The organism is Thermoactinomyces sp. DSM 45891, from assembly GCF_900119485.1.
Classification (GTDB): Bacteria; Bacillota; Bacilli; order Thermoactinomycetales; family Thermoactinomycetaceae; genus Baia.
This window is the reverse complement of the sequence record NZ_FPJZ01000001.1, coordinates 1-57,671: the sequence shown is the minus strand read 5'-3', so window position 1 is coordinate 57,671 and position 57,671 is coordinate 1. Positions and strand designations below refer to the sequence as shown.

The following is a 57,671-nucleotide window of genomic DNA, read 5'->3' as shown; positions in this document are numbered from 1 at the left end:
TTCAACACAAAGGAAAGAGTCGATTTCCTTAGAGGAAACGAAAATAACAACAGAGGGCGGAGTTCAAATTTACCTTCGTCATAAGAAACAAACCAAAGCAAAAGAGGCTGTTCTTTTTCTAGAGCCTTTTAGTGTTCCAACTGCAAAGGCATTCGATGTACCTGGCTACTCATGGATGGATGATTTAGCTAGTAAAGGATATGATACATGGGCGATGGACTTTAGGGGTTTTGGGGGATCTACTCGTCCGAAAGAAATGAATCAACCTCCTAATCAAAACAAACCTGTGGTTACGCATACAGAAGCGATAAAAGATCTAGCTGCTACTGTAGAGCACATTAAGAAAACACAAAAGGTAGAGAAAGTAAGTATTGTGGGCTGGTCATGGGGAGCGGTAGTAGCAGGTGAATATGCAGCTCAGAAGCCAGAAAATGTGAATAAATTAGTTCTCTATGGATTTATGCACGGTTTTTCTCTACCTTCTATGACGAAGCCATTTGAATCTCCAAAAAAGCCAGGTGAGTTTAATCCTAAGTCTCCAGCCTATCAAGTGATTGACTTTGACAAAGGAATGCACCATTGGCACATGATGATGAACGGAAAAGAACTTGCCTCTGATGATGCGATGGAAAAAGTACGAACTACCTTTATAGAGTCTGACGATACAAGTAAAACAAGAGAAAATCAAGCGATTCGTCGCCCTATGGGTCCTCTGCAAGATCTGTTTTCGATTTGGACCGATCGTCCACTGTATGACGTATCTAAAATCACGAGTCCTACACTTGTTATCTACGGGGACTCAGATTTCTTTGCCGAAAAAAATCTGTTGCAGAAGCTAACAGGCGTAAAGGAGAAAAAAGAGGTCGTCATTCCTGAGGCTACACACTGGGCTTTATACGAAAAGAATCGAGATCAACTTCTAAAAGCAACAGAACAATTCTTACAAACAAAGTAGCAATTGGAGGAGAACAAGATTGCATCTGAAAATATTAGACTCTACTTTGAGAGAAGGAGAACAGCAATCGGGGGTTCGCTTCCATAGCCAAGATAAAGTCCACCTTCTTCGCCTTTTAGAAGAGTTTCAAGTCGATATCGTAGAAGTCGGACATCCAGGGATTTCCTCGGAAGACGAAGAAGTCTGTAAAGAGGTAGCAAAGGCAGCTCGACGCACGGAAACGCTGATGCATGCACGAGCGATTTCGGCAGAAGTCCAGGCCGTTTCTCGGGCAAGTGCGGACTGGATTGGGATTTGGGCTTCCATTAATCCGATATCACTTACTGCTAAATTTGGAGATAAATCACCTGCTCAGATAAAAGATCGAGTAACTTACGCGATTGAAGAAGCCAAAAGGCTAGGACTCCAGGTTCGTTTTACGATTGAGGATGCCTCTCGTACTTCATGGGAAGATCTTTCCTATCTTGGAAAAGCAGCGGTTGGAGCAGGGGCTGATCGTATTAGTTTGGCAGATACAATTGGGATCTGGACTCCTAATGAGTGTGGAGAGACAGTGAGACGGGCTGTGGAAGAGATTCACTCTGATATCGAAGTTCATTTGCATAATGATCTAGGATTAGCAACCGCCAATGCGTTAGCTGCCATGGATGCAGGAGCCTTAGTGATCGATACTTCGATACTGGGAATTGGAGAAAGAGCTGGCATTGTGGATCTTCTTCAACTAGCCGTTATCTTAAAAGAGAAAAAAGGATTTCAGCACTTTCCATTAGAAAGAATTCCTGAGCTGTCTCAAGCAGTCCAATGGTCAACTAGATACCGTCCCGATCATTTGAGACCCATCGTAGGGAAAAATGCTTTTACACATACATCTAGATATCATGTACAAGCTGTACAAAAAGAGGCTCCTACTTATGAAATGTTCCCTCCAGAGCAAGTTGGACGGAAGAGGAAGGTAATAGAGGAGAGGCCTCAGTTGGACTCTCCTGTGTTGTCTTCTGCCTTACAAGTGGGAAGTCCATTTGAAAAGGGAGCTTCTGAATTAAAATATCATCGGAATGGACCTGGAACTAGGTGGGTGCTTATGGATCATCGGGTGGATTCTCGCTCTACCTTATACGCAATCCAGCGTACCTTCGATGACAATGAACCTGAAAATCATGTGGATTGTCATACACATGATTGCGATAGTGTGTTTGTCTTTTGGGGAGATCATGCTGATGGAACGGGTTTAACATGTTGCGTGCAAATGGAGGAGGAAGAGAAGGTAGTTCATAGTCCAGCTTCTATCTTTATTCCAGCTGGGATTGAGCATGCTTATTATTACGTGTCAGGTAAAGGAACTTATACGAATATTGTATTGGCACCTGAATATAATCAAAGCTTACGTTCTTAAGACTGTAATGGCGACCTTCATGGGATCGCCTTTTTTATTACGAAATACTTTATCGGACATGTTTTAGTCATGTACTTTATATTCAGGTATACATATAGAAATAAATAGTTTTTTAGATTCTGGGAGAGCGAGTGGTGGTCATTGATTTTTAAAGAGTTAGAATTAAAAGGTGCGTATGTTATCGAATTCGAGCCAATTATCGATCATCGAGGTTTATTTGCAAGGACGTGGTGCAAAAACGAATTTTCGGCACAAGGATTAACTACTAACTGGGTTCAATGCAACCTATCAGTTAATAGCAAGAAAGGAACGATTAGAGGAATGCACTATCAAGCTACTCCTTATGAGGAAGTGAAACTAGTTCATTGTGTCAAAGGCGCTATTTATGATGTCATTATTGATTTACGTCCTGAGTCAGCCACTTTTAAAAAATGGATCTCTGTTTTATTAGGAGGAGAAAATAGAAATAGTTTATATATCCCTGAGGGATTTGCCCACGGCTTTCAAACATTAGAAGATGAGACAGAGGTTTTCTACCAGATGGGACAATTTTTTCATCCAGATAGTGTGCGAGGAGTACGTTTTAATGATCCTGTGTTCCAGATAGAGTGGCCAGAGCCAGAACACATTACTATTTCGGATAAAGACTTATCTTATGAGGATTTTGGACTATGAAAAAGGTTTTAGTAACCGGAGCTAATGGCTGGATCGGAAAGAATACACTACAGCCATTGCTTGAAAAAGGGTATGAAATTCATGCTACCAGCACGAAGATAGTGGATTCCTCGTCTACTCAGTATTACTGGCATCATGTTAACTTGCTTCATTTCCAGGATATAAAAGAAGTAATGAAGCAAGTGAGACCTACTCATTTGCTTCATTTAGCATGGGAAGCGACTCCCGGACAATACTGGATGTCCAAGGATAATTACCTATGGGTTCAATCAAGTATAGAGTTAATCTCACATTTCGTTGATTATGGTGGGCAAAGGGTAGTGTTAGCGGGTACATGTGCAGAGTATGACTGGAATTATGGATACTTGACAGAAGAAACAACCCCATGCTCCTACAAAACCCCTTATGCTGCGTCAAAAAATGCACTGCGAGTATTAGTGCACTCATTTTCAGAGTTAGTGGGCTTGAGCTATAGTTGGGGAAGGGTATTTTTTTTATATGGTCCAAATGAACATCCAAGAAGATTAGTCCCCTCTGTTATCTCATCCATTCGACAGAAAGAAGAGATTTTATGTACGCATGGAGAACAGTATCGTGATTTTTTACACGTAAAAGATGTAGCTAACGCTTTTGTAGAGCTTTTGGAAAGCGATATTCAAGGGACTGTTAACATAGCTTCAGGGCAACCAGTCCAAGTGAAGGAGCTAATTTTAAAAATAGCGAAAAAGTTGGGATATAATCAGCCCATTCAGTTTGGAGCGATTCCTTACCCTGAAAACGAATCATACTTTATGGCAGCGAACACGGAGCGGTTAAAACATATAGTTGGATTTAGTCCAGAATACACATTGGATTCGGGTCTAGAAGATTCGATTCGATGGTGGAAAGAGTAAACAAACGTAAGTCTGTTACAATATGCAACAAACCCTTCTGATTAAATTATTCAGAAGGGTTTGTTGCATATTGTAACTACTATCTATTCAATCACTTCAATCTCTGGGATGATAACTAGGAACTTTCCTCCCCACTCACGAATAAAAGAACACTGTTGTACAATTTCTTCTTTTAAATTCCAAGGTAAAATCAAGAGATAATCTGGTTTCGTCTGTTTAAGTATTTCTGGATTCTGTACGGGAATTCGTGTACCTGGTAGATAGAGACCTTGTTTATGATGATTAGCATCTACTGTATAGGAAAGAAACTCTTTTCCAACTCCATAAAAGTTTAAAAGGGTGTTGCCCTTAGCTGGTGCACCATATCCTACAATTCTTTTATTTTCCTGTTTTGCTTGAATCAGGAATTTCAATGTTTCGATCTTCAATTCTTCTATTTGCTTCGCAAATTGGAGATAGCTATTTAGCTTATCAAGACCTTGCTCAACTTCTTTTTGTATTAAGTCTCGAACTCTAGGACTTACTCGTACGTCTTTGTGCTCATGTTTAATAAAGAGTCTTAATGAGCCTCCATGAGTAGAAAGTTCTTCTACATCGAAAACCTGTAGTTTATAGTGTGCTAAGATTCTTTTTACGCTAACAAGAGAAAAATACGAAAAGTGCTCGTGATAAATGGTATCAAATTGCTTATGGGTGATTAATTGTAACAGATGAGGAAACTCGATGGTGATCACTCCATCGTCCTTTAGCAATGTTTTTAATCCTGCGACAAAATCATGAAGGTTAGGAACGTGTGCTAATACGTTGTTTGCGACAATTAAATCTGCTTGCATATTTTCCGATAGCAATTCTTTAGCTAATTCATTACCGAAAAATTCAGATATGGTATTTATTCCTTTTTGAAGAGCTGCTTCTGCTACATTTTTAGCGGGTTCGATTCCAAGACAAGGGATGTTTTTCCTTTGAAAGTATTGAAGCAAGTAACCATCATTGCTAGCGATTTCGATCACTTGTGATGTATCCGTCAAATGAAATCTCTTCGTTACCATTTCAACGTACGTTTCAGCATGCAGTAGCCAAGTGGAAGAATAAGAGCTGAAGTAAAGATATTCATTAAAGATATGATGTGGGGATTCAAATTCACTTAACTGAACGAGTAAGCAGCTTTTACAGACAAATGTATGAAGAGGATAGAAAGGCTCCATCTTGTTCAATCCATCAGAATTTACAAATGAGTTAGCAAGAGGAGAAACGCCCAAATCCAAAAAAGTGTGTTCTAGGTTGGATTGACAAAAACGACATTTTTTATGATTCACTTCTAAGCGACTCCTTATTTTGTAATAAATGAATTGATTTGATGATATGTAAATGTAGATAGATCTTCTCCAGCTATACACCTCTGATACCACTCGACAGTCCAAGCAAGTGATTCTTCGGTTGATAACTTAGGAGTCCACCCTAATTTTTCTTGTGCTTTCGTACTATCAAGCGTTAAGATCAGTGACTCATAAAATGAAGAGGAGGTAGGATAGATGACTTCTAATTCTTTCTCCCATAGATTCATAGTCATTTCGACTATCTTTTCGACTGTAATGGAAGGTTGATTGATGGGGCCAAAATTCCAAGCTCCTGAATAATTCTCATCTTCCCACAACTTCTCAGCTACAAGCATATAACCTTGAAGAGGTTCAAGAACATGTTGCCATGGACGAATTGCATGGGGGTTTCGTAGATAAAGCTTTTCTGAGTTTATATAACATCTCATTAGATTCGGTATTAAACGACCTTCAGCCCAATCCCCACCCCCAATCACATTACCAGCACGTACTGAGGCTAAACGGAGGGTGGAGTCTTGAAAAAACGATTTTTGATAGGAGGTGGCGATTAATTCAGCACAAGCTTTACTTGCACTATAGGGGTCATAACCACCTAATCTATCACTTTCTTGAAAGGAATAACCACCTAATCCATCATTTTCATAGCATTTATCACTTGTCACATTTATGATAACCCGTATACTTGTTACATTTTTTGCTGCTTCTAAAATGTTGGCTGTTCCCATCACATTTGTGTCAAACGTGGAGAGGGGTTGTTTATATGAGGTATGCACCAATGGTTGGGCAGCCAAATGGAAAACAATCTCAGGTTGTGCTGAATTCATGGCTTGTAGTAAGGAAGAATAATCGGTAATCGATCCCTGTAGAGAGTGGCAAGCTTTCTCTACATTTGCTTGTTTAAATAAATAAGGGCTTGATGGTGGATCTAATGAATATCCCACGATATCTGCCCCGAGTGAAGCTAGCCACAATGTAAGCCAAGATCCTTTGAATCCAGTATGTCCCGTAATAAAAACCTTTCTTTTGTGCCAAAAGTCCTTATGAACCATTTCACCAAACCTTCCAAGGAGCTTCTCCACTTTCCCACAGCTCCATTAATTTTTTCTTGTCGCGTAATGTATCCATGGGATGCCAGAAATCTTTATGAAGATAGGCGTTTAATTGACCTTGTTCTGCTAACTGAACTAAAGAATCTGTTTCCCAAATCGAATCATCACCGGAAATATAGTCAAAGATTTGAGGTTCTAGCACGAAAAAACCCCCATTAATCCAAGCGCCATCTCCTAAAGGTTTTTCTTTAAATTCGGAAACGCTGTCTCCATCAAGCACCAGCGAACCAAATCGACCAGGAGGTTGAATGGCAGTAACCGTAGCAAGTTTTCCGTGCTCCTTATGGAACTGAATTAAGTTTGGTATATTTACGTTGCTTACCCCATCCCCGTAAGTAAGGCAGAAGGGTTGATCTCCGACCGCATGTTGGATTCGTTTAATCCGTCCACCAGTCTGAACATTTTCTCCTGTGTCGATAAGAGTTACCTTCCAAGGATCAATTTGAGGCAAATCGGTACTTATTTCATTTGTATGTAAATCGATTGTAAAGTTGGACATATGCAGATGATAATTTTTGAAAAAGTCTTTTATGACATGGCCTTTATATCCCAAACAAATAACAAACTCTGTAATACCATAATGACTAAAAAATTTCATTATATGCCAAATAATAGGTTTTCCACCGATTTCAATCATTGGTTTTGGGACTAAATGCGTTTCTTCACCAATTCGAGTTCCATAACCGCCAGCAAGAATTACGGCTTTCATTTTACCCCTCCAAAATACGGAAACATATTTTGGTATTCATTCGTTTGCCGTAGGTCTGATGTTCTTTTTGATATTTCTGAATACCATGTTTCCAATTGATTTCTATCCACACGATGATGTATTCCCGCCGATGGATGAGGAGCTAGTGTGGGGCCAATTTGTAATTTTCTTTGTATGATTTCTTCGTTCCATGGACTATATCCAAACCATAAGATAAAAGCATAGTCTGGATATGGAATAGAATGATGTCCAGAAGCATGTCTCCCAGCAACGTAGGCTCCATGTGAATGGCAATGGATAAATCTCCCACGACTATTAGATCCAATATAATGCCAACGAAGTTGTTCGAGAAGATATCCATGATATTTTTGTTCCACTAAAGGACGTTCATAAGTGAGTTTTTTTTGACGATCATCAGGATGATCAACCATGAAAATACCTTCTATGTGATACATCTGTGAGCCAGAACTACTGAGGGAATCTAAAAATTGAGCTTTATCAGCGAAGCAAAGGAATTCGGTAATATTTAAAACCATTTTCCAACCAATAGCTTCTGTCTCTGCTATCATTACCTCATGATCCGTTTGAAAGACATCAAAAAATGAGCCCGTATTTGAATGACGAACTTCCCAATGGGGTGCATAATGCTTGCAAATTTCTACTGACCTATCTGTTGAGCCTTTATTAATTAAAATCCCGTGATCGAATATTTTCGTATGATGCATTAGCCACCATGGAAGTAAATATTCCTCATTGTAAAAATGTGCGATGACGGTCATTTTCACGTAAAATACCACCCTATTTAGAAATATATTGTATTACTCATCAGTATTCGGACATATAAGGTGATATTCATCTCGCTTTGGAAAATATAAAGTATCAACTCTAAACGGTTAGCTTACAGAAGTGTAAGGTTTTTGTAAGCTAATTCGGTAGTCCAAACCTTCATTTTGGTTTATAACTATCTTATAAGGAATCAAGAACACCATCCGTTTTGCCAACCAGTTGGTGTTTAGACAATCCTAACAACCCTGCCCGGGTTACCATATGTCAAGAATATGATTAAAGGACTTGAGTGTCTACACATGACTCAAGTCCTTATTGTGTGCTTTATATTAAGATTAAGTTGGATTCTTGATAAAGTCACCAAGTTTATGGGAAGGGTTATGATAATCGGAGCCTCCCGTCACAAACAGGCGATGCTCTTGAGCAAGGCGAAGATAGTATTCAGAGTCCTTCCAAGAATGACTTCTATGCCATGCTTCAATCCCATCAAAGGGATTCTGTAGGAGGAGAGGGACCCAGCTTCGATCAGGGAGATAGACAGGATGTGCTAAAACGGCTTTCCCACCTGTTTGGTGAATCATCTTAATTCCATCTTCGACAGAGATTTCGAGTTTATCCTCAGCTGCCGGCTTTCCGTCTCCTAGATAATGGTCAAAAGCAAATTGTAGATCAGGGACATAACCCTTTTTTACAATGGCGTGGGCAATATGGGGACGAGCAATCAGATGATCACCACTAAATTCCTTTACGTCGTCTAAAGTGAGATCCATTCCAAGCTGGCATAACTTCGTTACGATTCTTTCTGCTCTATGTGTTCTTGCTTCTCGAAAGGGTCGAAGAAGTTCTTCTAGAAGATCCAAGTCTTCCATGCCATAGCCTAAAATATCGATATTTTTTTTTTGAAATCGGGTGCTGATTTCTACACCTGGGATCACATGAATTCCTTCCTGCATACCAGCCGATATAGCTTCCTGAACTCCATATACAGTGTCGTGGTCCGTAATGGAAATCGTTTTTAGCCCTTTCTCTTTTGCTTGTTGTACAATTTCAGAAGGAGTAAAAACTCCATCAGAGGCAGTTGTATGAATATGCAAGTCGAAGGAATGCAAGGGGAGATCTAGATAAATATTGTCCATATAGTCACCTCATGAACGAGCAAGATTATGTGTAATCAAACACAGAAATGGAATAGCCATCCTTTCTAGAATATGCAGAGTAGATCTATTTGGAATGGTTAACCCGGAAAGGCGATGTTCGTCTCTTTGGACCACTGTTTTGTAATTTCTCGTATATGATCAATCTGTTTCCAATATTCAGTAAGAGCATGGGACCCAGTCGGAGTAATTTGGATGGTTGTCTGGGGGATTTTTTTTCTGAGAAAAGACTTTCCGATCAAAACATAATTCGCTTTTTCCAGCTTAGAGAGATGGCTAGACATATTTCCTTTTGTAAGGCCAGTCAATTCTTGTAAGAAGAGAAATTCAGCCATCGAACAAGCTTCTAATGCACTCATGATGGATAGCCTAGCGGGTTCGTGAATCAGTTTATCTAAACGAGACATCTCTTTAAAAGGCATCATAGGTTGCAGTCACTCCTCTAACAATTAGTAACTAGTTTGTATTATAAACTAAATACACATTTATGTATATATTTCTGTAAATTCATGCCATTACAAAGCTCGAACTACACAAAAAGGAATAGTTAAGATAATCAACTATCCCTTTTTGTGTAGTTCGTTATAATAGAGTTTAGTCTACAAATTCAATTGAATCAAGCTGTTGCTTCATCTGCCCGCGGATTCTTTCAAGATAGATTTTGTATAGTTTAGCTTGTTCTTTTTTTTCTTCTTCAGTAAGGCCCTCTGTTTTTTTCTTGTGAGCCAGCTCATTGATACGCTGGATTAATTCTGGACTAATCATGTCGATCACTTCCTTCTATCATACTTATACTTTAATAGATTTTTACAGGTACTGCAAGATTGAGAGGACGGGATATATCCATCATGAATGCCATCATCTATGCACGAGTTAGCACGAAAAAAGAAGAGCAGGTGACGAGCCTAGAGAGACAACGAGAAAATTTAGTTTGCTGGGCAGGGGAATTGGGCATGCAAGTAGTGGAAGTAGTAGCGGAACAGCACAGTGGATTTGATCTAAATCGTCCTGGGTTAGGGCGGTTATTACAAGCGATCCGAAAACACAGAATCAAATATCTTTTCATCCAAGATGATACTCGACTCGGACGAGGAGAAGCAAAATTAGCAGTGATTCATCAATTATGCAAATTAGGATGTAAGATTTATAGCTTTCAACAGAAAAAAGAGCTAGAGTTAGAGGCAGGAGAATCAACTGTTCTTCATATTATTGCGAAGGTAGAAGAATTGCAACGCAAGATGATGAACCAAAAAATAAGCTGGGGAATGCAACGAGCAGTCAAAGAAAAGGGATATAATCCTGCTAAAAACTTGAAGAATCAAGGGATTGGCGGCCGTGAGAAGATTGAGGTCCCGATAGACCAAATTGTGGCATTGCGCGAAAAAGAGCTAACCTATGATGAAATCGTGGCTACTCTTAAAGGATTTGGTTACTCTATCTCAAGAGCAACGGTTCATCGACGCTACACGGAATACATACTCACACAAGAAGCAAAGCTGAAACAGGAATTGGAGGAATCACGATGAAAACAGTCGATTGGAAGTTACTAGAAGAGCTTACACAAGCTCCAGGGGCACCTGGTCATGAATATGAAGTAAGGAAAATAATGGAACGTGAGATTCAAAAATATACATCTGAGTTGGTTTCTGACTCCCTAGGTGGCATTTTTGGTATTAAGAGCGGGGAGATAGACAGTCCTAGAGTGCTAGTAGCGGGTCATATGGATGAAGTATCCTTTATGATCACTCGGATTTCGAAGGAAGGTTATCTTTCCTTTACGGCGCTTGGAGGATGGTGGTCTCAAGTACTTCTCTCACAACCTTTTGAAGTTTTTACTACTTCGGGGAAAGCGATTCATGGAGTAATCGGATCCACACCACCTCATAACCTAACTCCGGAGGAACGTACAAAAGTATACCCCATGAATAAAATGTTTCTCGATATAGGGGCTCGTGATGAAGAGGAAGTAAGGAGTTGGGGAATAAGAGAAGGCTGTGTCATGATCCCGTACTCTCCTTACCGTGAACTGGAAGGAGGCCATCGATTGCTGAGTAAAGCATTTGACAATCGATTAGGCTGTGCCATGTCCTTAGAAGTACTGAAGGAATTACATAAAGAAGAGCTACCTAATACATTAATCGCTGGTGCAACGACACAAGAGGAAGTGGGATTGCGTGGAGCACAGACCTCTGCAGTACTCACAGAGCCTGATGCTTTCTTTGCTATCGATGTATCCGCCGCTGGAGATAATCCGGGTGCGAAAGATGCATTTGGCTATCTGGGTAAGGGAGTATTAATTCGCATTTTAGACCGTACGATGATTACACAACCCCTCATGCGGGATTATCTTTTAGATACAGCTGAGTCTCTCGGAATCCCGTATCAAATATTTGTTTCACAAGGAGGAACTGATTCAGGAAAAGTTCATCTTTCAGGAAAAGGCGTTCCATCTGCTACATTAGGAGTATGTGGGAGATACATCCACTCCCACACGACCATTGTCGACAGAGAAGATATAGAAGCATTGAAGATATTTGCCACTGAATTAGTACGACGATTTGACAATAGTACGTACCAATCTCTGATCTACCGGTAATAACCCATATAATGAAGAACCCCGCCTGACGCGTCAGACGGGGTTCTTCATTATATAAACAATATATAACTCTTAAAACTATTTTCAAACATGATGAATATTGAAAAAATTATTTTTGATATATACTAAGGGTAAGATCATCAGGAACGGTTTAAAGATTTATGTCAAAATGATCCTTCTTATCTGAATCAATACTTTCAAATTTCTTGTCATCGTAGCGAATTGGATGAATTTTGAAGGGGGAGATTGACATGAAGAGGAGAAACTATTTCGTCATATTATCGGTTACAGTATTGAGTCTATACACCTTCGGTGGTAGCGTAGGGGCTTTTTTTAACATTCCTGACATTAATGACAGTTTCGAACAACAAACGTTTACGAAACCATCTGATAAAGAAGAGGACCATAGATGGTGGAGCGAGTTTTGTGATGAATCAAAAGAAGTATCTTCTAACATCCTACAAGAAATAGCTAATATGTTTCAACCAAAATCCCCTTCTCAAACAGAATGAGAGGGGGTTTTGGTTTGCCTGATTTGATGAGTTATAATATGGTTATCATAAAAGAAATAACAAATATCGGAGCAATTAAATATATGAAAAAAACAATTCTAGTGGTAGAAGATGAAGAGATATTGCGTGAGATCATTAAGGATTACTTACTAAACGAAGACTATACCGTTTTAGAAGCGGCAGATGGAAAACAAGCTTTATCCCATTTTGAGGAGCACGAAGTCAATTTGGTTATTCTCGATATTATGTTGCCGCAGTTAGATGGATGGTCTGTATGTAGACGAATCCGTAAGACATCCAATGTACCTATTATTATGTTAACTGCCCGTGCGGATGAAGATGATACGCTACTTGGTTTTGAGTTGGGCGCAGATGATTATGTAACAAAACCCTATAGTCCCCCTATTTTATTGGCTCGTGTAAAACGACTTATAGAGAGTCGATATTCTTCTTCTGTAGTAGACCCTGTAAGGAATGATGTGTTACACATTGATGGAATTGAAATTCATATCCCATCTCGAAGTGTAATGATAGACAAGGAATCCATTAGCTTGACGCATACTGAGTTTGAAATCTTATTGTATTTAATGCAAAATCAAGGAATTATTATCACCAGAGAACAACTGATTACCAAAATTTGGGGCTATGAATTTGCTGGCGATGATCGAACGGTTAACAGTCACATTCGTAATCTGCGTCATAAATTAGGGGATAAAGCTCAATATATTGTTACAGTCGTTCGCGCAGGTTATAAATTTGAGGGAAGAACATGAAAAACGGAATAGTATTGAAATTATTTTTATTTACAACGGGGTTATGCATGCTGATTATTGCAACTATCTTCATCGGGCAGACAGTGTTTTTTGAACGATATTACGAAAGTCAAAAGGAAGCCGATTTAAAAGAAAGAATCTCAGCTTTTCACAAGAGATACGTAGAAGCAAAAGGAGATTTCTCTAAAGTTAGGTCTCTTGAACAGACGTTTTATCGAGACTACGCCATATGGATAACAACATTAGATCAGCAAGGAAACATGAAGTATGCCAACGATTTTTCTATAGAAGTTGAAGTACATCAAGAAATATTCCCTAAACTTACGAAATATCCCCAAAAAATAATTCGAATACCCATGTATCACTTTGTAAATGTTGATGATGAAAAGAACCAATCTAACTTAGTAGTGGGGAATAATATTACCATTCAAGGTGTTGAAAAAGAAAATATTTTTACTCCATCTAGGCTAACTTCAACAAAGGACATGTCTAATGAGCAACTAGAAGAGAAATTAGACAAGTTAAAACAAAAAAAAATTATTGTACTAAGAGGGACTATCAAGGAAGTACATTTTCCTAGGAGTGATTCAGCCGCCAGTTTCATTTATACAAATCGAATTTTCCTTGAAAGAATGAAAAGTTTTCAAAGTAGCTTAGTAGCGACTGGATCTCTGTCTGATCGTGATGGGTATGTTGTCAGAAATCATGGACAAGGCGAGTACTATGTGGAGAACTATGGAGAAAGTGGTGTCACCTACAAAGTATTAACACAACCCATTCTAGATCCAGATGGAAAAACCAATTATTTATTCGCTGTGACTTCCTTACAGCCTGTTAACGAGGCAGTTCAGATGATAAAGGGGTACTATGTATATCTGATTATCTTGGTGCTTGTTCTCACCATACTCCTCTCTTTCTATTATTCAAAGCAAATTGCGAGACCCCTTCTCCAAATAAATAAAACAACGAAAAAGATCGCACAACTTGATTTTTCTGAGATGATTTCGGTCGATTCGAAGGATGAGATTGGAGATTTATCAAAAAATATTAATGAGCTATCTAGTAAATTACAGTCTTATATTGAAAAACTGCAAGACGATATCGAGAAGGAAAAGCAGTTAGAGAATACGCGAAAAGAATTTATTGCAGGTGTGTCACATGAGTTGAAAACGCCTTTAAGCATCATGAAAAGCTGTGTTTCTATACTAAGGGATGGAGTTGCAACACACAAAAAAGATCATTATTTCAACGCAATGGAAAAAGAAGTAGATAAAATGGATTTACTCATCGTGGACATGCTTGAGTTAGCAAAGTTTGAATCAGGTACGTACAAACTAGACATGCAGTCCTTCTATATCGATGAAGTAATAGAACAAATTAGTGATCAATTGATATGGAGGATGGAGAGGAAGCATTTACAGATAGAAAAGGAACTAAATCACGTCAAAGTAACTGCCAACCAAAATCGGATAGAACAGGTGCTTACTAACTTTATAACAAATGCAATCCGTTATACTCCAGAGGGAAAGCGAATTGTCATTTCCACTACGATAGAAAGAGGTCGTGTAAAAATATGTGTAGAGAACAAAGGGGCTCATATCCCTCAAACCCAACTTGATAAAATTTGGGAACGTTTCTACCGTACCGATGCAGCGCGTAAGCGTTCGACTGGTGGTACCGGATTAGGCCTTTCTATCTCTAAAAAAATCCTAGAATTGCACGATGCTTCCTATGGCGTACAAAATACAGAAGATGGTGTTCTATTTTATTTTTTCCTAAAAACAGAAGTGAAGGGAGAGCGCTAAAGTGAATCAGGAAGATACTAAAGTAGACAGAGAAGGTATTCCATTCAATAGTGCTATTGACCATTATCAAAAGATGGAAGGATTACCTAACAAAAGTGCTTATCTAAGCCATATACCAAAATGGCTTCAGATTTTTTGGTGCAGCTTTATGATTATCATGATAGGTGGTTCACTCTTTTTGCTTTATATGTCGTTTGTGGATTAGTGCTCTTTACTCATTTACATCTTATTTTTATAGTGAAAACAAGCGTGCAGGATAAAATTTCCACACGCTTGTTCGTGTTCTTTAACTCATGTTGATATCATCTGCATCTCATCTTTATATGAGTTTTTTACTATCTCCTTAGCACAAGTAAAGGAGATTTATTTATGAAGAAAATCATTATTTCTATCTTACTTCTCATATTTTCTTTAGGACTTGGTTACCAATTTTTGGATTTAGATATATTTCGTCAAGTTACAGCAGAGGATCTACGTTTAAAAGGAAAAGTCATTGTACTTGATCCAGGCCATGGCGGAGAAGATCGCGGAGCACAAGGCAAAGCACACGGAACCATCGAAAAAGATCTTAACTTAAAGGTAGCTATGAACATAAAAAAGGAGTTAGAAAAAAGAACAGATGCGAAAGTTATTTTAACGCGAGAGACAGATACTAGCTTACTCCCTGAGATAGATCAAAAAAAAGAGCTTCAAGCTCGAGTGGATGTGGCGAAGAAGAATCATGCACATCTTTATGTAAGTATTCACCATGATGCATTTACAGACCCTAATGTAAAAGGAATTACGACTCATTATACCCCATTTCGTTTAGAGGATAGGAAGTTAGCAAAGCGTGTACAACAGGCTATTTTCGATCAAAAGATCGATACGAATGATCGCGGAGTTCAAGGGAGTGACTATCTAGTTCTTAGAGAAAATTCGATGCCTGCTATTCTACTAGAATTAGGCTTTATCTCAAACGAAAGTGATGAAGTACGGATGAATTCAAAAGAATTCCAAACGAAATCGGCAACTGGAATTGTGGATGGTATCATTCAATACCTTTCAAGATAAAGGAGGACAATCATAGCTAGTATGGCATGCATTGAAATTTTATATATAATGTACCTATATATTGAATGAGGAGGCTCTCTCATTGAGCATAGCAAAGGTACGAGTTGGAATGATCGGTTATGGATTATCTGGAAAAGTATTTCACGCTCCATTACTAAAAGCAAATGAGGGTTATGAAATTGTAAAAGTGATGACAACACGAGAAGAGGAAATCGAAGCAGACCTAAATGGCGTGGAAATAGCCTATTCGGCAGAAGAAATTTTTGAGGATTATACAATTGACCTTGTTATTATTTGCACACCTACGGAATCTCACTATTCTTTAACCAGGGCTGCGTTGCAAAGTGGGAAGCATGTTGTTGTAGAAAAGCCTTTTGTGGTTACATCTGCAGAAGCGAAGGATTTAATTGAATTAGCTCGTGAAGAGGAGTTAATTCTATCTGTTTTCCAAAACCGCCGTTGGGACTCAGACTTTCTCACTCTACAAGAGTGTATGAGCCAAGGGTTACTAGGAGAAATTCATACGTATAAAGCACATTTTGATCGGTATCGTCCAGAGGTAAAACAGCGTTGGAAAGAGCACTCCCTTTCTGGAGGAGGGGTGCTTTATGATCTAGGATCTCATCTAATTGATCAAGCGCTCATTTTATTTGGTATTCCGTTAACAGTTTGGGCAGACGTGCAATCACAACGGCCTGGCTCTACCGCTCCTGACTACTTCCATATCATTTTTGGATATGAAACAGGCTTACGAGTTGAACTACGTGCCGGATCACTCGTGATTCAGCCAGGTCCAAAACTAGAGGTACACGGTAAAAATGGAAGTTTCCAGAAGTTTGGATTAGATCCACAAGAGGAGCAGTTAAAAGCAGGAATGACTCCCGCGGACGAAGGATGGGGCCTGGAAAAGGAAGTAAGCTTTGCAGAAGTAACGACAATTATTGATTCGGTAAGCGGAGAACAAGAAACGTTCCCGGTTCCAAGTATTGCAGGCAACTATGATCGCTTTTATGATGAAGTGTATGATGCGGTGATTGATGGTGCTGCCTTGCCAGTTCACCCCACAGAGGCCTTAGAAGTGATTCATGCAATTGAATTAGCGATTAGGTCCTCTAATGAAAAAAGAGTCATTCAGTGGTTTGATGAAGTGGAATATTGATTGACCTCTGTAGAAAGGTGAATCGAATAGAATGAAGGAAAATAGAAAGATCAGCCGACGGGGTTTCCTTAAGAAAAGCATGTACTATTCACTAGGGGTGATTGGTGCCTTAGGTGTGTCGGGGGCTTACTCTCGTTGGATTGAACCGTATTCGATTGAAACAACTAGTATTACAATCAAGATTGCTCATTTGCCAGCTGCATTTGAGGGCTTTCAAATCTGTCATTTTAGTGATTTGCATCTAGGGTTTCATCTGGAGGCAAAAGATCTAGAATCTCTTGTAAAGCAAATACAGTCTCTAAAGCCAGATTGTATTTGCTTTACTGGAGACCTTTTCGATCACCACTCAACTGGAGTGTCTGAAACAACTCGCTACTTGAGCAAATTAGAAGCCCCTTATGGGAAGTATGCTGTGCTTGGAAACCATGATAATTGGGGAAATCGGGAGTCAGTAAATCGAGTGCTAACCAAATCTGGCTTTATTGTTTTACATAATGAAAATAGGCAAATAAAAAAGCAATTGGATTCTATCTATATAGTAGGAGTCGATGATCCGTGGGTGGGGGGAGCAGACATTCTTCGTGCACTAAGCGGCGTACCAAAGAATACTTGTAATATCTTACTAGCTCATGAACCTGATTTTGCAGACGAGTTTTGTCAACATCCAATCGATCTGCAACTATCCGGACATAGTCATGGTGGACAAGTTCAAGTTCCATTTATTGGAGCACTTCACACCCCGCCCCATGCAAAAAAATATATAGATGGTTTATATCAAGTGGATAACTCTTCTATGCAAGTTTATACAACTCGAGGTATTGGGATGACCCGCATGCCAATTCGATTTAATTGTCGTCCTGAATTAGTTTTGATTACACTAAAATCGAGTAAATAGCATAAAAAAATCCCGGGTGTGCATGCATGCCCGGGATTTTTTTATTTATACTTGATCACGAAGCCTTCTCTCTAGAATAAAAGTTCCAAATGGTATGATAGAAGCAAGTACAGCTCCAGCTACTTTCTTAACAGACCATTTGTATTGTAAGGTTACAATGCCTAAAACGATCATAAACCAGACAAAAAGGACTCCATGCAATCCCCCCACAATGGTCACAGCCAAGGGTTGGTTAAGCATATATTTCAGAGGCATGGCGATAAACAGGAGTAGTAAGAAAGAAATTCCTTCAATAAATCCCACAATCCGTAATTGGTCAATCATGTTTCGAAACATCTTGATCCTCCTCCTCATGACAAATCTAGTTCTATAGTATCAACTATGAAAGGGATATTCATTTCTAATTAAAGATAATTGTTGCGATTGTATGAACGGTTATATGATATAATTTTGTTATTTGTGAAACTCTTTTCATTACTCTTTACATGGAACATGATATTTGCTATAAATTTCTTATCATTCCAGTTGCCAAGGGGGCGGAGAAAATGGGCCAGTATGATGATTCACAACTGGGGGAAAAAGGAAAATTATACACTGCTAATAAGGGGAAAGTGATTACCATTTCACTTTTATATGGCCTAGTAGCTATTTTAATGAGTGCCGGATGTGTGTATTTTACTTGGAAAGCACAACAAGGAAAACCAGACGCGCTTCAAATCAGCCAGATTATTGCTACAGGGATGTGTGGTTTGTTTGGTTTTGTTATGATGCTTTGGAAGGGAAAAGATCTTAGCGAAAAAGTTAGATTGTATCAAAATGGGATTATCGTATTGAATCGTAAAAAAGCACTTGTGCTGCCCTATTTAAGAATAGATCGGATTTACTGGGAAATTAGAAGTAAACAGAAGAGGTCTGGAAAAGATAAAATCATTCACACATTACAAATTGACTCTCTAGATCATGATGAAGAAATTTCTCTATCAAGTAAGCGATTGGTAGATGCCAAAGAACTAATGGAGCATGTAGAAAGGGGAGTAAGTAGTTGGCATCTGGACAGTTTATGTGAGGCACTATCAAAAGGAGAAGAGATACATTTTGATGATATTTCTCTGCACGTTGATTATGTACGTATCCCTGATGGATATATAAACTGGTCTAACTTTGGAGGTATCACTTTGCAAAATGGTATGGTATATCTTGTGAATAAACAAGATGAACCATTTTATGGAGTAAAGCTATCTAAATTCCCTAACTTCTCGCTTTTCACTAACCTAACACAACATATATGTGAGCAACATGAACAACAAAATGAGATAGTTGTATAAAAAAGGTAGCCGTTTGCTTACAGGCTACCTTTTTTCTGGTTTCCAAATCAATTCCAGTAGGATAGATAAAATCATCCCAACTAATAAACCATTTCCAATTATATTTTGTAAGATGGTGGGCATGATTTGAAAAAATTTCTCTGGAAGTGACATAATTCCAACAGCGATTGAGATAACGATTCCTAAAATCGTCATTCTTCTGGCATCCAATGGCTCCTGAAGAACGGTGTTTAATCCTAATCCAAACATAGTAGGAAATGCCGCGAGAAGGGTTGAATAGGCGATAGGTCCAGGTAGTTGTGCGAGAAACCCAGTAATCATGGGGAAGAAAGAAAATAAAGTAAGCGCACCACATGCGATCAAGAAGGGCCTTCTTTCCTTTTGTCCAGTCATTCGAATAAAGCCCGCTGCAACCGAAAGTGGTACCATCCCTACTGTAGAGAATAAGGAGCTTAACAGATTGGTTACTCCGCCCATCAAACCAGCTCGATTTAGAGCTTTAGAAGAAGAGGTTGTCGTCTCTGAAATCGTTTTTTGTACTGCGTTCATACTTGCCACTGTGTTGGACATTAGAACAAATGAAACCAAAACGCCTGTGATGATCATGCTTCCATTCCATATAGGAATTCCCCAAGCGAATGGTCCTGGGAGTTGAAACCATCCTGTAATGGAAGGAGTATCTGTGTGATATCCAATGAAAGTAAAGGCACTCCAACCGAATACGATTCCGATTAGAACAGCAAAACTTTTTAACCAACCTTTCCCCCAAGTAGAGAGGGAAAATACCAGTACGACTACGCTAATGGAAACCATAGCTTGCAGTAAGTTGGGAGTTGGTTGATTCTTGCTAATTCCTAAGGCTCCCTGCATAAATGTCCCACTTAGTTGGATTGCTAGTACCATGAGATATGATCCCGTTACTAAAGGAGTAAAGAGAAACATCAACTTTTGAAACCAACCGATCCATCCAGTAAAGATTAAGATGAGTCCACTTACAATCATGGCAAACTCGAGCGATTGAAGAGTAAGTTTTAGGTCAGTTCCTTGCGCAGAGGCTAGTCCACCCACACCAATAAATACCCCTAACCAAATGCCAGCAGGACCATCTAATAAAGGGAGGCGGTGACCTAACCAGCCCTGTAGCAAAGAGGAAAGACCGACGATAAAAAAAGTTCTTTGCATAAGTTCTGCAACTTCTACCTGACTGAGGTCAAACACACTTCCTATTACAACAGGAAGAGCTAATGCATTTGCTAATAAAAAGACCAACCATTGAACAGAGCCCATAGTGGCCATTGTGAGGCGATTTGCTGAATTCATTGATTTTCATCCTAACTACAACATATTCTCATCATAAGTTAACATTTTAACATAAAATGTGATTCATACATAAAATCAAATAAAAAAAAGGGTAAACTATCAATAGACTCACAGTGAGGGAAGAAGGACTCTCTAGACAACTGAAGAATTAATCCAAATGGATAATTTAAGAAATTAAAGGAGAAATCTATAATGAAGATTTTCGCGTTTAATGGAAGTTCTCGAGATAATGGAAATACTGAATATATGGTAGGATCGCTATTAGAAGGGATCGAGGCAAGTATTTTAGATTTACGGAAGTATACAATCCACCCGATTATAGATAAAAGGCATGATCCCGAAGGATTTAGCCCTGTTGATGATGATTATGATACGGTTATCAGTCAAGTTTTGGATCAAGATATATTGATCTTTGCAACCCCGCTCTATTGGTATGGAATGTCTGGCCACATGAAAAACTTTGTAGATCGTTGGTCACAGAGTTTACGTGATCCACGTTATGATTTTCGTAAGATCATGTCCAAAAAGAAAGCTCTTAGTTTAATAGTAGGTGGGGATCGTGTTTATCAAAAAGCGCTACCCCTTGTACAACAGTTCGCATTGATTTATGATTTTATGGGAATAGAAAACCTTGGATACGTGATCGGGAGTGGATCAAAACCCCAAACCGTTCAAGCAGATGGTCGGGTTTTGGGTGATCTTCGTTTTTGGAATGAATACCTAAAACAACAAACGATTTAATATCTGAGTAGACAACGCAGAGGAGCGAACATCATATGGAGTCGTACGTAGCGTATAACCCGACGAAATGTATCTTTGGGAAAGATCGTTTGTCCGAGTTGAAGAATGAGATTCCACAGTACGGTCAACGGGTTTTATTGGTTTATGGTGGTGGAAGTATCAAGAGAAGTGGTCTTTATGATAAAGCGATAGGATACCTACGTGAAATAGGTGCAGAGGTGTTTGAGCTATCAGGGATTGAGCCAAACCCGCGTGTAACAACTGTACATAAAGGAATTCAAATCTGTAAGGATCAGAGTATTGATTTCATCCTCGCTATTGGTGGTGGTAGTGTCATTGATGCTACGAAAGCGATTGCGGCAGGGGCTAAGTTTGACGGAGATATATGGGATATTGTTACAAAGAAAGCAACTGCCCAAGGTGCACTTCCATTTGGAATAGTGCTTACTCTAGCTGCAACTGGCTCCGAGATGAATCCAGGATCTGTTATTACGAACTGGGAGACAAACGAGAAAATTGGTTGGGGCTCACCTCACGTGTTTCCTAAGTTCTCCATCCTGGACCCGACACATACATTTACAGTACCCCTAGATCAAACAATCTATGGGATTGTAGATATCATGTCTCATGCTTTAGAGCATTACTTTAGTCCATCTCCCAACACTCCTTTACTAGAGAGAATGACGGAATCACTTTTATCTACAGTGATTGAAACAGCACCCAAGTTGCTAAAAGATCTTCATAATTACGAGCTACGGGAGACCATCATGCAATGCGGTACGATTGCCCTTAATGGTACATTAAACCAAGGTATGATTGGGGACTGGGCCACACATGGCATCGAACACGCCGTTTCTGCTGTGTATGATATCCCTCATGGTGGCGGTCTGGCGATTATCTTCCCAAATTGGATTCAATACGCAATCCAAAAAGGGCACACAAATAAAGCGAAACAGTTAGCTGTTAGGGTGTTCGGTGTTGATCCAACTGGTAAGTCAGATTTGGAATTAGCAAAGCGCGCAGTCAAAGAGTTGCGTGATTTCTGGTCCAGTATAGGAGCTCCGAGCCGCCTAGCTGATTACAACATTGATGACTCTAAAATCCAGTTAATGGCTGAGAAGGTTATTAAGATTAGCCCATCAGGATTAGTTGGTCGTTATCATCTGTTGAAGCAGGATGATGTATTAGCGATTTTGAAAATGTCATTATAGCAACCTCCTATAAACAACCTCCTTTGACTTACTTGAAGGAGGTTGTTTATAGGTAAAAGCGATTACGTGCTTCTGGGGAAGGAATCAAGCATACTTCGCTTTTTCCAAACCAGCGATACCGATTTTTCGCAAAACGTCGATAAAGGGTATTCCGAATAGACTCTGGTACGAGGATTAGGATGTATAACCACCTCCAGCATCCTCCTAGTTCCTTAATAATTCGTAGAACGGCTGTTGAGTGGGAGTAGAGTGTATCACCATCTATGAAATACATACTATCTTCTAGCTGGATTCCTTTTTCTGCAACCCAGTTTTGTACAAAATTCGATTGTAGGGGAGCGAAATGGAGTTGTTTTTTCTTATCATGTTTTAGAAGAAACTGTACTCGGCCATTACAAAAATTACAAACGCCATCAAATAAGACAATTTTTTGTTTCATCAGGATCTGTCCATTCTCGTATGTGTGTTTACTTCTAGTATAGCAAAACAATTGCTTTTTTGGCTTCCATACCTATACAGGGTATACTAGATATAAGAGGTGAGCTTGTTGAAAGATGAAAATGTGGTAGTAAATACTGAATCATGTTGTGGGGAAGAGGAAGGCCGCAAGAGTCATCATTCGGATGAGATGAAAAAAAATATGATCTCTCGATTAAACCGAGTTGAGGGGCAGATTCGCGGAGTAAAAGGCATGATCGATCGAGATGTATACTGTGATGATGTGCTAAATCAATTAGCGGCTATTCAAGCTGCCTTAAATAGTGTAGGCAAATTATTACTAGAAGGGCACATGAGGAGTTGTGTGATCGAGAGAATCCAATCTGGGGACGATGCGGTTATAGATGAACTGCTGGCCACAATGAAAAAATTGATGAAGTGATATATAACAATATTTTTTTATTGTAAAACGATAAATTATGTATTATAATCTCATTAACAATAAAATAGTGAGGTGCCTTGTGATGAATCATCGTCCAACGCTATTTTTAAAGATAGCTGTTTTTCTGATTGGAACTCCCGTTCTTGCGTTATGTTTATATGGATTGATTTGGTTTGCTCAAAACCCATTCAACTCTGATTACGCCTACACTATGTATCCTATCTTAGTAGGTATCTATGGATCATCCATTCCGTTTTATATTGCCTTATATAGAGCATTTCAGCTTTTAAGCTATATCGACCAGAATAAAGCTTTTTCACAAATATTCGTTACCGCCTTACAGAATATAAAGTATTGCGCTATTATGATCAGCGGTTTGTATACGCTACTACTACCATTCGTTTACCTCGTAGCTAGGAAGGATGATGCCCCAGGCTTTGTTATGATAATTGGGATGACTCCTATCTTTGCTTCAACCGTAATTGCAGTATTCGCTGCTGTTCTGCAAAGGCTTTTACAAGAGGCTATTGATATAAAATCAGAAAATGACTTAGTGGTATGAGGTGGGATAGTAATGGCGGTGATCATTCATATTGACGTAATGCTGGCTAAGAGAAAAATGAGTGTAACAGAGCTTTCAGAGAGAGTGGGAATCACGATGGCTAATCTTTCTATCCTGAAAAACGGAAAGGCAAAAGCCATTCGATTATCCACTTTAGAAGCGATTTGTAAGGCTTTAGATTGTCAGCCAGGAGATATTTTAGAATACCAAAGAGATTGAATAAAGAAAGAAGAGATACGGATATGAGAGCACTAAGACAGCTCGTTAGGTTTGGCTGGCAGCAGGCTCTATCGTGTTTATTTCCTGTTGTTATTTTTATAGCTCTGGCACTTACACAAATGGTACAGCTCCCTTTTCTACCGCGGTATGATTGGCTTCTGATCATTTGCCTTTTGATGCAGTGGTGGATGATCTATTCGGGGCTTGAGACTCGCGATGAACTAAAAGTGATCACTTTATTTCATATTATCGGACTTACTCTTGAGCTTTTTAAAGTACACATGGGATCTTGGTCATACCCAGAGGAAGGATATTTCAAAATGTTCGGAGTACCATTATATAGTGGTTTTATGTATGCAAGTGTAGCCAGTTATCTATGTCAGGCATGGAGAAGATTTCATGTTGAATTGGTTAACTGGCCACCCTTTTTAGTTGTAGTACCAATTGCCACAGCCATTTATTTGAACTTTTTCACACATCATTTTTGGATTGATGTACGCTGGTGGCTATCCCTGCTTGTCGTTATAATCTTTTGGAGATCACGGGTTATATATGAGGTTAATGGAACTCGTTACCGCATGCCACTGGGACTCTCTTTTGTGTTAATCGGATTTTTTATATGGGTAGCCGAAAATATCGCAACGTTTTTCGGAGCATGGAAATATCCAAATCAAGTTGATGAGTGGAGCCCTGTTCATCTAGGGAAGGTAAGCTCATGGCTCTTATTAGTGATTATTAGCTTTCTTATTGTATCGGTATTAAAACATCTAAAGAAGTCTCAACATATTCCTACCCAGCTACCCACTGATATACATTTTAAAGGCTAGCTGAGATAACCAGCATATAGCCCTCTTTCTGCCTTTTCTAGAAAGAGGGCTAACCATTCTGTTCCTCGCTACATTGTATAACTATATAAAATGTATAGACTCCCCTCATTCACTACACTATACCATCGTGTGATTCTTCACATATGTTATACAATAGTGTAATCATATGGATATTTTCGTTGTTATCTTTCAAGAAAATAGGGAATATTTAAATTAAAATATCTTTGTTACCTGTTTCTGCTTTGAAAGGGGGAGTGATGATGAATTGGGATGCCATTTTCGAGTTTTTTAAAACCCTTGATGCAAATGGAGGCTGGTTTTTTGATTTTTTATCGTTTTTAGTGGCAGGCACCTTAATGATCATTGTTCTGATTTACTTTTACCGATTATCTAGGGGAGATATTGACTGGTTCGGGAGGAAAATAATTGATCAGGAATCAATCGAGGAAACAGAAAAAATAAAAACGGATCTACAGGAACAATTAACATTAGTGAAAGGTGAAAACAGTCAATATATCCAGATGATTCAAGAGCAATCAAAAAAGCTAACCGAAATCCAGAACTTATTTACGGAGTTAGATAGTAAGTATGATGATGAAACCTACTTCACAAGCCAAGTGATGTATGCTGCCCAAGAGGTAGCATGCGCGATATCAGCAGAAAAGGAATTTGAAGGAAATCGGGATGATACATTTGATTATTTATTAGACTATCTAATTAATAGTCTAAAAGGATTCCGCGAGAAAAATCCTAGGATTGTGATTCATGTACATCATCCTAATTCCACAGAGAAATTGAGCCATTACGTACACTCTAGCGGGCATTCCCCTAGGGTAAAAGAGTATGAGCCGATCATTGATGGAAGTGCCGCAGGACGATGTTGGAGGACTAACAAGATCTACTATATTCCAGATACAGAACAGGATTCGATTGAGTATGAGAGAATTGAACTAATAACGAAACAATATCGTAGCCTGCTATGCATCCCCATTCATGCAGGACCTGATAAAAGTAAGCGAATTGGAGTAATGTCCCTGACGGGCAAAGAGGTTCATGCATATGAACAAATAGAGATAGAGAGAGCAGTTTTATTTAGTTATCTTTTATACCCTCTCATCTATACAGATTTAAAAAATAGGGGGTTCCTGCATGGATGATTTTGAACATCTATCTCAACATGTCCGTCATGAGTTAAGTAGATTATATCGAGATGGAGAAATCACCAAAAAACAACTGATGGAGCAGATGAAAAATGGTTGGTTCGATCATGAGCGCATGAAGATCAAGGAGAAGTTTCTAAAGTGGATCAAGAAAGATACTCCCTCATAAAGAAAGAAAGCACCATCCTGCCTGATGTGTCTAACATATGGGCGCCGGTTCACAAGAGATGGTGCTTTCTTTCTTCTTTAATCTTTCATCCCAATACCTGTATTAGCTCTTACATACAACTCTGTGTATGACTCCTCAGACATTGTATCTTTTGATAAAAGCGTACCTAAAATAGCACCTATGAAACCAAGTGGGACAGAAAGGAGAGCTGGGTTTTTGAGTGGAAAAATCGCGCCGGCTCCCATCACATTTGGACTAATGATCACTAAGATGATCGAACTGAGCAAGCCTGTTAACATACCGGCTACGGCACCATAAGTATTAAAACGCTTCCAAAACAAACTAAAAATAATGACAGGTAAGTTGGCGCTAGCTGCTACAGCAAAGGCAAGAGCAACTAGAAATGCTACATTTTGATTTTTGCACAACAAGGCTAAGATGATCGAGATAATTCCTACTCCAACAGAGCCATATCTCGCAACCCTTATCTGTTCTGATTCGGTTGCTTTGCCATTACGTAGTACATTAGCATAGAAGTCATGAGCAAATGCTCCAGCTGCTGAGATGACTAATCCAGCAACTACAGCCAGAATCGTAGCAAAAGCAACCGCTGAAATAAATGCTAAGAAATAGGTGCCACCAAGAGCTTCTGCTAGCAATGGCGCAGACATATTACCTGATTGGTCTGCTAAAATAATCTTGTCTTGTCCTACAAGTAAGGCGGCCCCAAATCCTAAAAATGTAGTCATGATATAAAAAGCTCCAATAATCAGCATGGCCCACACTACTGATTTTCTAGCTTCTCTCGCGGTAGGGACTGTATAGAATCGAATTAAAATATGAGGTAATCCAGCAGTCCCGGCCAACAGTGCTAAACCTAGGGAAATATTATCAAGTGGATTTTTGTATAGTTTCCCAGGCTCTAGAAAGGCTTGACCGTATTGTTCAGAAACTTGGTTAAACATCTCTACCATACTGAAGTGAAACTTACTTAAAACAAGGAAGCTCAATATTAAGGTGCCTGTCATCAGAAGCACCGCTTTAATAATTTGTACCCAGGTGGTTGCGAGCATTCCTCCAAATACGACATATAAGATCATTAGTACACCGATAATAATGATAGATAATTCATAGTCTAAGCCGAGTAGAAGCTTGATGATGCCACCAGCTCCAACTAATTGGGCAATCATATAGAAGGTAGAAATAGTGATCGTACTAAGAGCAGCTACTGCACGAACAGGTTTTCTACTCATCCGATAGGCTAGCATATCGGCCAAAGTATATCGGCCTGTGTTCCGCAAGGGTTCAGCTACTACAATGAGAACCACCAGATAGGCAACTAACCAACCCACAGAATACATAAAACCGTCGAATCCATTTAGAGCAATAATCCCAGCAATCCCTAAAAAGCTAGCTGCACTCATATAATCGCCTGCAATTGCAATGCCATTTTGCCAACCTGAGATTGATTTTCCTGCTACGTAGAAGTCGGCTGTAGTGCTTGTGCGTCTAGATGCCCAGTAGGTAATCAACAATGTAATAAGGACTATGATCGCAAAAAAGAGAAAAGCCATCTAGGATAAAGCCCCCTTTGATAGATCTTTTTTCATTTGTTCAATTGTTTGATCGAGTTGATTAGCATGTCGCACATAGATAAAAGCAATAATCCATGCCATGAAAAATTGAGAAAGGGCAAAAAGATAAATTCCATTCATTGCACCAAAAACTTTTTTATTTAATAAGCCCGTGTAACCGGCCAATACCGGGAGTGCAAAGTAATAAATAACAAAGAATGTTGCTGAAAAAATCTGAAATCTCCGCCTTCGTTTCATTAGCATAATAAATTCTGATGAGCGAGCAATTTTCTTCCATTGATTAGAATGTCTCAGCTCCAATAGGACTCCTCCTTGAAATTTAATTACTTATATATAATATATCATTCATAAATAAATATTTCTTATATTTTTAATTTTATATAGTATGTTAACCTATCTAGACAAGGGATGTTTCTATCTGCTTGATTCAATCTTTAATAATAGAAACTATATAGAAAATAACTACTTTTGTTGCTAAAATGAAAACATTGCAGTCAAAATACAGAATCAAAGAGTTGATTGCAATGATATGAATATAAAGGAGAGGTGAGATTTTTGAAATATCCGATCAAATGTACGTCAATGGGGTTTATGGCTGGTGTGCTGATTACAGCTGGTTTACTAACAGGTTTTGATAGGGGAGCCAATGTAGAGGTTGGCGATCAGAATCTACATTTGCAAATTCTCAGTATCAATGATTTTCATGGGCAGATCGATAAATCAGGGAAAGCAAATGATAAAGTGACAGGTACTGCTGAATACTTAGCTACACATCTCAAACATCGTGAGGCACAAAACAAGAATACACTACTTGTCCATGCTGGAGATGTGGTAGGGGCAAGCTCTCCAGCATCTGCTTTATTGCAAGACGAGCCAACCATTGAGATTTTAAATAAGTTGAGCTTTGATGTGGGTACGGTAGGGAATCACGAATTTGATGAGGGCTTAACAGAGTTAAAGAGAATGATTGATGGGGGGTATCACCCGAAGACAGGTTTCTTTAAAGGGGCAAACTTTCCGTACATTGTAGCCAATGTATTAGATAGGAAGACAAAGAAGCCAATCCTTCCTCCACATGCAATCAAAGTAGTAGAGGGTGTGAAGGTTGGATTTATCGGAGTTGTTACCCAGACCACCCCGAATGTTGTAACGCCAGAAGGGGTAAAAGATGTAATCTTCACGGATGAAGCAGAAGCAGTAAACCAGCAAGTAAAAGAACTAAAGAAACAAGGTGTTAAAGCAATTATGGTTTTAGCACATGAAGGTGGATTCCAAGATTCTACTACAGGTAAGATTACAGGCCCGATCGCAGATATTACCCAAAAGCTCGATCCTGAAGTAGATATTGTGTTTGCTGGTCATAGTCATACGTATCTAAACGGAACAGTGGACGGTAAGATGATTATACAAGCTGGCAGCTATGGGAATGCTTTTGCTGATGTGGATGTAGTAGTGAATAAGAGAACGAAGGACGTTGTAAAAAAATCTTCTGAGATCGTTTATACATATCATGAAGGTATGACGCCTGATTCTCGTACACATGAGATTGTGGAGAAAGCGAAAGCCAGAGTAGCTCCCATCATTAGTAAAGAGGTTGCGAAATCCTCAGGAATCATTACAAGAGCAGAAAATGCTTCAGGAGAATCAGCACTCGGAAGTTTCATCGCAGATTCGCAGCGCTGGAAAATGTCGACTGAATTTGCGTTTATGAATCCAGGAGGCATTCGTGCAGACATGCCAACTGGTAAGGTGACGTGGGGGGATCTTTTTACCATCCAGCCATTTGGTAACGATCTCATATCGATGAAGCTTACGGGAGAGCAAGTAAGGAAAGTGCTTAATCAACAATTCCGAGATCCAAATCGGGTTCGTATGTTGCAAATTAGTGGTTTGACTTATAAATGGGATAGTACTCGTCCTACTGGTGATTGGATATATGACTTGAGAAAATCAGATGGAACAGAGATTGACCTAGCAAAACATTACACAGTAACAACCAATCATTTCCTGGCGACGGGGGGAGATGAATTTACTGAATTTGTAAATGGGACTCATCGTACTGTGGGACCTACAGATTTAGATGGTTTAGTAGAGTATGTAAAACAATTACCACAGCCTTTTCATGCAAAAATAGAAGGGCGTATTACCAAGGTAAATTGATTGATAAAGGTAACTTATCCGACTAAGATAAGTTACCTTTATTTTGTAACGTTATTTTAAATTGTTTCAGGACCAAATACACTTGGATTTAAGGAGGGGGTTTTATTGATTTATTCTCCAGAGCTTCATTTAGTTGTAGAGATAATGAAGTTGTTTCACTAACCCAAGGTTTATTGTTGGCGGGTAGGCTTTTGCATCATTGAACAATTGGAATAGAATGATCGAATGATTTATACTATCATTTCTCAATTCACCCCAAAATCCTTCTAATTTCTCAAAACTATAGTTAACTTTATCTAGTGAGAAGTAAAACTAATCAGGTACCACATGAAAGATATTGTTGTTCATAAGAACTTTACCTCCCACACAATACATAAGGTTACAAAATATTTGTTTTGTAACCTTATGTAAGGCTCTCTCTATCATGCTCATGGAACCATTGCCAAATTAACTTCCAGGTTTCTGGCACAATTTGATAAACTGGGCCTAATTTCGAGGTGAAAATCAAATATGTAGACGCAGGAAGTTTAATCGTTATAAAATGATCATCTTCTTGGTTTGTTTTAGAAACTCGTTGACCAACTAACATCAGATATTCACCTTTGTCCTTATCCTCATACTGAGTATAGACACCGAGCACTTCTGTCGGAGAAGACTGATCAGAAATCTTGTGAGCTATTTGCTCTGCATAGAAACGATTCCATCATTTTCCCTATCGTATACTAATATGCTGAATGTATACATATAGTTATTATTGGTATTCTTTTCTTTGGAGGTGAGCACTTTGCAAGTGTCCCGAATCTCAGTCAGTAAAGTTAATCGAACTTCTTATGAACAAAATGATATCGGTAGGTTCCAACGTGCTATTTCAGCATTGCGAGATGGTGGTGAACTAACTGTCCCTAGCGGAACTTATTATCTTGATTCCTTGACCATTGAAAAGTCGATTCACATTCGATGCGCTGGAGTTGTTGAGTTTATCCCCACAGCTCAAAACAAAGATATTTTGATCATCGAAGGAACTCGAAACGATGCCTCCTATCACCTACTCGAACCAGCGAATCGGCGCGACCCCAAAATTACTCTTTCTTCCAATCCAAGTGATATCAAACCGGGGGATATGATTGTCGTAACAGATGATTCTGTACGGTATAAAGATCATCACACAGATTTAAATACAGAGGTACATGAGGTTTTTTATGTTGAAAATAATACAATATGGCTCCGGGATTATATACGTTTGCCTAAATCCCCTGCCCCATCTGGAGTAAATGTATATAAAGTGAACCCAATAGAAAATGTGAAAATAGATGGCTTTCGGTATCGGATGTTAGAAGGATCAACTTGCGGAAGAGGTATTTATGCTAACTATGTACGTAACCTTCAGATTATGAATATACAGGGCACAAGGGGTGCTGGCTCTGGAGTGCAGGTACGAAAGGCGATTCAAACACGTGTTGAGAGGTTTGAATTTACAAATCCACAAGTAGTTGGTGGTGGTCAAGGTTATGGGGTGCAATTTTTTGGCGGATGTAATGGAATTACGGTTCGGGATGGATATACATATGGAATGCGCCACTCAGTCGACTTAGAAGGTTCATGCGAAGCATTGATAGATAATGTAGTAGATGTATGTGCCGCCGGGGCTTCATTTTTACTTAGTCACAATGGTTATAGCTCTGATGTTACGATTCAAAATTGCCGAGCTATTCATTCTGCTGGAACCGGAATTGTAGCAGATTCACAAGCAATTAGTTCAGGAAACCCCGATAAGTCCTCCCCCCTTCAACTTACTTTTTACGGATTTCAAATTCGCAACTGTGAAATTATCAATTTCGGTTTCGGTAATGCAGGAATCCATTTTTACTCCCCTTGTAAAGAAGTTTTTATCGAAGGATGTAAAATTCGATATCGCTCAGGAAGTGAAAAGGGATTATCGAAGTTATCAAATGCTGGTATACGTTTATACCCTGCTCAAACGGATGCTCAAATTCATAACTGTACAATTGAAGGCTACCGCAGGGGTATCTCTTTTCAATCCCCAGCAGGTGATTATGACAATCGCGATGACTGCCAAGTCCATATAAGTAATACAGTTATTAGAAACTGTTGTTCCGCCCTCTTCTTTAACTATGGTCGTTCAAAGCGGTTTCAAATTTCTCATATTCACTGTGAGGAGATTGAACAACAGTTTCTTGAATTAAATCAGGGGGACTTTACTCTCCTTCAGATAGACGATGTAACAATTATCCGTTCCCCAAAGTTGCGGTTTGCTAATCATAAAATCCAGATGACTAACAAAAAGTCCGCTGGAGCCGTTCGGAATATATTGATCGATGATAAAGAGTTTTCCCCTCTCCCCCACACCCTATAGGGGTAGAACCAACAACTGAACGGTAATGCGCAATTTGCTCGAATCCACACTACAGAGAACCCGATTTTTACCACGCTAAGTGTACAATCAGGTTCTCTTGTTATTTAATATCTGATATTCTGCAGCTTTACCACTTAAATTCTACTTCAAGATTCGATTTGTTCCCTGCATCATCTGTGGCTCGGATGGAAATTTTGGTTTTTCCTGAATCAATCCATGCTTTGGGAGGTTTGATCTCCATTTTTTCCGATAAGGGAATCTGAACCCAATCTTTTGTTCCTTCCAGTTGATATTCTACATTTACTGAAAGTTCATTGTTCATCCACATGGATACATCGGTATCAAACTTCATTAGATAGTCTTCAATCATCACATCCACTTTTTGATCTTGTTTGTGTACGTTTGCTTTCATGATAGGAGCCGTCTTATCAATGACTATAAATTGAGAGAAAGAACCTTCTACATTGTCTTCACCTGTTACAACAATCTCTATCTGATAAAGCCCTTGTTGTATCTCTTTTTGATCCAGCAGAGTTCCTTTCCATTTGAAACTATTCCAGCCTGATTTGATATTTTCCTCTTGATGAATCTTTCCTACTGTTTTTCCCTTCCCATTTTCCATGTCTTCGTATTTATCAACAGCCTTTAAGTTTATGCTTACATTTTTTGCACCGATCGGGGTGTAGTAAGAAAAAGTAGTATCATCTTGAATATGATCCCCATTAGGTGAGATGAAAAGATCACTAGCACTCATATAATTTACACGCTTCAAACTATTGGGATGAATACTAAAGGTAAATGGAACTCTTTCTTCATTTTTTCCTTCTTTTAGATAGAGATAACCACTATATATACCACGTGGCAAAGAACTATCTATGGTTAGTTGTAAGGGGAATTCTTCTTTGCTTTCACCCTTCACCTTGATTTCCTTGGGAACTTGGACTTGAACTCCTTTGCCCCTATGTGCCAATTCCACACGACTTACATACGTTCGATTTTGTTTGCTCCTATTTTGGATGGTAATCTCTCGATCCAGCTTGACTTCTCCGCTGTTTGGCTTGATCATTCCATATGTAAGGTTATTTGGAATGGCAAGAGTGGTTGTCGAAATGGCTTTCGAGATATCAATACGACCTGAACCTTGCGTCATGACATCATAACTCTTACCCTTTTTATCAGTCAGTAGCTTTGCAGTATTCGAGAGTGCCGCCTTAATTTCTTCAGGTGTCCATTCGGGATGCATTTGCTTGATCAGAGCAACTGCTCCCGTTACTTGTGGTGCTGCCTGACTCGTTCCACTTGCACCTCCATATTTATTATTCGGTAGTGTACTCGTAATCCCAACCCCCGGGGCTACGATATCGGGTTTAATTGCCCATGTTTTATGGACGGGTCCGCGAGAGCTACTATCTGCCACCAATTCGTGCGAGGCAGATCCACTCACAGAGAGTTTATTTTTCCCTTCCTTTAATGTGGCCTTTAGTACATCAGCATCCATGCTAGATATCTGAGCCATAGGAATTTTACTTGATATATCGGATTTTGCCCCTTGCACACTTTCTTCCCCTTTTATAGAAAAGAGAACTCCCGTTGCTCCAGTATTTTGAGCTGTAGAAATAAAGGCCTCTATGACAGAAGAATCTATGTCGCTATCTTCAGACTGTATGAGAACCAATTTTCCTTTTACATCTAAAGTTTTATAGTCTGACGGTGATCCAGATCCTACATCTACTACCTCAAATGAAGTATTGGAGAAAGAGTGAGTTGTCATCATAATGCCTTCCAACATTTTCGATATACCCGTCATTTGAAAGGTAAGATAGTTTCTAGGTATGGCAGATGAACCCACCGAGATGACATTTTCAAGTGTTGCGAGATTTTGAAGTGACCAGTCGCCAGCTGCACCGTTATTTCCATTGGCTACGACTACCGAAACACCCATCTTAGTTGTATTATCTAAAGCGATACTAAGTGCATCGTCTGGATAGTTATAATCTTTTTCCACACCAACCGAGATATTCATTACATCAGCACCATCGCTAACCGCCCTTTCAATCCCTGCTATCATATCCCCAGATGTTGTTCCCATCCGATAAGCTAAGATCGATGCTTTTGGAGCAATCCCTTTGAGTTTTCCGTTGGCAGCAATAATTCCAGCAACATGAGTACCGTGTCCTCCTCCGTATGGATCAAGAGGGTCATTATCCCGATCTACTTGATCGTATCCTCCGATATAATTATCCTTTAAATCAGGATGTTTGTAATCTATTCCCGTATCAAGTACTGCGACTTTTATCCCCTTCCCATCGACTGGAAGGCCCTTTTGATCTTTCATCTTCCATATTTCCGGAGCACCTATAGTAGGTCCACCTATCGATTGAGGTTTATAGGTTGAAATTGGGTAAACCGCTTTTACTTCAGGTAGAACCGCTAATTTCGGGATTTCATTAGCTGGGATGGATACATGAAATCCCGAAAAAACCATGCTAAACTGTTGCTTCATTTCTATCTTCGGACTTACCTTTTTCATCTTTTGTTCTACTTCCCCTATTGCACGTTTCACCTGCGATTCGCGTTCTTTTATTTCAGTTGTCTTCAAGTTCTTATAATTCTTTACAAAGCTTCCTGTGGGAGATTGACTGATTTCAATCATGACATCAACTGGTTTACTTGATTTCATTTGAATATGTTTGGAAACTTTACTCCCCTCTTCTTCAAAAAACTTTTGTAGTATCTGTGGTTTATTTTGTGGTGATATCGCTTCGATCGGTGCAGTCATCAATCCAAGAATAGAAATCGTCATCACCGTATGTAGTATAGCTAGTCTCTTCTTTTTCACGAACATTCCCCCATTTTTACTGAAAATCCAGATTTACTTGTAATATAGATAATAACCAATGGGGATCAAGATGAGATCAAGATGCAATGAAGATAAGATAAAATAAACAAATATACATCATAATATTAATCCATGGAACCAAGTTAAAAACACCAAGCTCATTGAGAGATTTTGGTTTTTAACTTGGTTAATATGCTTTTTTATAGAAAACAAAAAAGCCACCTGCTAATACTCCTGTATAGCAGGTGGCTTTAAAGAATATTATCGTTGAAAATCAAACAGAGCCAAATCCGGACTCTTTGTTCCTTGATATAGATCAAGCAATAATTTAGAGCCAGTTACAACAGAGAGAATTCCATTACTTCCATACCCCAAGTTAAAATAACAATTTGGATAATAGTCCACTTGACCGATGAAAGGGAGTCCATCTTTAGTGTTATTAAAAAGTGCATGGTATTGGAATTCGATATCAGAATGCTGTACCTCTAAATGAGGGAAGAACTCTTGCAGCTTGGTCAATAATCGACTATATTGTTGTTCGACTAATGGGTCTTCATCATCTAGATTCGATATTTTGCTACTTACACCACCCGCATTTACATCTTCTCCACCGATGATAATTCGTTGATCTTTTGTACCTCTAACATATGTATAAGGTTCATCCGTATCGCGTATGATGCATCTGTCATACCAGCCAGGAATCTCTGAATATGGCTTAGTGACAATGTTAAAAGTACGTGCCAATGATCCCAATCGTTGTCCGCGAATCAAGTTCTTAGCCTCGTATCCTGTGCAAATCACAATTTTTTGAGCTGTTATATTGAAGCCGTGTTGAGTAGTTACTTTCGTTTGACCATTTGAAGGCTCATCATAAATCTTGTCTATATCTGTATTCTCAAAAATCTGCACCCCGGCTTTTTCTGCTTCTCGGAGCAAAGCGTGAGTAAGTCTGTACGGGTTTACTGTTCCAGCTCCACCAGTGGATAAAATCCCCCCTGCGATCGGAAAAGAAAAACGCTCATTGTTTTCTTCTGATTGAACCCACTCTACAGGAAATCCATGCTTCCTTCGAAGATTGAACTCTCTCTCTAACCAGCGTACATCATTCTTTTTTGGTGAATAATAAAGGCAAGGTGAACGAGAAAACTCACAGTCATCATCAAGGGTCTGGATAATCTGTTCCAGCTCGGAGACAGCATCAAAACACAATTGAAAAGATCGAACCGCCGTATCAATCCCATACATACTTTGCAACTGTACCATATTGGTATCTATTTCATATTGGAGAATCGATGTCGAAGCCCTAGTACTTAGATATCCAATAATAGTCCTCTCGACTAATACAGTTTGAATTCCAGCTTTTGCAAATTGATAGGCAGTGATTGCCCCAGCAATTCCTCCGCCAATAATAACAACTTCTGTTTGAATATCAGTTGTTAAATATGGATATTGTTTGGGAACAGTTGTCTGAGCGGTCCAAAGACAGTTACCTGCTACATATCGCATCTCTATCACTCCTATTACTCAGTTTCGACAGAAATGTCATATATAATGCATAAAAGAAGAAATTTAAATGGTGATTGAGATTCTCACGAAATTATGTCACCATATATAGTTGTACTTTAAAAAAGCAGGTGATAAGAATGTCTAATATAAATACCAATAAACCTTATCTGGTTATCCTCTATTATCAATATGTACCGATCGAAAGTCCAGTGCAATTTTCTAAAGAACACTTACATTTTTGCAAAAGAATTCATTTAAAAGGACGAATTTTAGTCTCTCATGAAGGAATTAACGGCACCGTATCAGGAACAAAAGAAAATATTGAGCGTTATATGGAATATATGAAGTCCCATCCTCTTTTTACAAACATGCAATTTAAAGTGGATTTCCATGATGGGCACGCCTTCAAAAAAATGCATGTCCGTCCTAGAAAAGAGCTCGTTGCCTGGAACTTAGATGCGGAGATCGATATCGATCCAAATCAGTTAACCGGGAAACATGTATCTCCAAAAGAGTTCCATCAATTGTTGCAGCGGAATGATGTAATAATCATTGATGGACGAAATGATTATGAATACGACCTAGGCCATTTTCGTGGAGCTATCCGCCCTGAACTGCAAACTACTCGTGAATTTCCCAAGTGGGTTCGTGAAAACTTGAATGAATTTAAAGATAAAAAAATTCTCACCTACTGTACAGGTGGAATTCGTTGTGAAAAACTATCAGGCTTTCTACTAAATGAAGGATTTCAAGATGTAGTTCAATTAGATGGCGGAATCGTTACCTATGGACAAGATCCAGAGGTTCAAGGCGATTTGTTCGAAGGGTCTTGCTACGTGTTTGATGATCGAATTTCGGTTCCGATCAACCGCGTTCAGCCCACCGTTATTACAACCTGTCATCATTGTGGAACAAAATCAGACCAATATATCAATTGTCAAAATACCTCATGCGATCAGCGTCACATTGTTTGTGCACAATGCTTGGAAAAATATCAAGGGTATTGTTCTGCTAACTGTAAAGAACATAAATAACCAAACAGTCCCCCTCTCATTTCTCAGAGCTGGGGGCTGTTTGGTTATTGCATATTCATTTGGTGGACTTTTCTTGTTTTTGAACATAAAAATCATAACATTATCTATTGATAATAAATTAACTCCACTCTATAATAATATAGTATTAAAACAATTACTAATCTTAGTATATTACTAGGTTAAAGAAGGAGTGCTCTACATTGAAGACCAAGAAATCGGTCGTTGCATTACTTACTACCTCATTCCTCGTAGCTACATCATTCGCAACCCCAGCACTTCAAACGAATGTAAATGCTATCCCGAAAGATACCTCTAAGGATGGCCATATTGATTGGTCTATTGTCAATCAAGATAAGTTGATTCGAGCACTGAAAGAGCAAGGTAAGATCAAAGAAAGTGCTTCCCCGAAGGAAATTGAAACAGCAGTTGAGCAGTTTGTAAAAAAAGGGGAAACTCCTTTTGCTAAAACAGATGGTATTGATACCAGATCGAAGTTTGGTAAAGATGCTAAGAAAGGGAAAGAAGGAAAACAACAGAAAACCTTAAAGGAAGTTGAGAATCTACAAGAATCAGACAACTCCCGTTTAGATTCAAATTCTAAAAAATCACAACATCAAGAAAATGGTGTTGTTGCGTTAATTGAATTTCCGAATTTTAAACATAATCAAATCAAACAAGATTCTCCTCATGACTTCTGGGTGAAGGATTTTAATCAAAAGCATTATCAGAATTTACTCTTTAATGCTAATGGTTTCAAAACAGATACAGGTAAGAAGTACATCTCCTTCCGTCAATACTATCTTCAGCAGTCATCAGGATACTGGGATGTAGATGGCACGGTAACTCCATGGATTCAAGCAAAAAATGATGCAGCGTACTATGGTGGACATAAAGGTTCAGCAAAAGATGCTGACCCGCGAGCTCTTGTTAAAGAAACTCTGGAGACTGTAGGAAAACAAATCGCAGGGAATGAAGCAAAATACGATGTTCGCGATCCTTATGATCTAGACAAAGATGGAAATGTCATGGAACCAGACGGTATCTTAGATGCACTCTTCATTGTTCACTCTGGTACGGGTGAAGAAGCGGGTGGTGGCGAACTTGGCGAAAACGCTATTTGGTCCCATCGTTCTGTTATCTCTGACAAACCTGTTGAGATCCCAGGTACGAATCTCAAAGCTTTCGACTATATTATTCAACCAGAAGATGGTGCAGTAGGTGTATTTGCCCATGAGTATGGTCACAATATTGGTTTGCCTGATGAGTACGATACTGGGTATTCAGGATCTGGATCTCCTGTAGAGTATTGGTCATTAATGTCTGGTGGTAGCTGGGCTGGTAAGGTATTAGGTACTGAGCCAACAGGAATTAGTCCATGGGCTAAACTTTATTTCCACGAAACGTTTGGTGGAAATTGGCCAGCTCCTAAAGTAGTTGATCTGGACAAATTAGGCAAGAAGAAAAAGCAATTTAAGCTCGATGAAGCAGTGAAAGACGGTAAAAAAGGTAAGCTTATCAAAGTAAACTTGCCTGATGTGGAAAAACCAGCCATCACAAAGCCTATGGGGAAATTAGCTTACTTTTCCACAAAGGGTGACTTATTAAATACCAAAATGACATCACCTGAAATTGATCTAACCAATGCTACAGAGTCAAAACTTAGCTTTGATTCATGGAGAGATATTGAACAAGATTACGATTATCTATATGTAAATGTCTATGCTGACGGTTCTCCTACTCCTGTTAACATCAAAACATATACAGGCTCTAACGGAAAATGGGAAAATGAACAACTTGATCTGAAAGATTTTCTTGGCAAGAAGATTAAAATTGAGTTTAACTACGTAACGGATGTAGGGCTAGCACTAGAAGGTTTTGTCGTAGATAATATTCTAGTAACAGCAGATGGAAAAAACATATTCCAAGATAATGTAGAAGAAAAAACATCTTTTACACTGGAAGGTTTTAAAACATTTGATGGTGCCCCTACCCCATTCCCTAACTATTACTTGATCGAATGGCGTACTCATAATGGAGTTGATCAAGGACTTGCAAATATCCGTCGTTCAGACAGCATTCTAAAGTATGATCCAGGTATGGTTGTATGGTATTACGATGGACGTTACGGGGAAGATAACATGACAGGTAAACACCCAGGTGAAGGATTCCTTGGAGTCGTTGATTCGCATCAAAATGGTCTTTACTGGGATAATGGAACTGTAGCGCCTACACGCTTCCAGTTAGCAGATGCTGCTTTTGGTACAACCAAAACATCTTCTATTAATATCAAGTATCCAACTTATGCCATGAGGTACCCTTCTCAAGCTGGAATTCGTACCTTCGATGATCGTTACAACTACGCAAGTCCAGCTAGTCCGGAATCAGGTAAGATTCTACCGAGAAATGGTTTGAAAGTAACTGTGAAGAAGTCGACTGACAAAGGACGAAGCGCAGTAATTGAGATTTCCAAAACCAAATAATACACAAAGAGAGTACTGCTAATTTCAGCAGTACTCTCTTTGTGTATTATTTGTATACGGACACCAACCTATTTTATTTCTAAATTTATTGATAATACAAATATATTTGAATTATAATAAAAATGTAACTGGATTATCTCATATAAGGAGGGGCTATGGTGAGGCATAGCAGATCAATAATTGCCCTACTCTCTACTTCATTACTGGTAGGAACGGCATTTATAACCCCATCACTCCAGTCAGATGTTCATGCCACAACAACAAAGACGGCTCTTGAGGAGACAGACCATATCGACTGGCCTGTTATCAATCAGGACAAGCTAGTCCGTACACTGAAGAAACAAGGGAAAATCAAAGAAAGTGCTTCTCAAACTGATATTGAGAAAGCTGTTAAGGAGTATGTCCAGAATGGCAAAACTCCTTTTGCCGAAACAGACGGTTTAGATGTCACTTCCAAGTTTGGTAAAAGGGCGGAAAAAGGAAAGAAAGCAAGTTTTGAGCGTAGTTCGAAAGAGATTGCGAACTTCGCGGAGTCTAATGCCTCTTCCCCCTCCAAACCTGCGAAGCATAATGAAAATGGTGTTGTTGCGTTAATTGAATTTCCCAATTTTAAACACAATCAGATTAAACCGGATTCTCCGTTTGACTTTTGGGTAAAGGATTTTAACCAAAAACATTATCAGGATTTACTTTTTAACCCAAAGGGTTTTAAGAATGATAAAGGTGAGCAGTTCCTCTCCTTCCGACGGTATTACATGGAGCAATCCTCCGGCTTTTGGGATGTAAATGGTACTGTAACCCCATGGGTGCAATCGAAATATGAGGCTGCCTATTATGGGGGGCATCAAGGAAATAACAAAGATGCTAACCCAAGAGCATTGGTTGTAGAGACCCTAGAAAGTGTAGGGCAACAAATCAAAGGTAAAGAAGCAAAGTACGATGTTCGTGATCCGTATGATCAAGATGGCGATGGAAATGTAATGGAACCAGACGGTATCTTAGATGCACTCTTCATTGTTCACTCTGGTACGGGTGAAGAAGCGGGTGGTGGCGAACTAGGTGGAGATGCTATTTGGTCCCATCGTTCTGTTATTGCTGATCAACCTGTCCCAATCCCTGGCAGTAGTTTAAAAGCTTATGATTATATTATTCAGCCAGAAGATGGCGCGGTCGGAGTGTTTGTGCACGAATATGGACATAACATTGGTTTACCTGATGAATACGATACCGGTTCAACAGGCTCGGGATCCCCTGTTGAATATTGGTCTGCTATGTCCCTGGGAAGTTGGGCTGGACGCACATTAGGGATGGAGCCCCCCGGCTTAAGTGCATGGGCTAAATTATATTTCCATGAGACGTTCGGAGGAAATTGGCCTGTTCCCAAGGTAGTGGATCTGAAGAAATTAGGGAAGAAAAAATTGACACTGGAACTGGATGAGGCTGTGAAAAATGGGAAATATGGAAAGTTATTAAAGGTGAACTTGTCTGATGTAAACAAGGAAGCAGCAACACAACCTTTAGGAGAATTATCTTATTTCTCTACAAAAGGAGATTTTATCAATACGAAAATGACCTCTCCTGAGATTGATCTGACAAGCGCTACCACTGCGAATCTCTCTTTTGATGCTTGGTGGGATTTGGAAGTAGATTATGATTTTATCTATGTAAATGTTTATGCAGACGGCTCCACAACCCCTGTTAAAATCAAGACTTACACAGGGACGAATGGGAAGTGGCAAAATGAGCAATTGGATCTAGCCGCCTTTATCGGGAAAAAGGTTAGGATTGAATTTAATTATGTAACAGATATCGCCATTGCCCAAGAAGGTTTTTTTGTGGACAATATTCAGGTAAAGGCAAATAATAACAATATATTCCAAGATGATGTGGAAGGTACTCCTGCTTTTACATTACAAGGATTTAAAACATTTGACGGCTCCCCTACTCCCTTCCCGAACTACTACTTGATCGAGTGGCGTACACATAATGGCTTAGATCAAGGATTAGCTCACATTCGTCGTCATGAAAGTCTCCTTCGATATGATCCAGGTATGGTCATATGGTATTACGATGGACGTTACGGCGAAGACAATATGACAGGTAAACATCCGGGTGAAGGATTCCTTGGAGTCGTTGACTCGCATCAAAAAGGATTTTATTGGGATAATGGAAATGCAGCTCAAACAGGAGTACAGTTAGCCGACTCAGCTTTTGGTCTCACGAGAACATCACCTATTGATATCAAATATCCAACGTATGCAATGAAATATCCTTCCCAACCTGGCGTTCGCACCTTCTTTGATGGAAACGATTACACAAGCCCATACAAGCCTGAATCTGGTAAAAAATTACCTAAAAACGGCTTGAAAATAACGGTTAAAGACACATTTGATAGAGGGCGAACTGCTCTTGTAGAGTTTTCTAAATCAAAATGACGTTAAAAAACCCGATTTTTTCACTATCAGCGAAAAAATCGGGTTTTTTATCTATTTGGATTACTATTCTTTTAACCAAGAGTTGGCAAGCTTCATAGCTCCTTTAGCTGCCTCTGTATCTGCTAATGCATTTAGCATAACAAAATCATGAATAGCCCCTTGGAAACGTACAGATGTAACTTTTACTCCAGCCTCTCTAAGCTTATTAGCATAAGCTTCTCCTTCATCGCGTAAAACATCTGCCTCCGCTGTGATGACCAATGCCTCTGGTAATCCCTGTAGCTGTTCCGTTGTGGCACGTAAAGGTGATGCTGTAATCTCATTACGATCCTTTTCGCTTGTTGTATACTGATCCCAGAACCATTTCATCGCGTCTTGACGCAAGAAATATCCCTCTTTAAATTGTTTGTATGATTCGGTTTCAAAGGAAGCATCTGTTACTGGATAAAATAGAAGCTGTTTCTGGATCTTTGGACCTTTTCTTTCTTTTGCCATTAATGTAATAGCAGCTGACATGTTTCCACCTACGCTATCCCCAGCAACCGAGATTTTATCAGGGTTCATACCACGTTCCTTCCCATTTTTGCTAACCCAGTTTAGTGCAGAATAAACCTCTTCGATGGCTTTCGGATATTTAGCTTCTGGAGAAAGACTATAGTTGGTAAAGACAACAGCTGATTGTGATCCAACAGCAAGTTCACGGATTAGGCGATCATGGGTATGTGCGTTCCCAAACACCCAGCCAGCACCATGTGTATATAAAATAATTGGGAGATCCTTAGGGGCATTTTTTGGTTTGACAATGCGCACAGATACTTTTTCCGATGACGATCCTACTGGTATTGTAATGTCTTCCATATCCACATCTGGTTTTTTAATAGGTTCTGATTGTACTTTATCTACTGTTTTTCTACCTTCTACTGGACCTAAATCAAACAAATAAGGTGGGTTCTTCGTTGCATCTGCAAACTCTTGAGCTTTTGGTTCTAGTACCACTTTGTTCACACTCTTTTCTTTAGATTCTTTATTTTGGTTATCTGCTTTTCCTGAAACATTTGATGAACAAGCTACTAAAGCAAAAATCGCTCCGGTAACTAGTATGCCCATTTTTGTTGCTTTTGGTATTGATGCATATTGTTTCGGCATCATTTATTCCCTCCTGTGTTTTATATTGTGCAAAATTAAATTTTGTAAAATAAATATAACATGGATTTCAATAGTCGTCAATAGCATGGTTAATTATATTTTGCGCAATATAAATTTTTATCGCCATTTTGTAACCTATAATTTAAACTCATGAGACCAATGAGTAAAAAAGGAATATGTCCTATTTTTACACGTATCTTCTAGGTATCTCATATAAATAAAAGCAACCATAATCTGAAAATTATGGTTGCTTTTATTTATATGATTTTCCGTGCTCTACTTTAAGAAAGAAGGGATATTCATGGCTTGTCGAAATCGATTACGTTCTGTAATTCCAATCATAGGTAGAAATGATAGTGCAAATCAGTATAGTACAATTTATGGTGTTGATCCTAGTCGGATAAATGAGGCAATAGCTTTGGCAACAGCATTCAATAGAGCTATTAATCCCCAAACATTACAGTTTGATTTGAATAAGGCAACACAAATTGCACAAAGCGAAAACCTATGGGTTATAGGAAAAATAGATCAAACCATCATCAGTCAAACTATTCAAATTGATAGTATGGTAAATCAAATCATGCAGGCACTGAGTCAAATGCTTAATGCGTCTTTTCCTGAAGGAGAAATAGCGAATCAATTAACTATTGCTATGACAAATGTTTTTACAAATTTAAACTTGCAAGAAAGTTCATCTTGGATTTTTTGGAAGAAGGAAGATGCTCATAGTACAACCTATTTGTATAATATACTTTTTGCTATTGAATCTAGGGGATGTATATCATGTATCCCTATGGGATTTGAAATTTCAGTTGATATTGAAAAAGAAAAAGTACTATTTATCACTATTAAGGATAAACATACTTATTCAGTTCGCTTAACTGCCATAAATGCATATGGAACGGCCTGTCTACCTTGAGCTTCAGTGTTAATTGTACTAGTCATGCATCACCCTACTTACCATCATGGAAGTATGCTTTTAGTACCTTTCGAATACGTCGTGCGGAAAACCCATCTCCATATGGGTTTTTTGCATTTTTCATTTCATCGTATATCTGTGTGTTGGTTAGTAATAGATGAATCTGCTGGTAAATCTCCTGTTTCTCTGTTCCTACTAACCGAATAGCTCCAGCTTGTAGTCCTTCTGGTCTTTCGGTGGTATTCCTTGTTACCAAAACAGGTACATCAAGAGAGATCGCTTCTTCTTGAATACCTCCTGAATCGGTAACAACGATAGTAGAACGCTTCATCACATGGCAAAACAAATGGTAATCCATCGGTTCCACAAGCAAAATTCGTTTGTGACGTGGAAGATATTTTTGGACTTCTTTTCTTACCTTCGGACTTTTATGGACAGGGAATACAACTAAGGCTTGTTCTTGGGACTGAACAATCATGTGGAGTGCCTGATAAACTTCTTTTAATTCTTCTATATTTTCTCTACGATGCGTTGTTACCAAGATGATTTTCCATGGTTTTGCTTCTAGTAGCTGCAATTTTCTGGGTAATACAATAGGGATTTGTAAAGTAGTCATGAGTGCATCGATAACAGTATTTCCAGTTACAAATATATTCTTGGATGGAACCTGTTCTTGCATCAAATTCGCCCTATTTTCCTCCGTACAAGCAAAATGAATGCTGGATAGTCTGGTTACAAGTTGACGATTTAGTTCTTCTGGAAACGGAGAATCAAGTCTATATGTTCGCAGTCCAGCTTCTACATGTCCTACGGGAATCTGATTTAAAAAGGCTGTATACGCCCCTACGAAAGTTGTTGTTGTATCCCCATGAACTAATACCAGATCGGGCTGTATTTCTTGATACACGTCGTTCAACTTTAAAATGAGATGGCTTGATAGTTCAACTAACGACTGATTGGGCTTCATTACATTCAAATCATAATCTGTTTTAATACCGAAATGTTGCATGACTTGATCTAGCATCTCTCTATGCTGAGCAGTATTAATTACCACTACCTTAAAAAAAGGGTCCATTAATAGCTCTTTAATAACAGGTGACATTTTAATTCCTTCTGGCCGTGTTCCAAATACAATTGCTACTTTTTTCATCATCAACATCATTCATTCCTCTCATCTTCTTTTTTGGACATAGGTGATTGTTCGTTTCGAATCACTATAGATCTCATATAATAGTTCGAAACTCTGCAAGAAAGGGATGTGATCGGGTGAGTGTTATGGCAAGTATTTGGGTACTATTCCTAATCCAAATTACGTTGATGATTCTGATGATTGATCTAAGTTATCGTGTTGATCGATTTTCTTGGCGAAAGCGGGCGCTACGTCGCTTACTTCGTTCCAAACTACACACAGTCGTCAACATTATGACAGATGCAGGGGTTGTGTCAGGAGTTTTAGAACAGGTAGGTTCTGATGGGATTCAATTAGAAGAAAGTAATGGAGATTTGGTCATAGTTCCGATTCTTAGCATTCGTGCGATTCTTTCTTAGGAGTGATTATGTTGAATTTAAGACAAATGTTACGAGCACAAGTAGGGAAAAATGTTGAAGTTTATTTTATGAATGAGGTGTTAGAGGGGAAAATACTTGCCGCTAGGCCTAACGCATTTGAGATCGAGATATCTGGCGGTACCTATACAAGTCCATTTACACAAGCTGAGATTCCTTATGATGTACCCTCTTATGTTCGGGTATTAGTATAGTAATGCTTGGTAAAAGCTCGATTCTATGTCGAGCTTTTACTTTTCAAATCGATTAACCACTTTGGATAGGCGTTTTTTTTAGCTTGGTGTGTAACGCTATAGGAATGGAGTCTTCGATGATAGATAGGTGATGGAAGTGAGGTTACACTCACTTTGTTCATGTTTAACCGATATAGGAGTTCTAGGTCTTCATACAATCGTCCTTTATAAAGTCCTCCTTCATCCCAACCGCCGATCTGAGATAAAGCATCCGTTGAATAGATCCTAGGACAAATGACGGTGCCTGATTGAATGAACCGCTCAAGTTGCTCCCATTTGGGTGACTGAATACCTCGATATCGGAGCTCCCTTTTACCTTGTTCCCATAAATAATAATCTCCGTACATAAATTGTTTATGATCTTCTCCAATAGGATCTGCAGCTTCATATATAGACTGAACAGCGTGCGGGGCTAGCCAATCATCTGCATCCAGCTCTATAAGCCATGGAGTACACGTATGGTTTAGGATTTGATTTAAAGCATACGCTTTCCCTCTGTTTTCTTTTCCTCTAAGAACCGTTATGCGGGGATCACCCTGTGCTTCGTTTTGCAAAACATTTGTTGTAGAGTCAGTAGATCCATCATCATAAACAAGCAAATGCCAATACGGGTTTGTTTGATTCTTTACACTTCGCACGGCCCACATTAACATATGACCCATTTGGTAAGTGGCAATACCAACTGTAACAATTGGATTTTCGTTAGTGGGATGCCCCTTGTAATGATGAGTTGGTTGGACAATTGGTAAGATGAGCTTTTCAACCACTTCTCTCCTCTCCCAAGGGAGAGTGCGAGTAGATGGAATATATCCACATTCTTCTGATTTCCAATAGATCCAACGTTTATCATCAGAGTACCGTAATTGATCTTCGCGTACATAATGTTGGAAAGGGAGGATATTCCATTCCGAAAATGGTATAACATGACTGTTACAAAAAAATACAACAGGAATTCTTCTTCCTTCATGAATGATGATAATGCCACGGTATGAATTCTTGCTATGACAGTTTCTTTCTATCCATGTAACGAAATCAGGCAAAAAGGTATCACCGGATTGGCAGACCACTAGGATATCTTGATTAGACAAATATGAACGGATTTTGTTCAGCCTTAATCCATAATCTTTTTTTATCACACTAATTTGTATATCAGATGCATATCGTTTTATAGATTGAATAGTTAGATCCGTCGTCCATGATTCATGCTTTTCTAGTATGACGATATGCATTATACTCTTCCTCTCTATTTCGAGATGGCTACATGAGTTTAAGGAGGAATGAAAGTGGCTATTATCCTATATCCCCCAACTATTGATTGGACTTGGATGAAACAAAGGCCGCAACAAATCCTATCCCAATTTGCTGCGGACGGACATACGGTCTACTATGCAAACCGGACTCAAACAGAAGAACCCCTAACAGAAGTAATACCTGGATTATATGTGATATCGAATTGGGACATATGGGTAAGTGAGGAATTGCCAAATATTCAAAAGACAAGTCATGAGCCCATTGGGATCTGGTGTAGCAATCCACTCTTAGCAAAGAGCCTACCCTACCATCTTGTTGACTGGGTGGTATATGACTGTGTAGATGATTTTGCGGAGTGGCATCCCTATGAGATAGAAATATTTCAAAAGGCGGATATTATTTTCTGTACCTCTGAACGGATTTACAAGAGAATAGAGAGGATGAGTAACCTTCCAATCCATTTGGTTCGCAATGGATACGATCCCAGCATGGGTTTACATTTAAACACAGATACCACTACATTATCAAAACCCATTCTGGGCTATGTGGGTGCATGGGCGCCTTGGATTCATCTTTCGATTTTACAGCGTTGTGCACAGCTCCCAACCGCTATCGTACAAGTGATTGGTCCTGAGTTTGGATCAAAATTTATTACCCATCCTACCATTCAATTCCTAGATAACATCCCTCATTTTAAGTTAAATCAATATATTCAGCACTTTTCAGTCTGTTTAATCCCTTTTCGGATCAATGCCATCACCTTAGCAACCAACCCTGTAAAAGCGTATGAGTACTTAGCTAGCGGGAAACCCGTTATCTCCACTGCACTCCCAGAGTGTAGAGCTATGAGTCCTTATATCGATATCGCTAAAGATATGAGAAATTTTGTAGAGTTGGTGGAATGGCGTTTGAAGGAGCCCGGAGACTCGGGATCCAGGATTCAGTACGCATTATCAAATACCTGGGAGCATCGATATCTTGAAATAAAGCAACACCTTCCTAGACACTTCCTATCCTAGATGGGATTGGATTGATTTTTTTAGTTCACTGACACACTTGTCACTCCATGTCTCGCATGCTTTTACTCGTTCATGAATCGATTCCAATTTCTTTTTTCCTGTTTGAAGTAGGAACCTCATTTGCTTTCTTAGGTCTGAATCTGAAATACCTGCATTACAACCATATGCATCTAGATCAAAGTACTTTAACAAGCTATGAACCTTACTCATGCTGCTCACACATAAAACAGGCACTAGGTTTCGAATGGCCACTAAAGATGGATGTAGTTTAAATGACAACAAAAAATCAAGGTTTTGGATGTAAGAATAGGTAGTTTCTAAGTCGTACTCTGGTTTTACGACATACACTTTTCCCTTAGGAGTCAAATGTAAGATGGATTGGCATAATGTTTTGCACACTTCTGTGTCTGCATAAAGATTATTCGACTGATTTACTACAGGGATACAAACAATTTCATATCCTTCGCTAGCAAGCTCAGCTAGTACAGTTGATACTTGCTTCATCGGGAAGCTTTCGTAAGCGTGGATACACACACCAATTCGATTACCTGACTTGGGTTTAATGATAGGATAGTTTGGTTGTTTATAGGAAAATACAACATCTGGAGCATGTTGAACATCACTATGAAACTTCAATTTCTTGCCAATTTCAACCGAATTTTGGTCGCGAAAAAAAGTAGCTTTTGCTTTTCGTATGATTTGTCTGTATTTCCCTACTTCCTCTTCACTCCACGACGACTCTGGATAAAAATCTACAATCCCGACACCGTATATCCATGTAGGAATTTTGCCTAATTGAGAAGGGAAATAGTAGCTATTAAACTTATAGGGGGTGATTAAATCTCCCCCGCCAACAATCACTGCATCTATTTTCTCGTGATCTATATACCCCTTATAGCCAAATACTCGGTGTTCATGAAATACTTGTTGAAACGTTTTTAAAAATAATTCATCTCCAAAGTTCCCCAGCCCATAATATCCGCAAATACCTATATTCATGATCTACTCCCCACTTCTACTTTTTCAGTTGAAAACAAGTTAAACGAACTCCATCCAGCGGCAATGCCCTTTTTGCCGTAGAACGTAAGTGGAATCGGGTTAAACCATCCTCTATGACCTGCTTGGTTACATCAAAAGAAACCGTTGTCGAAAACGGCTGCGATATCTGCATCTTGGCAATTTCTTTTACACTGGGTCGATTATTATACGTGATCGTATCAGATAGCCAATCTTCAATCGGATTTGACAAAATGATTTGCCATTCCTCATGTGACTGTGGTTCAAGGGGGAGATCAAACTCCAAATATACACGGGAAATATCCGTAGGAATGCTTTCTACTTGGCTTACCCGAAAATAACATTCGTAACGCGTTCCTTTGCTTGGGGATCCTATAAATGCAGGATCTTTTCCTAGATGCATGTTTTCATAATAGGAACTTACTGTATTATGCTGAAGAGGGAGATGTGTGGAGGTAGCCTGGATTGATTGCATGATTTTCCGTAGCTCATCTTGATTAGAGGAAATCTCTTTTCTTCGTGGTGTGAGGATGTGTTCATTTACCATTTCAAATCTCTTTTCCCAGCTATGTTGCTTAGCAAAGCTCATTCTTTTTCTAGAATTTTTTTTCGGATTAACAAGTGCAGTCCGTACGGCTTTAACAAATTGATTAGGTTGATCAGCAATAAGCACATATGGCTTCATTTTTAGTACTTCTGGTAGTGGTGTAGAAACAACCGGTTTCCCCGTAGCTAGATATTCGTAAACTTTAACCGGATTAGTGCTATGGGTAATCCGATTGATTGCAAACGGAATAATCCCGACATCAATATAACGTAGATAAAATGGTAGTGTTTCATAGCTCTTATGACCGAGAAAAAACACATTCTCTCCTAGATTAGGCTTATCTGATCTTAAGTTGGGTCCGATAATCACAAATTGTGCCTCAGGAATTCCCTTAGAGAGCGCCTGCACCATTTTTTTATTCACCCAAGGAGCCCATGCACCAATATATCCAATTCTTGGTCCATCATGTGCAGGTATCTCCGGTATCTTATCTAATCGAAGTTGGCTCTTTACTTGAGCAAAGTGTTCATATTCACATCCATTAGGAACTAAATGAATGGGTTGTTGTGGGACCAACTTTTTCATTTTTTCTTTTAGATGATCAGCGGTACAAACGATAGCATCTGCAAGAGGAGCGTATATTTGTTCTTCCTGTTCCCAGTCTGGAAAATCATCCACACAGTCATAAATTAACGTATTGGTTTGAAATAAACGGGCGTGTGGGATTTTGCGGCTCCAAGAGGTCCAGTATATCGTATCTCTCTGTGAAGGAAGCTGGGGAAGAATTTCATTGAGAAAGAAGTTGGGATGTTGCACGACAAAGAGGTTTTCTGCTACCTCTTGAACAGCAGGACCTTCTACACTGGTCTTATTAAAAAATAAAACAGTATGTCCGTTCTTTGCAAATTGCAACATCATATGTTGCGGACGTTGTCGCATATAGGACCAGTTTAACGTGGGCGGATAAATGACTAACCCCAATTGAACCACCACTTCCTTCGACGTTTCTATTAATATATGTACGTAAATAGAAAATGTTTGTGATAATACACATCTAAACTCAATTTGATGATAGGCATCAGAAAGTGGTAGAATCTATATTTGAAACTCCTTGTAGAAAGAGGTCGACTACCATGAGTACTTCAGAAATATATCATGTACTCCTCTATTACAAATATGTAAAAGTGGAAGATCCGGTAGCGGTAGCGGACGAACATCGCGCTCTATGTCAACAATTAGGCTTAAAAGGCCGTATCTTAATTTCCCCAGAAGGTATCAATGGGACATGTTCGGGTACCATTGCAGCAACAAATCAATATATAAAAGCAATGAAACAACACCCTCTCTTCTCAGATATCTTTTTTAAGATTGATGAGCATGAAGGACATGCCTTTAAAAAACTATATGTACGTGCAAAGAAAGAGTTGGTGACCTGGCGATTTGAAAATGATTTTGATCCTACTGAGTTAACTGGTAAATACTTAAGTCCGACTGAATTTAAAGACCATCTCTTGCGTGACGATGTGGTCGTCATTGATGGTCGAAATGACTATGAATATGACCTTGGACATTTTCGTGGCGCGATTCGGCCAGGAGTGGAAACCTCTCGTGACTTCCCAGAGTGGATCCGTGAAAATCTAAGCCAGTTCAAAGATAAAAAGGTAATTAGCTATTGCACGGGTGGTATTCGCTGTGAGAAGTTAACGGGTTTCTTGTTACAAGAAGGCTTTCAAGACGTTTCCCAGTTACATGGTGGTGTCGTAAACTATAGCCAAGACCCTGAGACAAAAGGAGAACTATGGGACGGGAAGCTTTATGTGTTTGATGAGCGAATCTCAGTTCCCGTAAATCATGTAGATCCGACAGTGGTCGGGAAATGCCATCATTGTCAGGCACCTGCTGAAACCTATATCAACTGTGAATATGATCTCTGTCATCATCAACACCTCGTCTGTCCGGAGTGTGAAGAAACCTATAATGGTTATTGTAAAAAGGAATGTGAAGATCAAGACTTAATTCGGAAAGAAGCGTAACTTATAGCCTACCTAACATTTGATTCTAATTCAGGTGTTAGGTTTTTTGTTGACCAATATTACACATTTGTAATCTGATCGTTATGCTTATGCACGATTAGCCGGGATTCAAAATAAAGAAAAACGGATCAAGGAAGTAGTTGCTTTTATTAAACTAATAGTGGATCAAGTCCCATTCTTTGAACCACAGTACAGTCAAGCAACTCTTTTGCCGATGTCAGCAGCGTTATTTTATGGCTTCGTGCATATGTTGATCGCTTCAATGGCCATTGCATCTCTGGCATTCTTATTTTCGACTATTTTTTCATCTTCTATGATTAGTACCGCCATCCCTATGGTTATCGTCGTAGCTGGATCTGTTTTATTTAACATGCCTTTGAAAATCTCTTTTCTTAAATACTTTATAGGCATTCACTTAAGTTTTAATAGTTCATGGTTAGAAAGTACCTACGCGAGTATGAGTGATTTCTATCTAATTACAAGGTCTAACATAACCATGATGGGTAGTATCATGATTCTCTTGGGGTGGATCATCGTTCCAACTGTTATAGCATTCATCCACTTCCGTAAAAAAGACATATTGAACGCTTAGTACCCCTTTGAAAGAAGCATGTCCTATTTTCTATAGGCGTGCTTCTTTTCTTTTGCACAAAAATGATCTACTTCTCCCCTTCACTTTCTGTTACGCTAAATACATCTATAATCGATGAATCAGTAACAAACTAGGTCTCTATATCTGACCACTGCGATGTTAGTGAGTCTACTTAATGGCACTAGTTGACCTAAACCAACTAACCATAGCATATCCATTTCTTATCCATAACCAAAGGTGATCATATGCCCCCTATCTTTCGTTCCCGAAAACTACCAGAAGCAGTAAATCAACGTATCAGTCGCTTTCCCGAAGATGTACAAGAATTCTTTCACGAGATGGTCAGTGCAGACCGCTCTCCATTGACAGTTGCTAACTATGCCTACGACTTCACTCTCTTTTTTGACTTCTTGAGTGAACGAGACCTAGAACCAAAAGACGTCGACACCCAGACTCTAAAACGATTCTTTCGCCACATCGAAAACGGCTACGAACGAAGCGTCATGATAAAAGTAAAGAATGAATGGATCGAGCGAAAACATTACCGAGAGAACTCACGCAGTGGAAAACAGCGCAAAAGAGCCTCTCTTCGCTCCCTATTCCGCTATCTCGTAAGAGCCAAGCTACTTGAGAGAGATCCAATGGAAGAATATGAAGATGCCTCGCTTAAGGCACGTTCTAAGCAAAAAGTACCTGTGTTCCTCACCCAAGAAGAAGCGCTTCGACTTGTGAAAGCCGTTCAAAGCTATCATGCTAAGAAAAAGAAAAAAAATTGGATGGAACTAAGAGACACAGCTATCCTACTCTTGTTACTAAATACAGGCATGCGGGTGTCAGAGCTCATCTCCCTCAATCTAAATAGCATTCAGAGCCAAGGGAATCAATACCGTATTGTTGTAATTGGTAAAGGTGGAAAAGAGAGAATGCTAATGCTCAACCGAACCGCTACAGAGGCTCTTCTCGCATATCTGGACAGAAGACCCGTAGACCGTGTGTCACCACTCCATATTGAGGCACTCATCCTTAACAAGAACTTTACGCGAATCAGTCGAAAAGGGATCTCAGAAATATTAAAAAAATATGTAAAAGAAGCAAAGCTCCCACCTAAAGCTGCTACCATCTCGCCACACAAATTAAGACATACTCTAGCGACTCTTTTGCTCTCAAACGGAGAAAACCTCCGCGTTGTGCAAGAGATATTAGGACACTCTAACATTCAAACGACTCAAATCTATACTCACGTAATTAATACTGAAAAAGATGAAGCATTGGAAAGGTTAGAGAATATGTTTTAATTTCAGTTAAAAACAACGAACCTATGTTTGTGGTCATTCCTATTTTCATGTATACTATGAATAACGCAATTAGGAAAAACAAGGGGGACGAGAGCTTTGAACAAGTTATCCTCTCGCCAACAAGCTATTTTAGAATACATACAAAGAGAAGTTCGAGAAAAAGGCTATCCACCTTCAGTGCGAGAAATCGGTGAAGCGGTAGGGCTTGCCTCTAGTTCAACGGTTCATGGTCACCTGTCTAGACTTGAGAAAAAAGGATTCATCCGGCGTGACCCCACGAAGCCACGTGCGATTGAGCTACTGGTGAAGGAAGAAGCCGAAGCCATGCTTTCCACTCCCCTACAGGATACGATTATGATTCCTCTACTTGGGAAGGTTACTGCAGGTGACCCTATCACAGCGATTGAAAACATTGAAGAGTATTATCCATTACCCAAACGACTCATGAAAAATGTCGATGATCCGTTATTCTTGTTAACCATTCAAGGGAATAGTATGATTAACGCAGGGATTTTAAGTGGAGATTATGTGGTCGTACGACGTCAGCAAACAGCCAATAATGGTGAGATTGTTGTTGCTATGACAAGTGATGGTGAGGCAACGGTGAAACGATTTTATAAAGAATCTGATCACATCCGACTCCAACCCGAAAATGATGAGCTTGAGCCGATTCGTCTTCCTCAAGTAACAGTACTCGGAAAAGTAATTAGCTTAATTCGCGAAGTTATGTAAAAACCTGGTCAACTCTGGCCAGGTTTTTTGTATGATATAGAATTAATCTGTCAAAACTCCGTGGAATACCACGTCAAACTCAGCTTGATTTTTGTTGTTTACTCGATAGTTGACAAAATAGGTTGTCACCGTTTTATAGCCACTCCAAGATTGGTTATTTAGATCGACCAGCACTTGATCCACTCTCTGATTCATTGCTTTCCAGTCTTGATATTTCCCTTTGGAAGTAGATAACGTGTAGGTTCCTCGAAGAGTAAATGTATTGAGATTAAAAGACTGATTGGTACGGGTAGCGACATTACTTAGATTTATGACCGATTTTATCTTACTGTATACTTGGTTCCGGTCCATGAAAGGATGCCTACTCAAATAGATATCTGATACATGAGGCGTAGGCAATTGATCTGTTTGATTGATTAGTTTTTGCATATAATTTTGGTAGTCTGTATTTAGATTTTGATCCCGGCTCAATTGATCGATATATTGGTCATAAGCTCTTACATCTTCGCGGATGATTGAATTGTTGAGGTAATCTAACATGGGTAAAAATGTTGTATACATATAGGATTGAAAGGCAAAAGCATAGTTATAAAAATCCCACGATCCATACTTTGCATGCAAGGTTTGTGAAACTGTATAGCGATCTGCTGGATCCTTAGCTAACTGTTTGACAATTGTTTTTCGTGGTTGAACTCCACTGGTACGAGTAGATCCTGCGAAAAACTCAGCACTCCCCTCTTCAAACCAAGTTAACCTTTCTCCTTCATAGAAGGGACCATCACCAAACATGCCAGGAATTGAATATCGTCCTTGAAAATAATGCGTTACTTCATGGCGAAATAATTCTTCTAAAGAATAGACACTTTGTGCAGGTGTTCGCTCATATGTGAAAAAAGTACCAATGGATTCAATATAAATACCACCGTTATCTGTGTTAAACCCATATAGCAATCGATTTAACTTATACTCATCCGGATTACTATAAATCACGATGGTCAAAATATCATCTGGATTACCCTTCTCGATTTCAGTATCTCTTCCTGTTATGCGATGAAATTGCGACTTTACTTCTTTAGACGCCCAGTATAAACGGAGTACTTTTTCTTCGGTCACTTGTCCCCCAGTCTTAAATACAACAGAGCCATTATCAAATGTGTATGACTTTGGTAAATAATATTGTTTGGCATTGCCTAGAATTTGATCTAAGTTGAGCCTCCTACCATCTGCATCTACACTGTTATAAAGATTCTTAATTTGCACTGCAGCTGTTAGATAAGGCTCGCTATTTTGGGGGTATTTCTTCATAGATGCTGTAATGACTTGGTTTCCTCTGTTTGGTTGACTATGGAAACTACCTAACCGGCTTACATAATAAATCCCATTGTTTATCAGCCAAGTACTCTCTTTATTGAAAGTGTTTAATAGAGCAAACAAGCCCAACTCTTCGATAAACGGATTGATTTTTCCGTACCAAGGAGTTTGTTCAGGTGGGACATTTTCATCGTACATATAAGTGTCCAATTCATAATCAATGTTACTCATTAGAGTATATACAGCATTCCCTTTGGAGTATTGAGGTAGATAGGTATTAATATTGGCGCGATATTGGGAGAGAATCGGAACTGCTAAATTTACAGTTTCCACATCACTTGATGCATTTCCAATTAACATTGCATAGGAAGCAATAACCTGATCTTGTTTAGTCGTTCCGAGCATAAAGTTCGAATTACGGGCGATTGATTTTAAAGCAGGCAAACAACGATCATGAAAAGTACGTTGATTCAAGTAACTTAGCTCCGAGTAGTAGAACCCTAGAAAAAAGCCTGATCGTAGCACTTCTACCAAAGTAGGAATGCCAAGATTATTTTCACTTGTAAACTGTGTCCCCTTTTGCCCGAGCGCATTAATAATCGCTTGAACACGTGCTGAGTCACGATAAAACTGGTATGAGTCTTGGTTAAACTCAAATAAGTCTGGAATTTGGCTCCAAGTTATGGTGCTCAATAGATTGATTAATTCATTGTGATTTAGTGTAACGAGGTAAGACATCGGATAGTCAGCTTGAGTGCGGATTGTTGGGGTTGGTTTTTTTTGAGGTGGACGGCTGGACAAGTCTTGCGATTTTTGTTGATGGGCAGTAGTGTGATCTAATTGTAATTCTGTTGACTCTTGTATCTTCCCCATAGGAGTCTTTTTTTGAGAATGACTTACCTTTCCATTCACAAACTGTCCCCATGTGCAATACACAGGAGTGATCATCATCATAAAGGCAATGAATAGTGAGACATAAGCACGTTTACTCATTTTAAGTCCCCCTAGAATGTATTAACCTCTATTTTCATTCTAATATTAATTTTCTGATAAGTATATATTATTTGTATATTAAGTTTTTTGTTCCCCTGTTTTCTTATCTTTGTCCTCTCTTGGAACTTATTACGTATAATTACCTACTTATTGACATAAATCATCTACTATGGTACTTTTATTTTACAAAATTTAATTTTACAAATTATAATTAAACTACGAATAAGATGGGTTAGTCATGGGGGACAAAGATGAAAACATTATTTACAGAAGCGGTTGTTATTTCCATGGAAGAAGGCACTGCACCTATTCAAAATGGCAACATGGCAATCGAAGATGGCATTATTACATATGTAGGCTCTGCATTAACAGTAGA

55 protein-coding genes and 1 pseudogene (1 of these 56 running past the window's edge) are annotated in these 57,671 nt (G+C 39.1%); 34 read left to right on the top strand and 22 right to left on the bottom strand.

The genetic code is table 11. The features are described 5' to 3' along the window. From BT147_RS00275 to BT147_RS00260, 4 genes are all read left to right on the top strand, one after another. Positions 1–955, top strand: partial view of an alpha/beta hydrolase gene (locus tag BT147_RS00275; RefSeq protein ID WP_143187864.1) — the 3' portion only. The gene continues 86 nt to the left of window position 1, outside the view; 955 of the gene's 1,041 nt are visible here — the last part of the coding sequence; its start codon lies off the left edge, out of view; its stop codon occupies positions 953–955. Positions 956–974: 19 nt separating this feature from the next. Then, the gene (locus BT147_RS00270; protein WP_072329733.1) at positions 975–2,348 is read left to right on the top strand and encodes a LeuA family protein; all 1,374 of its coding nucleotides are present in this window, start codon (positions 975–977) and stop codon (positions 2,346–2,348) included. 141 nt (positions 2,349–2,489) lie between these two features. Beyond that, positions 2,490–3,023, top strand: a complete 534-nt coding sequence (gene rfbC, locus BT147_RS00265; protein ID WP_072329731.1) for a dTDP-4-dehydrorhamnose 3,5-epimerase — start codon at positions 2,490–2,492, stop codon at positions 3,021–3,023. Further along, positions 3,020–3,916, top strand: coding sequence for an NAD-dependent epimerase/dehydratase family protein (locus BT147_RS00260; protein ID WP_072329729.1), 897 nt, complete (start codon positions 3,020–3,022; stop codon positions 3,914–3,916). The genes rfbC and BT147_RS00260 overlap by 4 nt, the downstream gene beginning before the upstream one ends. Positions 3,917–3,999: 83 nt before the next feature. On the opposite strand, the gene BT147_RS00255 is transcribed toward BT147_RS00260, so the two are convergent. The 7 genes from BT147_RS00255 to BT147_RS00225 form a co-directional block, all read right to left on the bottom strand. Further along, positions 4,000–5,232: a class I SAM-dependent methyltransferase gene (locus BT147_RS00255; protein ID WP_072329727.1), complete on the bottom strand. Its 1,233-nt coding sequence runs from the start codon at positions 5,230–5,232 to the stop codon at positions 4,000–4,002. A 14-nt stretch (positions 5,233–5,246) separates the two neighbouring features. Next, positions 5,247–6,302 (bottom strand): CDP-glucose 4,6-dehydratase, encoded by a 1,056-nt coding sequence (rfbG, locus tag BT147_RS00250; RefSeq protein ID WP_072329725.1) that lies wholly within the window; start codon positions 6,300–6,302, stop codon positions 5,247–5,249. 1 nt (position 6,303) lies between these two features. Further along, on the bottom strand, positions 6,304–7,071 hold the full coding sequence (rfbF, locus tag BT147_RS00245) for a glucose-1-phosphate cytidylyltransferase (protein WP_072329723.1): 768 nt from the start codon (positions 7,069–7,071) through the stop codon (positions 6,304–6,306). After that, the gene (locus tag BT147_RS00240; RefSeq protein WP_072330817.1) at positions 7,068–7,850 is read right to left on the bottom strand and encodes a glycosyltransferase family 2 protein; all 783 of its coding nucleotides are present in this window, start codon (positions 7,848–7,850) and stop codon (positions 7,068–7,070) included. Before BT147_RS00240 ends, rfbF begins: the two co-directional genes overlap by 4 nt. Before the next feature lie 342 nt (positions 7,851–8,192). Further along, a complete protein-coding gene (locus BT147_RS00235; protein ID WP_083426250.1) occupies positions 8,193–8,993 on the bottom strand; it encodes a PHP domain-containing protein in 801 nt (266 codons plus the stop codon). 98 nt (positions 8,994–9,091) lie between these two features. After that, complete coding sequence (locus BT147_RS00230; protein WP_072329721.1) at positions 9,092–9,436, bottom strand: transcriptional regulator; 345 nt, start codon at positions 9,434–9,436, stop codon at positions 9,092–9,094. 169 nt (positions 9,437–9,605) lie between these two features. After that, positions 9,606–9,776 (bottom strand): DUF896 domain-containing protein, encoded by a 171-nt coding sequence (locus tag BT147_RS00225; protein WP_072329719.1) that lies wholly within the window; start codon positions 9,774–9,776, stop codon positions 9,606–9,608. Positions 9,777–9,859: 83 nt separating this feature from the next. On the opposite strand from BT147_RS00225, the gene BT147_RS00220 reads away from it, so the two are divergent. From BT147_RS00220 to BT147_RS00180, 9 genes are all read left to right on the top strand, one after another. Further along, positions 9,860–10,537: a YneB family resolvase-like protein gene (locus tag BT147_RS00220; RefSeq protein ID WP_072329717.1), complete on the top strand. Its 678-nt coding sequence runs from the start codon at positions 9,860–9,862 to the stop codon at positions 10,535–10,537. Beyond that, complete coding sequence (locus BT147_RS00215; protein ID WP_072329715.1) at positions 10,534–11,607, top strand: M42 family metallopeptidase; 1,074 nt, start codon at positions 10,534–10,536, stop codon at positions 11,605–11,607. Before BT147_RS00220 ends, BT147_RS00215 begins: the two co-directional genes overlap by 4 nt. A gap of 251 nt (positions 11,608–11,858) precedes the next feature. Beyond that, a complete protein-coding gene (locus tag BT147_RS00210) occupies positions 11,859–12,119 on the top strand; it encodes a hypothetical protein (RefSeq protein ID WP_072329713.1) in 261 nt (86 codons plus the stop codon). Positions 12,120–12,202: 83 nt separating this feature from the next. Next, a complete protein-coding gene (locus BT147_RS00205; protein WP_072330813.1) occupies positions 12,203–12,892 on the top strand; it encodes a response regulator transcription factor in 690 nt (229 codons plus the stop codon). After that, positions 12,889–14,697, top strand: coding sequence for a HAMP domain-containing sensor histidine kinase (locus BT147_RS00200; protein ID WP_072329711.1), 1,809 nt, complete (start codon positions 12,889–12,891; stop codon positions 14,695–14,697). The genes BT147_RS00205 and BT147_RS00200 overlap by 4 nt, the downstream gene beginning before the upstream one ends. A 1-nt stretch (position 14,698) precedes the next feature. After that, entirely contained in the window at positions 14,699–14,902 is a 204-nt protein-coding gene (locus BT147_RS00195; protein ID WP_072329709.1) for a hypothetical protein, read from the top strand. A gap of 164 nt (positions 14,903–15,066) precedes the next feature. After that, positions 15,067–15,750 carry an N-acetylmuramoyl-L-alanine amidase family protein gene (locus tag BT147_RS00190; RefSeq protein WP_072329707.1) on the top strand — a complete coding sequence of 228 codons (684 nt, stop codon included), beginning with the start codon at positions 15,067–15,069 and terminating at the stop codon, positions 15,748–15,750. 82 nt (positions 15,751–15,832) lie between these two features. After that, complete coding sequence (locus tag BT147_RS00185) at positions 15,833–16,909, top strand: oxidoreductase (RefSeq protein ID WP_286118833.1); 1,077 nt, start codon at positions 15,833–15,835, stop codon at positions 16,907–16,909. 31 nt (positions 16,910–16,940) lie between these two features. Next, the gene (locus BT147_RS00180; RefSeq protein ID WP_072329705.1) at positions 16,941–17,804 is read left to right on the top strand and encodes a metallophosphoesterase; all 864 of its coding nucleotides are present in this window, start codon (positions 16,941–16,943) and stop codon (positions 17,802–17,804) included. Positions 17,805–17,849: 45 nt separating this feature from the next. Here BT147_RS00180 and BT147_RS00175 read toward each other — a convergent pair whose 3' ends face one another. Beyond that, the gene (locus BT147_RS00175) at positions 17,850–18,140 is read right to left on the bottom strand and encodes a DUF3817 domain-containing protein (RefSeq protein WP_072329703.1); all 291 of its coding nucleotides are present in this window, start codon (positions 18,138–18,140) and stop codon (positions 17,850–17,852) included. 209 nt (positions 18,141–18,349) lie between these two features. Between BT147_RS00175 and BT147_RS00170 the strand changes: the two genes are divergently transcribed. Continuing rightward, positions 18,350–19,129 (top strand): DUF6585 family protein, encoded by a 780-nt coding sequence (locus BT147_RS00170; protein WP_072329701.1) that lies wholly within the window; start codon positions 18,350–18,352, stop codon positions 19,127–19,129. A gap of 24 nt (positions 19,130–19,153) precedes the next feature. On the opposite strand, the gene BT147_RS00165 is transcribed toward BT147_RS00170, so the two are convergent. Continuing rightward, a complete protein-coding gene (locus tag BT147_RS00165; protein WP_072329699.1) occupies positions 19,154–20,449 on the bottom strand; it encodes a purine/pyrimidine permease in 1,296 nt (431 codons plus the stop codon). Between the two features lie 198 nt (positions 20,450–20,647). Here BT147_RS00165 and BT147_RS00160 point away from each other — a divergent pair, with 198 nt between their 5' ends. Both BT147_RS00160 and BT147_RS00155 read left to right on the top strand, forming a co-directional pair. Next, entirely contained in the window at positions 20,648–21,190 is a 543-nt protein-coding gene (locus tag BT147_RS00160) for a flavodoxin family protein (RefSeq protein ID WP_502688549.1), read from the top strand. Positions 21,191–21,225: 35 nt separating this feature from the next. After that, positions 21,226–22,401 (top strand): iron-containing alcohol dehydrogenase, encoded by a 1,176-nt coding sequence (locus BT147_RS00155; RefSeq protein WP_072329695.1) that lies wholly within the window; start codon positions 21,226–21,228, stop codon positions 22,399–22,401. 46 nt (positions 22,402–22,447) lie between these two features. Here BT147_RS00155 and BT147_RS00150 read toward each other — a convergent pair whose 3' ends face one another. After that, positions 22,448–22,840 carry a thiol-disulfide oxidoreductase DCC family protein gene (locus BT147_RS00150; protein ID WP_072329693.1) on the bottom strand — a complete coding sequence of 131 codons (393 nt, stop codon included), beginning with the start codon at positions 22,838–22,840 and terminating at the stop codon, positions 22,448–22,450. A gap of 108 nt (positions 22,841–22,948) precedes the next feature. Between BT147_RS00150 and BT147_RS00145 the strand changes: the two genes are divergently transcribed. From BT147_RS00145 to BT147_RS00120, 6 genes are all read left to right on the top strand, one after another. Further along, positions 22,949–23,281 (top strand): metal-sensitive transcriptional regulator, encoded by a 333-nt coding sequence (locus BT147_RS00145; RefSeq protein ID WP_083426249.1) that lies wholly within the window; start codon positions 22,949–22,951, stop codon positions 23,279–23,281. 82 nt (positions 23,282–23,363) lie between these two features. Beyond that, positions 23,364–23,843, top strand: a complete 480-nt coding sequence (locus tag BT147_RS00140) for a DUF2975 domain-containing protein (RefSeq protein WP_072329689.1) — start codon at positions 23,364–23,366, stop codon at positions 23,841–23,843. A gap of 12 nt (positions 23,844–23,855) precedes the next feature. Continuing rightward, positions 23,856–24,062 (top strand): helix-turn-helix domain-containing protein, encoded by a 207-nt coding sequence (locus BT147_RS00135; RefSeq protein WP_072329687.1) that lies wholly within the window; start codon positions 23,856–23,858, stop codon positions 24,060–24,062. Between the two features lie 23 nt (positions 24,063–24,085). After that, positions 24,086–24,889 (top strand): DUF817 domain-containing protein, encoded by an 804-nt coding sequence (locus BT147_RS00130; RefSeq protein WP_072330809.1) that lies wholly within the window; start codon positions 24,086–24,088, stop codon positions 24,887–24,889. Between the two features lie 260 nt (positions 24,890–25,149). Beyond that, a complete protein-coding gene (locus BT147_RS00125; protein WP_072329685.1) occupies positions 25,150–26,046 on the top strand; it encodes a GAF domain-containing protein in 897 nt (298 codons plus the stop codon). Then, a complete protein-coding gene (locus BT147_RS00120) occupies positions 26,039–26,218 on the top strand; it encodes a hypothetical protein (RefSeq protein ID WP_072329683.1) in 180 nt (59 codons plus the stop codon). Before BT147_RS00125 ends, BT147_RS00120 begins: the two co-directional genes overlap by 8 nt. 77 nt (positions 26,219–26,295) lie before the next feature. On the opposite strand, the gene BT147_RS00115 is transcribed toward BT147_RS00120, so the two are convergent. Together BT147_RS00115 and BT147_RS00110 are read right to left on the bottom strand one after the other, a co-directional pair. Then, positions 26,296–27,792 carry a monocarboxylic acid transporter gene (locus tag BT147_RS00115; RefSeq protein WP_072329681.1) on the bottom strand — a complete coding sequence of 499 codons (1,497 nt, stop codon included), beginning with the start codon at positions 27,790–27,792 and terminating at the stop codon, positions 26,296–26,298. Continuing rightward, on the bottom strand, positions 27,793–28,113 hold the full coding sequence (locus BT147_RS00110) for a DUF485 domain-containing protein (RefSeq protein WP_083426248.1): 321 nt from the start codon (positions 28,111–28,113) through the stop codon (positions 27,793–27,795). A 246-nt stretch (positions 28,114–28,359) separates the two neighbouring features. Between BT147_RS00110 and BT147_RS00105 the strand changes: the two genes are divergently transcribed. Then, entirely contained in the window at positions 28,360–29,973 is a 1,614-nt protein-coding gene (locus BT147_RS00105) for a bifunctional metallophosphatase/5'-nucleotidase (protein WP_502688545.1), read from the top strand. A gap of 403 nt (positions 29,974–30,376) precedes the next feature. Here BT147_RS00105 and BT147_RS00100 read toward each other — a convergent pair. After that, a pseudogene (locus BT147_RS00100) lies at positions 30,377–30,664 on the bottom strand (GyrI-like domain-containing protein); the annotation flags it as partial. A gap of 99 nt (positions 30,665–30,763) precedes the next feature. Between BT147_RS00100 and BT147_RS00095 the strand changes: the two are divergent. Next, positions 30,764–32,347 (top strand): right-handed parallel beta-helix repeat-containing protein, encoded by a 1,584-nt coding sequence (locus tag BT147_RS00095; RefSeq protein WP_286118968.1) that lies wholly within the window; start codon positions 30,764–30,766, stop codon positions 32,345–32,347. A gap of 127 nt (positions 32,348–32,474) precedes the next feature. Here the strand turns inward: BT147_RS00095 and BT147_RS00090 are convergent, their stop codons facing one another. Together BT147_RS00090 and BT147_RS00085 are read right to left on the bottom strand one after the other, a co-directional pair. Beyond that, complete coding sequence (locus BT147_RS00090) at positions 32,475–35,186, bottom strand: S8 family serine peptidase (RefSeq protein WP_177239609.1); 2,712 nt, start codon at positions 35,184–35,186, stop codon at positions 32,475–32,477. A 261-nt stretch (positions 35,187–35,447) separates the two neighbouring features. Continuing rightward, the gene (locus BT147_RS00085; RefSeq protein WP_072329669.1) at positions 35,448–36,692 is read right to left on the bottom strand and encodes an NAD(P)/FAD-dependent oxidoreductase; all 1,245 of its coding nucleotides are present in this window, start codon (positions 36,690–36,692) and stop codon (positions 35,448–35,450) included. A 146-nt stretch (positions 36,693–36,838) separates the two neighbouring features. Here BT147_RS00085 and trhO (BT147_RS00080) point away from each other — a divergent pair, with 146 nt between their 5' ends. The 3 genes from trhO (BT147_RS00080) to BT147_RS00070 all read left to right on the top strand — a co-directional run bounded on the left by trhO (BT147_RS00080) (position 36,839) and on the right by BT147_RS00070 (position 42,641). Beyond that, positions 36,839–37,726, top strand: a complete 888-nt coding sequence (gene trhO / locus BT147_RS00080; protein ID WP_072330807.1) for an oxygen-dependent tRNA uridine(34) hydroxylase TrhO — start codon at positions 36,839–36,841, stop codon at positions 37,724–37,726. A gap of 200 nt (positions 37,727–37,926) precedes the next feature. Next, positions 37,927–40,206 (top strand): immune inhibitor A domain-containing protein, encoded by a 2,280-nt coding sequence (locus BT147_RS00075; protein ID WP_072329667.1) that lies wholly within the window; start codon positions 37,927–37,929, stop codon positions 40,204–40,206. Between the two features lie 158 nt (positions 40,207–40,364). Continuing rightward, positions 40,365–42,641, top strand: coding sequence for an immune inhibitor A domain-containing protein (locus BT147_RS00070; RefSeq protein ID WP_072329665.1), 2,277 nt, complete (start codon positions 40,365–40,367; stop codon positions 42,639–42,641). A 63-nt stretch (positions 42,642–42,704) separates the two neighbouring features. Here BT147_RS00070 and BT147_RS00065 read toward each other — a convergent pair whose 3' ends face one another. After that, complete coding sequence (locus tag BT147_RS00065; RefSeq protein ID WP_286118826.1) at positions 42,705–43,790, bottom strand: alpha/beta hydrolase; 1,086 nt, start codon at positions 43,788–43,790, stop codon at positions 42,705–42,707. A 298-nt stretch (positions 43,791–44,088) separates the two neighbouring features. Between BT147_RS00065 and BT147_RS00060 the strand changes: the two genes are divergently transcribed. Further along, entirely contained in the window at positions 44,089–44,706 is a 618-nt protein-coding gene (locus BT147_RS00060) for a hypothetical protein (RefSeq protein ID WP_072329663.1), read from the top strand. 34 nt (positions 44,707–44,740) lie between these two features. Here BT147_RS00060 and wecB read toward each other — a convergent pair whose 3' ends face one another. Continuing rightward, complete coding sequence (gene wecB / locus BT147_RS00055; RefSeq protein ID WP_072329661.1) at positions 44,741–45,865, bottom strand: non-hydrolyzing UDP-N-acetylglucosamine 2-epimerase; 1,125 nt, start codon at positions 45,863–45,865, stop codon at positions 44,741–44,743. 116 nt (positions 45,866–45,981) lie between these two features. Between wecB and BT147_RS00050 the strand changes: the two genes are divergently transcribed. Together BT147_RS00050 and BT147_RS00045 are read left to right on the top strand one after the other, a co-directional pair. Beyond that, entirely contained in the window at positions 45,982–46,254 is a 273-nt protein-coding gene (locus tag BT147_RS00050; RefSeq protein WP_072329659.1) for a hypothetical protein, read from the top strand. A gap of 11 nt (positions 46,255–46,265) precedes the next feature. Further along, positions 46,266–46,466, top strand: coding sequence for a hypothetical protein (locus tag BT147_RS00045; protein ID WP_072329657.1), 201 nt, complete (start codon positions 46,266–46,268; stop codon positions 46,464–46,466). Between the two features lie 23 nt (positions 46,467–46,489). Here the strand turns inward: BT147_RS00045 and BT147_RS00040 are convergent, their stop codons facing one another. Further along, positions 46,490–47,734 carry a glycosyltransferase family 2 protein gene (locus BT147_RS00040; protein WP_072329655.1) on the bottom strand — a complete coding sequence of 415 codons (1,245 nt, stop codon included), beginning with the start codon at positions 47,732–47,734 and terminating at the stop codon, positions 46,490–46,492. Between the two features lie 54 nt (positions 47,735–47,788). On the opposite strand from BT147_RS00040, the gene BT147_RS00035 reads away from it, so the two are divergent. Then, the gene (locus tag BT147_RS00035; RefSeq protein ID WP_083426245.1) at positions 47,789–48,775 is read left to right on the top strand and encodes a glycosyltransferase family protein; all 987 of its coding nucleotides are present in this window, start codon (positions 47,789–47,791) and stop codon (positions 48,773–48,775) included. On the opposite strand, the gene BT147_RS00030 is transcribed toward BT147_RS00035, so the two are convergent. Together BT147_RS00030 and BT147_RS00025 are read right to left on the bottom strand one after the other, a co-directional pair. Continuing rightward, positions 48,767–49,774 carry a polysaccharide pyruvyl transferase family protein gene (locus BT147_RS00030; protein WP_072329651.1) on the bottom strand — a complete coding sequence of 336 codons (1,008 nt, stop codon included), beginning with the start codon at positions 49,772–49,774 and terminating at the stop codon, positions 48,767–48,769. The genes BT147_RS00035 and BT147_RS00030 overlap by 9 nt on opposite strands. Positions 49,775–49,790: 16 nt before the next feature. Further along, a complete protein-coding gene (locus BT147_RS00025) occupies positions 49,791–51,320 on the bottom strand; it encodes a glycosyltransferase (RefSeq protein ID WP_072329649.1) in 1,530 nt (509 codons plus the stop codon). 152 nt (positions 51,321–51,472) lie between these two features. Between BT147_RS00025 and trhO (BT147_RS00020) the strand changes: the two genes are divergently transcribed. Then, positions 51,473–52,372, top strand: a complete 900-nt coding sequence (gene trhO / locus BT147_RS00020) for an oxygen-dependent tRNA uridine(34) hydroxylase TrhO (RefSeq protein WP_072329648.1) — start codon at positions 51,473–51,475, stop codon at positions 52,370–52,372. Positions 52,373–52,603: 231 nt separating this feature from the next. On the opposite strand, the gene BT147_RS15310 is transcribed toward trhO (BT147_RS00020), so the two are convergent. Then, positions 52,604–52,744 (bottom strand): hypothetical protein, encoded by a 141-nt coding sequence (locus BT147_RS15310; protein WP_177239608.1) that lies wholly within the window; start codon positions 52,742–52,744, stop codon positions 52,604–52,606. 465 nt (positions 52,745–53,209) lie between these two features. On the opposite strand from BT147_RS15310, the gene BT147_RS00015 reads away from it, so the two are divergent. Both BT147_RS00015 and lexA read left to right on the top strand, forming a co-directional pair. Continuing rightward, positions 53,210–54,259, top strand: coding sequence for a tyrosine-type recombinase/integrase (locus BT147_RS00015; protein ID WP_072329646.1), 1,050 nt, complete (start codon positions 53,210–53,212; stop codon positions 54,257–54,259). Between the two features lie 96 nt (positions 54,260–54,355). Further along, the gene (gene lexA, locus BT147_RS00010; protein ID WP_072329644.1) at positions 54,356–54,991 is read left to right on the top strand and encodes a transcriptional repressor LexA; all 636 of its coding nucleotides are present in this window, start codon (positions 54,356–54,358) and stop codon (positions 54,989–54,991) included. Positions 54,992–55,033: 42 nt separating this feature from the next. Here lexA and BT147_RS00005 read toward each other — a convergent pair whose 3' ends face one another. Next, on the bottom strand, positions 55,034–57,295 hold the full coding sequence (locus BT147_RS00005) for a collagenase (protein ID WP_072329641.1): 2,262 nt from the start codon (positions 57,293–57,295) through the stop codon (positions 55,034–55,036). Between the last annotated feature and the right edge of the window lie 376 nt (positions 57,296–57,671).

Coding starts and splice junctions, on each gene's coding strand:
- BT147_RS00260 (WP_072329729.1), top strand. CDS start 3,020: ATGAAAAAGGTTTTAGTAACCGGAGCTAATGGCTGGATCGGAAAGAAT.
- rfbG (WP_072329725.1), bottom strand. CDS start 6,302: ATGGTTCATAAGGACTTTTGGCACAAAAGAAAGGTTTTTATTACGGGA.
- rfbF (WP_072329723.1), bottom strand. CDS start 7,071: ATGAAAGCCGTAATTCTTGCTGGCGGTTATGGAACTCGAATTGGTGAA.
- BT147_RS00240 (WP_072330817.1), bottom strand. CDS start 7,850: ATGACCGTCATCGCACATTTTTACAATGAGGAATATTTACTTCCATGG.
- BT147_RS00235 (WP_083426250.1), bottom strand. CDS start 8,993: ATGGACAATATTTATCTAGATCTCCCCTTGCATTCCTTCGACTTGCAT.
- BT147_RS00230 (WP_072329721.1), bottom strand. CDS start 9,436: ATGATGCCTTTTAAAGAGATGTCTCGTTTAGATAAACTGATTCACGAA.
- BT147_RS00225 (WP_072329719.1), bottom strand. CDS start 9,776: ATGATTAGTCCAGAATTAATCCAGCGTATCAATGAGCTGGCTCACAAG.
- BT147_RS00220 (WP_072329717.1), top strand. CDS start 9,860: ATGAATGCCATCATCTATGCACGAGTTAGCACGAAAAAAGAAGAGCAG.
- BT147_RS00215 (WP_072329715.1), top strand. CDS start 10,534: ATGAAAACAGTCGATTGGAAGTTACTAGAAGAGCTTACACAAGCTCCA.
- BT147_RS00210 (WP_072329713.1), top strand. CDS start 11,859: ATGAAGAGGAGAAACTATTTCGTCATATTATCGGTTACAGTATTGAGT.
- BT147_RS00205 (WP_072330813.1), top strand. CDS start 12,203: ATGAAAAAAACAATTCTAGTGGTAGAAGATGAAGAGATATTGCGTGAG.
- BT147_RS00200 (WP_072329711.1), top strand. CDS start 12,889: ATGAAAAACGGAATAGTATTGAAATTATTTTTATTTACAACGGGGTTA.
- BT147_RS00190 (WP_072329707.1), top strand. CDS start 15,067: ATGAAGAAAATCATTATTTCTATCTTACTTCTCATATTTTCTTTAGGA.
- BT147_RS00180 (WP_072329705.1), top strand. CDS start 16,941: ATGAAGGAAAATAGAAAGATCAGCCGACGGGGTTTCCTTAAGAAAAGC.
- BT147_RS00175 (WP_072329703.1), bottom strand. CDS start 18,140: ATGTTTCGAAACATGATTGACCAATTACGGATTGTGGGATTTATTGAA.
- BT147_RS00170 (WP_072329701.1), top strand. CDS start 18,350: ATGGGCCAGTATGATGATTCACAACTGGGGGAAAAAGGAAAATTATAC.
- BT147_RS00165 (WP_072329699.1), bottom strand. CDS start 20,449: ATGAATTCAGCAAATCGCCTCACAATGGCCACTATGGGCTCTGTTCAA.
- BT147_RS00155 (WP_072329695.1), top strand. CDS start 21,226: ATGGAGTCGTACGTAGCGTATAACCCGACGAAATGTATCTTTGGGAAA.
- BT147_RS00150 (WP_072329693.1), bottom strand. CDS start 22,840: ATGAAACAAAAAATTGTCTTATTTGATGGCGTTTGTAATTTTTGTAAT.
- BT147_RS00140 (WP_072329689.1), top strand. CDS start 23,364: ATGAATCATCGTCCAACGCTATTTTTAAAGATAGCTGTTTTTCTGATT.
- BT147_RS00135 (WP_072329687.1), top strand. CDS start 23,856: ATGGCGGTGATCATTCATATTGACGTAATGCTGGCTAAGAGAAAAATG.
- BT147_RS00130 (WP_072330809.1), top strand. CDS start 24,086: ATGAGAGCACTAAGACAGCTCGTTAGGTTTGGCTGGCAGCAGGCTCTA.
- BT147_RS00125 (WP_072329685.1), top strand. CDS start 25,150: ATGAATTGGGATGCCATTTTCGAGTTTTTTAAAACCCTTGATGCAAAT.
- BT147_RS00120 (WP_072329683.1), top strand. CDS start 26,039: ATGGATGATTTTGAACATCTATCTCAACATGTCCGTCATGAGTTAAGT.
- BT147_RS00115 (WP_072329681.1), bottom strand. CDS start 27,792: ATGGCTTTTCTCTTTTTTGCGATCATAGTCCTTATTACATTGTTGATT.
- BT147_RS00085 (WP_072329669.1), bottom strand. CDS start 36,692: ATGCGATATGTAGCAGGTAACTGTCTTTGGACCGCTCAGACAACTGTT.
- BT147_RS00065 (WP_286118826.1), bottom strand. CDS start 43,790: ATGATGCCGAAACAATATGCATCAATACCAAAAGCAACAAAAATGGGC.
- BT147_RS00060 (WP_072329663.1), top strand. CDS start 44,089: ATGGCTTGTCGAAATCGATTACGTTCTGTAATTCCAATCATAGGTAGA.
- wecB (WP_072329661.1), bottom strand. CDS start 45,865: ATGTTGATGATGAAAAAAGTAGCAATTGTATTTGGAACACGGCCAGAA.
- BT147_RS00050 (WP_072329659.1), top strand. CDS start 45,982: ATGGCAAGTATTTGGGTACTATTCCTAATCCAAATTACGTTGATGATT.
- BT147_RS00040 (WP_072329655.1), bottom strand. CDS start 47,734: ATGCATATCGTCATACTAGAAAAGCATGAATCATGGACGACGGATCTA.
- BT147_RS00030 (WP_072329651.1), bottom strand. CDS start 49,774: ATGAATATAGGTATTTGCGGATATTATGGGCTGGGGAACTTTGGAGAT.
- trhO (WP_072329648.1), top strand. CDS start 51,473: ATGAGTACTTCAGAAATATATCATGTACTCCTCTATTACAAATATGTA.
- BT147_RS15310 (WP_177239608.1), bottom strand. CDS start 52,744: ATGTTAAATAAAACAGATCCAGCTACGACGATAACCATAGGGATGGCG.
- BT147_RS00015 (WP_072329646.1), top strand. CDS start 53,210: ATGCCCCCTATCTTTCGTTCCCGAAAACTACCAGAAGCAGTAAATCAA.
- BT147_RS00005 (WP_072329641.1), bottom strand. CDS start 57,295: ATGAGTAAACGTGCTTATGTCTCACTATTCATTGCCTTTATGATGATG.